The following is a 56,000-nucleotide window of genomic DNA, read 5'->3' on the forward strand; positions in this document are numbered from 1 at the left end:
TCGGCGGTCCGCCGCGCGGGGCGGCGCCGACCCGCGTCCCGGGCACGGGGCCCGGGAGGGGCGGTCCTAGACCCCGGTCCCCGGCGCGGCCTCCGGGGGCGACGGGAAACCGTCGTGGATGCGCTGGACCGTGTCCACCATGTGCGACTCGATCAGCGCGAGCAGCCGGTCCTCGGCGCCGTCGGCGATGGCGTCGAGGATGCGGTGGTGCTCCTCCAGGAGTTCCTCCGGCTCGGGGTAGACGTGCTGCATCACCGTCAGGCACATGCGGGTCTCCACCAGCAGGGTCTGCGACATGCGCTCCAGTCGGCTGTTGCCCGCACAGCTCACGAGGGTCTGGTGGAACGCCTGGTCCGCGTCGCTCATCGCGTTCCGGTCGCCCCCCGCGGCGGCCGCGGCGAGCCGTTCCACGGCCGGGGTGAGGCGGGCGACCGCCTCACCCCGGTTGCCCCGCATGATCAGCTCGCACGCGGTCCGCTCGACCGCCAGCCTCGCCACGTAGACGTCCCGGACGTCGGCCTGGGTGAGCTCCCGCACGAACAGGCCCCTGTGCCGTTCGCTGCGCAGCAGCCCCTCCTGGACGAGGCGCTGCATGGCCTCGCGCAGGGGGCCTCGGCTCACGCCCAGCTGCCCGGCCAGCTCCGCCTCGCCGAGCTGGTCCCCCGGGGCGAGGGAGCCGTACATGATCGCCGACCGGAGCTGGTCGGCGATCAGCTCGGCGGTGGAGCGACGTGGGACGGGGCTGAGTCGGCCAGGGGCGGGCATGGTCCGCCCTCCTCTCGAGAAACGGGACACGGGGGATGTTGTCGGGCGACGAGGTCGAGGCTAACGGGCCGGCAGGGCGCTCCTGACCGCACCGGCGCCCACCCGGAACAGGGTTCCGGGCCCGCTCGGCCGCACCGTGTCCGCCCCGGCGAGCCGGAGCCCCTCCCACACGCTCACCTGGTTGGCGGTGAGCACGGTCTTGCCGAGCAGCGCCTCCATGGGCTCGATGAGGTGGGCGCTGTGCAGGGCGGTGTCAGGCACCAGGACGGCGTCGGCGCGCGCGTGGTCGTTGGAGATGACGAAGTCCACGGCGTCGTCCGGGCCCAGCCGGCCGACCTCCGCGGCGGTCGCGATGCCGTGGCTGGCCAGGGAGAGCACCGTCACCCCGGCCTCCGTGAGGAACTCCACGAACCGCTGGGCGACGTCGTCGGGGTAGGTGGCGGCGATCGCCACCCTGGAGACCCGCAGCTGGCTCAGGGCGTGCACGAACGCGAAGGACGTGCTCGACGACGGTGCCCCGACGGCCCGGCGCACCCCCTCGACCTGCTTCCCCGCGCCCTCCCAGCCGAAGACGAAGCTCCCGCTCGTGCACGCCCACACCGCGGAGTCCACCTCCATCGCGGCCAGTTCGCGGGCGCCCGCGGCGAGCACGTCCTCGCCGCCGACGTCGAGCAGCGCGTCCACGCGGTGCGCGTCCTCCCGCATGAGGGTGTGCACCAGCGGCAGCTCGACGTCCCCTCCGAGCAGGTCCTCGAAGGCCTTGTAGTCGTCCTCGGCGCTGAATCCGGGGTAGAGGACTCCGACGCGTGTCATGGGCTCTCCTTCCTGTGCGGCCGGCCCGGGCCCGTCATGCCGCGCTCGGCGCGGCCACGTCGATCAGGCTCTGTCCCCGGGCCACGGCCTGCCGGTTCGCGGCCTTCATCACCGCCCACATGGTCACCTGGTTGGCGGCGATCACCGGTTTGCCGAGCTCGCGTTCGAGCGGCGCGATGATGTCGTACGTGAGCACGTTGGTGCAGCTGATGAAGACCGCCTGGGCGTCGGGGCGGTCCACCGCGTGCACCGCCTGGGACACCTCCTCGTAGGTGACCTTCCAGATGTGGCTGAGCAGGCCGAGGCCGACGCTGGAGGTCACCCCGACCGAGTGCTCGGCGAGATAGGCCAGGAGCCGGTCGGTCACGCTGTCCACGTACGGCGTGACGACGGCGATCCGGTCGGCCCCGAGGGCGTCGAGGGCCTGGATGAGGGCCCCGGAGGTGGTGACGGCGGCGGGCGCCCCGGCGTCCACCATGGTCCTGTGGAGGCGCCGCTGCCCCTCCGCCCCGTGCACGAAGCTGCCGGAGGCGCAGGCGTAGCCGATGGCCAGCGGCTCGGGGGCGAGCAGGGCCCTGACGGCCGGGTCGACGTGTTCCTCGCGGGACAGGGCCGCGGCCTGGTCGACCGTCACGGGTACGTGGACGTACGGCAGCCGTGTGACGTGCAGAGAGACGTCGTCCGGCGTCCAGCGCCACAGTTCGCGGTCGAGCGCGAAGTCGTAGGGCGCGATGACGCCGACCCCCGACTGCCATGGCGTCCGCGTGGTCGCGGCCAGTTCGACGACGCCGTGCTCCGCGCCGGTGCCGCTCGTGTGGTTCCCCTCGGTACGCATCGGTCACTCACCTCCCGGGATGTGTTGTCGTGTCTTCTCGGATGCGCGTGTCGCGCTTGAGCCGGGGGCCGTGCGGCCCCGCGGGGCGCTCAGCGCTCCAGTCGTTCGTACAGGAGCCGTTCGCCGACGCTTCCGGAGCGCCAGACGTCGTTGCAGGCCTCGGCCATGGCGGGCAGGTTCTCGACGACGGTGGCGAACACGTTGCCGGGCACCCAGCCGACGTCGCCGTTGAGCAGGAGGTTGTTGCGGCCGTAGAACAGGGCGAGGTCGATGACGCCCGGCAGGTCGCCGATCCCCTTGTCCTCCTTGAACGCGCGGTCGAGCATGCCGCCGTCGAAGGAGAAGTAGACGATGTCGCCGGGGATCGGGGTGACGGTGGGGTTCTCCTGGCCGGGCTCGACCTCGGCGAACCTCGGCACCATCGTGTAGACCTCGTTGCGCGCGTACTTGGCGTGCTGGACGGCGTCTCCCTGGGGGAGGGCGTTCCACACGGCCTCGCACGTGCGCGGCGCGTCCTTGTCGAGGAGCTCTGCCACGCAGGAGACCCCGCGGGCGGGCAGGGTGACGGTCATGTACCTGGGCAATGGATGAGTCCCTTCGGCGGCTGTCCGGGCGTCGGCCGGGGACCGGCCGGACCACTGTGGACAACAGGACTGTTGATTGTCGACAATCTTACGATCAACAAGCCCGGTGCGGCAATAGACCCGACTGGTGCGAGTGGGGCACGCCTGGTGGGATGTGATGCGAGAGGTGTCGGTATCCGAGGGGAACGACCGCTTTGTGGATTGTTGACAATCCTATGTCGGCTCCCTAGCGTTTCCCGTGCAGGGCGATCCTCCCCACCGCAGAAGACCTCTCTGAACCCTTGCCGCCGACCGGAGAGCGCACGCCCGTGAACAGTTCCGTCCCTTCCGCGCCCCACCGACCGAGGCTCCTCGTGCTGCACGGGGGCGCCCTGCCGCCCGGCCACGCACGGGTGGACGGCGACCCGCGCCTGGACGGGGTCGACTACGCCACCGCCGAGGAGCTCCCGGCCAAGCTGCCCGGAGCGCGGGCGCTGCTCGTGTGGGACCTGTTCACGGAGGCGCTCGCCTCCGCCTGGTCCGGCGCCGACTCCCTGGAGTGGGTCCACGCCGCGACCGCCGGCGTGGACAACCTGATGTTCCCCGGCCTGGTCGACAGCGGCGTCGTGGTCACGAACTCGCGCGGGATCTTCGACGAGCACATCGCCGAGTACGTGCTCGGCCAGGTGATCGCCTTCGCCAAGGACTTCCACCGCAGCTGGGACCTCCAGCGCGAACACCGCTGGGAGCACCGCGAGACCGAGCGCGTGGCGGGCAGCCGCGCCCTCGTGGTCGGCACCGGCCCGATCGGCCGCCACATCGCCCGCAAGCTCTCGGCGGTCGGCATGGAGGTGCGCGCCTCCGGCAGCCGCGCCCGCGAGGGCGATCCCGACTTCGGCGCCGTCGTCGAGTCCAGCCTGGCCGAGAGCGGCGCGGACGGCGGCCCCACGCTGTCGCGCGAGCTGCCCCGGGCCGACTACGTGGTGATCGCGGCGCCGCTCACCGACGCCACCCGGGACCTGGTCGACCGGCGCTTCCTGGAGCTGATGAAGCCCTCGGCCCGACTGCTCAACGTGGCGCGCGGCCCCATCGTGGTCGAGTCCGACCTCGCCGCCGCCCTCGACGCCGGGGTCATCGCGGGGGCCGCGCTGGACGTGTTCCGGCGCGAACCGCTCAAGGCGGTCTCCCCGCTCTGGGGGCTGCCCGGCTCGGTCGTCTCACCGCACATGTCCGGTGACGTCGTCGGCTGGCGCGACGACCTCATGGACCTGTTCCTCGACAACCTCGACCGCTACCTCGACGGGCGGGAGCTGCTCAACGTCGTCGACAAGGGCCGTGGCTACGTGCCCGGCTGACCCGCATGTGGTGTGACTTGGGAGGCTGAAATGACGATCCGTTCCGACCGGGCCGCGACCGACGACGCGGGAGCGGAGCCCGGGGTCCCGGGGGGAGGGGCCTCGCACGCCCCCGGGCCGGCCGCCGCGCGCGGCGGTTCCCCGACCCCGGCCGACCTGTCCGCCGAACAGCTCCTCGCCGCCTACGCCGCCGGAGAGCTCTCCCCGGTCGAGGCCGTCGACGCCGTCCTGGAGCGCATCGAGCGGGACAACCCGGCCCTCAACGCGTTCTGCCTCGTCAGGCCGGAGGAGGCGCGCGAGGCCGCCGCCGCGTCCGCGGAGCGGTGGCGCCGCGGACGACCGGACGGAGCGCTGGACGGCGTGCCCACGTCGGTCAAGGACATCCACCTCACACGGGGGTGGCCCACGCTCAAGGGGTCGGTCACCAGCCCCCAGGACGGGCCGTGGGAGGAGGACTCCCCGGTGGTCGCGCGCCTGCGTGAGAACGGGGCCGTGTTCGTCGGCAAGACGACCACCCCCGAACTCGCCTGGAAGGGCGTCACCGACAGCCCCCTCACCGGCGTCACCCGCAACCCGTGGGACCTGTCCACCACGCCGGGCGGCTCCAGCGGCGGTTCCGCCGCCGCCGTCGCGGCGGGGATGGGGCCGCTGGCCACCGGCACGGACGGGGGCGGATCGATCCGCATCCCGGCGAGCTTCAGCGGGATCTGCGGCATCAAGCCCACCTGGGGGCTGGTCCCCCACTACCCCGCCAGCCCGTTCGGGTCGCTCGCCCACACGGGCCCGATGGCCCGCACGGTGGGGGACACGGCGCTGATGCTGGAGGTCGTGTCCGGCTTCGACGCGCGCGACTGGATGGCGATGCCGACCCCGGCGCCGGGCCTGGGCGACGTGCGCCGCAGCACCGACCCCGGGGAGCTGGTGCGGGGCATGAGGATCGCGTACAGCCCCACCCTGGGCGGACTGGACGTGGACCCCGAGGTGGCGCGGGCGGTCGCCGACGCCGTCGCGGTGTTCGAGTCGCTGGGCGCCCGGGTGGAGGAGGCCGACCCCGGCCTCCCCGGGTCCCAGGACGAGTTCCACGTGCTCTGGTACTCGGGGGCCGCCAAGGCCACGGAGAAGCTCACCGAACGGCAGCGCGACCTCCTCGACCCGGGGCTGCGCGGCATCATCGAGGAGGGCCTGACCTACTCGGCGCAGGACTACCTCACCGCGATGGCGCTGCGCATGGAGATGGGCGCGCGGATGGGGCGCTTCCACACCTCCCACGACCTCCTGCTCACGCCGGCCACGCCGACCACGGCGTTCGAGGCGGGCCTGGAGTCGCCGCCGCACCTGGCGGGGGAGCGGTGGACGTCCTGGGCGGGGTTCAGCTACCCGTTCAACATGACGCAGCAGCCCGCCGCGAGCGTGCCGTGCGGGTTCACGGGGGCGGGGCTGCCCGTGGGGCTCCAGGTGGTCGGACCCCGCCACTCCGACGCCCGCGTGCTGGCCGCCTGCCGCGCGTTCGAGCTCGCCCGGCCCTGGGCCGGCCGGAGGCCGTGAGCGCGCGCCCGGACACGGTCCCGGGAGCGGGCCGCGGGGACGCGGCGGCGAACATGTCGACGAATCTCCGCGGCCGTAGGCGCACCGTTCTTGATCAGGTGCTTTGCTCCACGAGCGGGATGAAATATCCCTTTCCGGGACCTTTGCCCGGGGAGTTCAGTGCCTAAGGGCCCGCGCGCGGTCCCCCCCAGGTATTACCGTCTTCCTCGGAGCGGTGTCCGACGAAGGTGGCGCAGGGATGGGGATGGGTCGATGACGGGCGGTGGATCCGAGGGTGCTCGGAAGCGGATCAGGGTGTTCCTGGTGGACGACCACGAGGTGGTCCGCCGCGGCGTCGCCGCCCTGCTGGAGACCGAGGAGGACATGAGCGTCGTCGGCGAGGCCGGGACCGCCGAGCAGGCGCTGGCCCGCATCCCGGTCGTCGTCCCCGACGTCGCGGTCCTCGACGTGCGGCTCCCCGGCGGCTCGGGCGTGCAGGTCTGCCGCGAGATCCGGTCGGACCACCCGGAGATCGCCTGTCTGATGCTGACCTCGTTCGCGGACGAGGACGCCCTGTACGACGCGGTCATGGCCGGGGCGGCGGGATACGTCCTCAAGCAGATCCACGGCGCGGACCTGGTCGGCGCCGTGCGCACCGTCGCCTCGGGCGGCTCGCTGCTGGACTCCGGCAGCACCGGCGCGATGCTCGAACGGCTGCGCGGGGCCCAGGCGGAGCCGGACCCCCTGGCCGAGCTCACCCCGCAGGAACGGCAGATCCTCGATCTCATCGGCGAGGGCATGACCAACCGGCAGATCGGCGAGCGCCTGTACCTCGCGGAGAAGACCGTCAAGAACTACGTGTCCGCCCTGCTCTCCAAACTGGACCTGAAGCGCCGCACCCAGGCCGCCGTCCTCGTCGCCGAGCTGAGGGGCCGCCGCTACTAGGACGGCCTCCCGGCGGCCCGGACCGCGCCGCTGGACGGGTCAGTACTCCTCCGGGGGCAGCGCGCCGCCGGGGACCGGCACCCTCCACACCAGCACGGTCCCGCCGGTCTCGCCGCGCTCGGCCGTGAACCCCCCGCCCAGGGCCCGGGCCCTCTGGTCCAGGTTGCGCAGCCCGCTACGACGCCCCTCCGGGGGCAGACCGACGCCGTTGTCGGTCACCGTCAGGGTGAGCGAGGCGGGCCCGCCGGCGGACGGGTGCTCCTCGACCGCCACCGAGACGTGGACCTCCGTGGCGCCCGCGTGCCTCGCCACGTTGGTCAGCCCCTCGCCGAGCACCGCCAGCAGGTGCTCCCCCACCTCGTCCGGCACGGACGCGTCGATCGGCCCGTCCAGGCTCACCCCCGGGTGGCATCCCAGGCTGTGGGCGGTGTTCTCCGCCAGTCTCAGGATGCGTCCGCGCAACGAGGTGTCGCGGCGGCTCGGCGGGTTCTGCAGCGCGAAGATCGTCGAACGGATCTCCCGGATGGTGCCGTCGAGCTCGTCGACGGTGCGCCGCACCCGCTCCTCCACCTCGGGGGAGGCGATCAGGCGCATCGTGCTCATCAGCGTCATCGCCGACGCGAACAGGCGCTGGATCACCACGTCGTGCAGGTCCTTGGCGATCCGGTCGCGCTCCTCCAGCACCACCAGGCGCTCGGTGTCCCTCCGCGCCTCGGCGAGTTCGAGGGCGACCCCGGCCTGGACCGAGAACGAGTGCAGCATGCGGCGTATGGTCGCGGTGAACGGGGCCCGGTCGACCAGCTTGCCCAGCAGCAGCACCCCGCGCGTGTGGCCGGGGGTCCCCAGCGGCACCAGCAGGCCCGGGCCGTAGCCGCGGTGGGCGAGCATCGGGCAGTTCGCCCGGCGCAGGTCCGGGACGGCCCTCGCCTCCCCCGTCTCGTAGACCGTTCCGCACGCGGAGTCGTGGATCTCGACGGGCGTCCCCAGGATCTCCTGCGCGATGGGGCCGTCCGCGATCTCCGCGAAGAGGTGGCCGCGGGCGCGCGGGTCGGGCAGCATCACCACGGCCGTGTCCGCCCCGCCGATCTCCCGGGCCTGGGCGGCCAGGTGGGCGAGGACCTCCTCGGTGTCGGCCCCCGAGAGCAGGCGCGTCGTGATCTCCGTGGAGGCCTCCAGCCACCGCTCGCGCAGCCGCGCCTCCTCGTAGAGGCGCGCGTTCTCGATGGCGACCCCGGCCGCCGTGGCCAGGGCGGAGACCATCGCCTCGTCCTCCTCGTCGAACTCCCCGCCGTTGGCCTTCTCGGTGAGGTAGAGGTTGCCGAACACCTCGTCCCGCACCTGGATGGGCACGCCGAGGAAGCTCGCCATCTGCGGGTGCCCCTCGGGGAAGCCGCCGAACTCGGGGTGGTCCCGCAGGTCCGCCAGGCGCAGCGGGGCGCGCTGGTGCAGAGGGGCGGCCAGGACCCCGCGGCCGTGCGGGAACCGGTTGATCCGCTCGGCCTGCTCCTTGCCGATGCCGACCGGGATGAACTCGCTGAACCCGCCCTCCTCGTCGACCACGCCGAGGCCGGCGTACCGGGCCCCGGCGAGCTGCGCCGCGGCCTCGGTGAGCCTGCGCAGGACGGTGGCCAGGTCCAGGTCGCCGCCGATGGCGAGGACCGCCTGGAGCAGCGAGCGCACCCGCCCCTGGGCGGACAGGCGGGAGTCCAGGGAGTGCACCTCGGTCAGCAGGTCGTCCAGGCCCCGGGCGGACAGGGGGTGGCTCTGGGGGCTCTCGGTCATGTGTTCGTCAACCTCCGCAGAGCCGGTCGGACGGTCTCTGTTGGCAATGCGCGCTTTTCCTCGGGCGTTATGTGTGAATTGTCGTTGGTTTTTCCCCGGTTTGCCACATCTGGCTGATCAGAAGCCTGTTCGGGAGGGTGGGAATTCCTGTGGATTCGGGGCTCCGGTCGTGTAATTCATGCTAACGTCGCGGTCAGTCGACGCACGAAGGTCTTGCCGACCTCGCGTCCGACGGCCCGGACCGTGCCGCCCCCGGCGCTGCTCCCGGCACCGGCCCGCCCTCGCGCGTCGGCCCCCGAGTCCCACGGTGGAAGGAACCCCGGTGACTGGAATCCACGGCTCCACGAGCGCCTCAGGCGCCCGTGCCGCCGTGCTTCCCGCGCCGGTCCGGCGAGCGCTGCTGCTCGCCGCCCTCCTCTGCGGCATCACGGTCGCCACCTGGGCCGCGGCGTCCGACGCGGCGCGGGCGGACGGGCACTCCCTGGCCACCACCCTGGTCTACCAGGCCGGGACCACCACCGAGGCGCATACCGGGGAGTACGTCCCGATCGCGCCGACCGGGCTCCGCGCGCCGTTGGCCGGAACCGTCGCCGCGCTCGGAGAGGGCACCGCACAGGTGGTGTCCGACGCCTCCGCGTCGGTCGTTCCCGGTGCGCGGGACGGGGGAGCCGACGTCGTCGGTCAGGTCAGCGACGCCGTCGACGAGGTCACGGACCCCGCGGAACGGCGCCTCCCGGAGGAGGAGGTCGTGCCGGCGCCCCCGGCGGACGGGCAGCGTCCCGGCGCCGGACCCGACGGCGGATCCCGCGACGGGACGGCCGAAGCGGTCGAGGACGACGCCGTGCCGTCGGTGTACGAGGCCCACACGCCGTCCCCGCCCGCGTACCCGGACCCCGGGACGGGACAGGACGCCGACCGCGCCGACGGGGCGGCCACCGCCCCCGTCGGGCACGACGCCCCGTCGGCCTCCGCCACGGCCGCCGCCCCCTCCGCCCCCGGCGGGGCGGGCACGCCCGGCGGCGCACTCGTCGCGGGCTACCTGACCGCGCACGGGGCCCCGGCCCCGTCCCCCGGCCTGTTCCAGGCCGCCCGGCACGTCCTGCGCTCGGCGCCCGCCGAGTCCGCCGACGAGCCGACCTTCTCGCCCGACTAGCGGGGCGACCCCACGTCCGGCACGCCCGGCGACCTTCCCTTCGGCACGCCTTCCCAGCCCCCGGGCCGCTCCCGCGCCATCACGGTGAGCGACCGCCCCGGAACTCTCTGGGGGTTGACGTGAGCCACGCTCCCCGACAGCGGGGTTCACGTCAGCCGTCGGCCAGCCAGACCCACGACTGACGACCGGCAGAGCGCCGCGCGCCCTCCAGGCGCGCCGGGCTCCCCGGCCGGAGAGCCCGAACCGCACGGCGTCCTCTCCCCCCGCCGGGGGAGCGGAGCCACGGACGGCGGGGCACGACACCCGCCCCGCCGTCCCCCCTGACAACCGCGCACCACCTCGGAAGGACTCACATGTTCACCACCGCCCGCACCACCGCCAAGACCCTGCTGGTGGCCGCCGGCGCCGCCGGCTTCGTCGCCCTCGGGGCCGGGATCGCCGGGGCGGACACCCTCGGCGGCGTCACGGACGGGCTCCAGCTCGGCGACCTGGGCAGCCGGGTGCCCGCACAGCTGACCGAGGGCGTCTCGACCCCCCTCGGCGACCTGGTCAAGGTCCAGCCCGGGAAGATCTCCGCCCAGCCCGACGTCCAGCAGCAGTCCGCCCCCCGGGACGTGGTCGGACACGTCGTCGGAGACAACGTGTCGGCGCCCCTGGAGGGGGACGAGAAGAACTCCGCGAACGTCGGCCCGCTCGACCTGGGCGCCGCGACCGGTTCCCTGCCGCTGAGCCAGGGCTCGGACCCGGTGTCCGACCTGGTCGGAGGGCTCGGCGTCCTGGAGGGGCTGGGCCTGGGCGGCGGCACCCTGCCGATGGGCCACGGGGCCTCGACCCTGCCCGTCCGGGGGCCCGCGGAGACGGTCGGCGCCGCCGTCTCCGAGGTCGGTGCGACCGCGGAGCAGGGCGTCCACGAGGTCGGGAACGGTCTGAACGGCCTCGACGCCCCCCTGCCGGGCCGGGGGGCGACCCTGCCCATGGCCGCCGCGGACTCCCCGACCGGACCCTTCAGCGGTGAGAACACCGACCTGACCGGCGGCAAGGCAGACCTGATTGCCGACCTGGTCCTGTCCGACGACGTGGTGCTGCCCCTGGCCGGAACGGAGGCGACCGGCGGCGCGGCCGAGACCCTGCCCGTCGACCTGGCCGGCACCGCCGACCTGGCGGCCTCCACCCTGCCGCAGACCGCGCTGTCCGCGGGGGACGTGGGCCTGCCCGAGCTGCCCGCCCCCGGTGAGGTGCTGCCCCTCGCCGCCCCCGAGACGACCGACGCCGTGACCGGCCTGGTCCGCGAGGACGCGCTGGGCAACGACCTGGTCGGGGTGCGGGGCCTGCCCCGGCTGGGGCAGCCGACCCTCGACACCGGCCAGGTGACCGGCCTGCTGCCCTCCGGCGCCGCCTGACCCCACCGGAACGTGCGTCCGCCGGTCGTGGCGGGCGCACAGGGCCTCGGGCGGTGCGCGGGACCGTCCCGCCGACCGAGGCGCCGACGGGACTGTGGGGGTTCCTCGGCGCGTACCGGCGGGACAGGGCGTGTCCCCGCCGCACGAGGTGCCGACCGTGGCCCCGGACGCTCGTCGTCCGGGGCCACGCCCCGTCCGGGGGCGGGCACGGCATGCCCTGCCCAGGGGGAGAGGGACCGTGCCCGGGGCGCGGCGCCGCCCCGTGACGGGGCCGCCCCCGCAAGCGGAACGGCCCCCGCCGCCGGTGCGGACCGTGCGTCCGACCGGCCCGGGGGCCGCTTGCCGCCGTCCGTCCGGCCCGTCCTCGCGCGGAGGCGGACCCGGACGGGCTCCTACTCCTCTTCCTCGCCGGTGCCGAAGCCCAGGCCGTCGGCGCACGGGTTGGACGTGGCGTCACGCCCCCCGCCGGGCCGGGCCGACTCGGCGGCGTCCGGGTCGTCGCTCGCCGAGGCCGCGTCCACGGGGGTGGGGGAGGCGCCCGGCGGTTCCTGCGGCGCGGGCGCGTCGTCGGCCGCGAGCAGGGCGGGCAGGGGCCGGTCCTCCCGCACCGCGGCGAACAGCTCCGCGGACTCCTGCTCGTGCCACATGACCCGGTTGGGGTCGAAGGGCGCCTGGTACCAGGGCACGGTGTGGAACTCGATGTCGGACAGGTCCGCGTCGGCCATGGTGACGGCGATCGAGAGCATCCGGTCGAGTGTGAGCTCCTGGTCCGTGGCGCTGTGCTGCGCCACCGCCTGGAGGATGCCGTTGAGCTTGGTCGGGCTGGTCATGACGTCGCTGCTGGTCACCTGGTCGGCCAGGGCGGCGAGGAACATCTGCTGCCGGTCGATGCGGCCGATGTCGCCGCCGTCGCCGATCTCGTAGCGGGCGCGGACGAAGGACAGGGCCTGGTCGCCGTCGAGCGTCTGCTGCCCCGCGTCGAGGTCCAGCCGGGACCGGCGGTCGCTCATCGGCTCGGGGATGCAGATGTCGACGCCGCCGATGGCGTCGACGACGTCCCGGAAGCTCATGAAGCTCAGGTGCACGAAGTGGTCGATGCGGATGTCGGTCAGCGACTCGATGGTGCGGACCACGCACGGCGGGCCGCCGTGGTACATGGCCGCGTTGACCATCCCGAAGTAGCCGTACGTGCCCTCGGTGTTGCCGTAGGGGTCGCACTGGGGGAGTTCGACCAGTGAGTCCCGGGGGAAGCTGATCACGGAGACCCGGTTCTCGGGGGAGATGTGGGCCAGCATGATCGAGTCCGAGCGCTCGCCCTCGAACTCCTGGCTGTACGCGGTGGAGCCCTCCTCGTAGCCGTCGGAACCCATGAAGAGGATGTTGACGGCGTCGCTGATCTTGTCGGGCCGGTCCTCCTCCTTGAGCGCCGTGTCCAGGTCGTGCCGGACCATGCCCGAGCGCAGGAAGTGGTAGTAGCCGTAGGCCGTGGCGACCCCGGCCACCAGGAGGACGGCGAGGACGGCCGCGGTCCACACGGCGATCCGGCGTCCCCGGCGGCGCTTGCGCGGGCCGGGGGGAGGGGCGGACGCGGCCTCCTCGCCGGCGCCTCCGCCGTCCGGGGCCGCGGGGGCCCCGGCTCCGCCGGACCCCTCCGACGCTTCCGGGGCCCCCGTGCCCGCCTCGGCGGCGGGGGCCCCGGAAGCGCCCTCGTCGCCGGGGCGCTCGCCGTCCTCCGGTCCGCCCGGGGACGGGTCCGCGGACGCCGGCGCGTTCACCCCGTCGTCGCCGGCCTCCTCGGTCCCGTCCGCTCCGGGCCGCCCGGCCGCGGAGGGCTCCGCTCCGGGGCCGGGGTCCGATCCGGGTGTCTTCTCGGGTGTCTCTTCTGGGGTCTTGTCCGCGCCGGGACCGGCGGAGGAGTTCTCGTCAGCGGGCATCGTTGCAATCTCGGTGAGTTCGGACAGCGGGACGTGCCAACGGTCGGACAGGGGACCGAAAGGCCACGAGTCCGTGTCTGGGGGAGGGCGGAGGTCGCGCGGGGCACTGGGGCGGGTGGTCGAGCGGCCCGGGGCAGCCCGGGCACCCGGGTGCGGCCCACGGGGCATCGGCCGGACCGCGGGAGGGACGCGGCCGACGACACGGAAACCCGCGTGTGGCAGAGATCCTAGGTGAAGTTCTCTTCGTTTGCGCGCTCGGGTTGTCCGTGCGCGGGGCTACTGACCACAATTGCGCAGCACAATTCCTTCGTCGGGTGATGGCCTGCTGGCGCCTTGCGCCCGACTTTCTCATCTGTGCCCGCAAGAATCACTTCTGACCCGCCGTGTGCACGGAGGATCAGAGCCTCACCGTGGGATCACACGCAACGATCCGGCTTCTTCCGGTCAGTCGTCCCAGAACGTGCTTTCCTTCCCGGACTCCTCCGCGGTGTCGGTGGTGCGGCCCCCCTTGGCGGCGGGCTTCGCGGCGGGCTTGGCCGCGGGCTTGGAGGGGGTCGCCCTGGGGGTCTTCCGCGCCGCCGGCTTGGCGCCCGTGTGCCGGGGCCGCGCGGTCACGGCGCTCTTGGCGATGGGCTCGGCCGGGCGCGGCGTCTCACCGGAGTGGATGCTCAGCGCCTCCTCCTCGACGGTCAGCATCCTGCGCACGGGGTCGGGGACCTCCGGCAGCCGCTCGGAGCGCAGGTGCGCGCCCAGCACCTCCAGGGCGTGGTCGCACAGCAGCTGTCTGGCCCGTTCGGCCTTGACCCCGCTGAGCTCCTCGATCTCGGGGAGGTTGCGCTCGCGGAGCAGGCGGATGACGTCGCGCAGCCGCTCGCGGGTCTTGCGGTCGGTCATCGACATGACCGTCAGCTCGGCCTCGGCGACGAAGCCCTCCTGGCGGCCGTCGGAGTCGCGCTCGGCGATGAACGCGCTGGTCAGGCTCCGGGCGGAGGAGCGGGAGGAGGCGCGGATGTCGTTGCGCCTGATGTGGCGGGCCTGGAGGCCGGTCACGACGACACTGGTGGCCAGGCTGATTCCGGCTCCCAGCAGGATCAACGCGAGCGGGTTCTCGAGAAGCACGGGAAGGACCTTTCCGGGCGGGGGTCCGCACGGGGCGCGGTCACGGGGCGGTGACTGGGGATGTGCGGGGGCGGGGACCGGTGCTGGGCGACTATTCGCCACATCGGGGGTGATTGTCAAGTGCGAACGCGGGCCGGACGCCCGCCGTCGAGAGCGTCGTCGCAGGTCACATCGGGTATCGCGGGGCAGGGCGGGGTCGGGTGCGATGGGGGTGGACGGTGCGGGACCGGCGGGTCCCTCCCCAGGAATACCCGGTCGCGAGGGGGGCGACGCCCCCCGTCCACAGCCTGTGGACGGGGGTGGGCGTCGGCGTCACCCGGCCAGGAGCTTGTTCACCGACTCCGGAGACAGGATCTCCTCGGTGACCATCGCCGCACAGCCGCGCACGCCGGCGTCGTCCCACAGGGAGCTGGCCACGACCCGCAACTGCCTGGTGGCCAGGGCCGTGCACTGCTGGAACACCACCTCGCGCACGCCCGCGACCAGGTGGTCGTAGGCCTCCGACAGGTCCCCGCCCAGCACGATCACCTCGGGGTTGAGCAGGTTCACGGCGCCGGCGAGCGCCTCGCCGAGCCGCCGCCCGGCCTCCCTGACGAGGGTCACGGCCACGGGGTCGCCGCCGACGGCCAGGGCCACCAGTTCCTTGAGCGTGCCCGCCCGCCGCCCCCGCTCCGCCGCGAGCTCCAGGAGCCGCCGACCGCCGGCGACCGCCTCCAGGCAGTCGGTGTTGCCGCAGCGGCAGGGCAGGCCCCCGCCGTCGCGCACGGGGACGTGGCCGATCTCCCCGGCGGCGCCCAGGGAACCGCGCAGCAGGCGCCCTCCGGACAGCAGTCCGGCGCCGATCCCGGTGGAGACCTTCACGAAGACCATGTCGTCGGGGTGGCCGTGCCCGCCGGCGATGTGCTCGCCCAGTGCCATCACGTTGACGTCGTTGTCGACCGTCACCGGGACCGGGAAGCGCTCCGCGACCAGCGGGGCCAGCGCCACCCCCGCCCACTTGCCCAGGAAGGGCCGGTCATCGGCGCGCCCCGCGTGGAACTCGACCGTGCCGGGCAGGCCGATGCCCACGCCCCGCACGTCGGCGGGCCCGCGGCCGAGGGAGGCGATCTGCTCGGACCACACGTCGAGCAGCCAGGGGAGGGTCGCGTCGGGCCCCTTCTCCATGTCGGGGGAGCCGGGCGTCCGGACGAGGACGTCCCCGTTGAGGTCGCACACGGCCGCCTGGCTGCGGGCCATGCCCAGGGCGCTGGTGAGGATGAGCCCGCTGTCGGCGTTGAACTCCAGGAGGGTGGGGGGCCGGCCGCCGCTGGAGACGGCTCCGGTCCCCTCCGTGACGAGGCCGCTCCCGATCAGCTCGGTGACGCGCAGGGCCACGGAGGGACGGGACAGGCCCGTGACCCGGGCGATCTCGGACCGGCTGGTCGCGGCGCCGGAGCGGATCAGCTCCAGGATGTGGCCGCTGGTGGCAGCAGAGGAAAGGCGTCCGGGGGTTCTGGCCATATCTCATTCAACCATGGGGTTAAGCCTCGAAGACTGGGAGGTTATGTAAAGAAGTGTTCTCAAGTGTGCTTGGTTTTTTACCATAGTCGGGCGTAAGGTCGAAAGTGGCGAACGTCCCCGGGCCCCAGGGGCCGTTCCTCCTCCCGCACCGCCCCCCGTCGCAGCACCCCTCTCCCTTCTCCCTCCCCGCAGGAGCAGCCCGAAGATGTCGCAGCAGTCCGCGCCCCGCCCCACCGACCTGGTGGTCTTCGGGGGCACAGGCGACCTGTCCATGCGTAAACTCCTCCCCTCCCTCTACCTGCTGGACCGCGACGGCCACCTGGACGGGGGAACGCGCGTCATCGCCGTCTCGCGCGACGGCCTCACCGACGCCGACCTGCGGGACAAGACCTCCTCGGCGGTCCGCGGCCACCCCGCCGTCCAGGTGGTCGAGCCGGACGTGCTCCGCCGCTTCCTCGACCGCCTCTCCCACGTCACCGTGGACGTCGGCGGGGACCCCTCCGGATGGGCCGACCTCGCCTCGGCCCTCACCCCGGACCGCGACCGGGTCTTCTACCTCGCCGTCCCGCCCATGATCTCCGGCGACATCTGCCGCGGTCTGGACGGCGCCGGTCTGGTCACCCCCGGGTCCCGGGTGGTCATGGAGAAACCCCTGGGGCGCGACCTCGCCTCCTCCCGGGCCGTCAACGACGCCGTGGGCGCCGTCTTCGACGAGCAGCGGATCTACCGGATCGACCACTACCTGGGCAAGGAGACCGTGCAGAACCTGCTCGTGCTGCGGTTCGCCAACGTCTTCCTCGAACCCCTGTGGAACTCCCGCTGGATCGACCACGTGCAGATCACCGCCACCGAGACCGTCGGGGTCGGCGGGAGGCGCGGCTACTACGACACCTCCGGCGCCATGCGCGACATGGTGCAGAACCACCTCCTGCAACTGCTCTGCCTCACCGCCATGGAGCCCCCGGCCAGCTACGACCGCGAGGCCGTCCGCGACGAGAAGCTCAAGGTGCTCCAGTCGCTGCGGCCCGTCACCGGCGACCGGGTCGCCGAGGACACCGCCCGCGGGCAGTACGGGCGCGGAACCGTCCAGGGGGCCGAGGTCCACGGCTACCTCGACGAGGCGGGCGGGCCCGCGGTCAGCGACACCGAGACCTTCGTGGCCCTGCGCGCCGAGATCGCGAACTGGCGCTGGGCCGGCGTGCCCTTCTACCTGCGCACCGGCAAGCGCGTGGGCCACGCCCGATCGGAGATCGTGATCCGCTTCCGGGAGGTGCCGCACACCATCTTCCCCGGCACCGACGCGGTCCCCGGCGCGGGCAGCCTCGTCATCCGCCTCCAGCCGGACGAGGGCATACACCTCACCATGCTGGCCAAGACGCCCGGCGCGGGGGCGCTGAGGCTCCGGCCCGTGCCGCTGGAGCTCAGCTTCGCCGACACCTTCTCCACCCGCTCGCCCGAGGCCTACGAGCGGCTGCTGATGGACGTGCTGACGGGGGACTCCACCCTCTTCATGCGCCGTGACGAGGTCGAGGCCGCGTGGCGCTGGGTGGATCCCATCATCGAGGCCTGGAACAGCACGGACACCACCCCCGAGACCTATCCGGCCGGGAGCGCGGGCCCCGAGGGCGCGCACCGGCTCATCGGCCGCACCGGCCGCACGTGGCACGAAGAGGAGCAACCCCGATGACCGCGCACACCCATGAGACGACCGGGTACGGACCCGGAGTCCACCCCGTCGTCGCCGACGTCACCCGGCGCCTGGCCGAGCGCAGCGCCGGGACCCGGTCCGCGTACCTGGCCAGGATCGACGAGGCGACGGGCCGGGGACCGGCCCGCACCACCCTGGGCTGCGCCAACCTCGCCCACGGGTTCGCCGCCTGCGGCGTCTCCGACAAGCTCGCCCTGGCCGGGGACGTCAAGCCCAACCTGGCCATCGTCTCGTCCTACAACGACATGCTCTCCGCGCACCAGCCGCTGGAGTCCTACCCGGCCCTCATCAAGGCCGCCGTCGCCGAGGCGGGCGGCGTCGCCCAGTTCGCGGGCGGGGTGCCCGCCATGTGCGACGGCATCACCCAGGGCCGTGCGGGCATGGAGCTCTCCCTGTTCAGCCGGGACGTCATCGCGATGGCCACCGCCGTCGCCCTGTCCCACGACATGTTCGACGGCGCCCTCATGCTCGGGGTGTGCGACAAGATCGTGCCGGGCCTGCTGATCGGCGCGCTCTCCTTCGGCCACCTCCCGGTGGCGTTCGTGCCCGCGGGCCCCATGCCCTCCGGCCTGCCCAACAAGGACAAGGCGCGGGTGCGGCAGAAGTTCGCCGAGGGCAAGGCGGACCGCCGCGAACTCCTCCAGGCCGAGTCCGCCGCCTACCACTCGCCCGGCACCTGCACCTTCTACGGAACCGCGAACTCCAACCAGATGCTCATGGAGGTCATGGGCCTGCACCTGGCCGGGGCGAGCTTCGAGCAGCCGGGCTCCCCCGTGCGCGAGGCCCTCACCGCCGAGGTCGGACGCCGCGTGCTCGGGCAGACCGCCCTCGGTGACGCCCACAACCCGGTCGGCGTGCAGGTCGACGAGAGGGCCCTGGTCAACGCGGTGGTCGCCCTGCTCGCCACCGGCGGCTCCAGCAACCACACCCTGCACCTGGTGGCCATCGCCCGCGCCGCCGGGATCGAGCTGACCTGGGACGACTTCGCGGACCTGTCCGAGGTGGTGCCGCTGCTCACCCGCATGTACCCCAACGGCGCCGCCGACGTCAACCAGTTCCACGAGGCGGGCGGCATGGCCTACCTGATCGGCACCCTCCTGGACGCCGGCCTGCTCCACGAGGACGTGCGGACCGTGATGGGCGGGGGTCTGGGCCGCTACCGGCAGACCCCCCGCCTCGAAGGGGACGCGCTGACCTGGGGCGACGGGCCCAAGGAGAGCGGCGACACCACCGTGCTGCGCGGGGTGGAGGACCCCTTCGCGCCGGACGGCGGCCTGCGCATGCTCTCGGGCAACCTGGGCCGTGCCGTCATCAAGACCTCCGCGGTCGCACCGGAGCGCCGCGTCGTCGAGGCCCCCGCCCGGGTCTTCGCCGACCAGGCCGAACTCCAGGACGCCTTCGCCGCGGGAGAGCTCACCGGCGACTTCGTCGCCGTGGTGCGCTTCCAGGGGCCGCGGGCCAACGGCATGCCCGAGCTGCACAAGCTCACCCCGCCGCTGGCGGTGCTCCAGGACCGGGGCCAGAAGGTCGCCCTGGTGACCGACGGGCGCATGTCCGGAGCCTCCGGCAAGGTGCCCGCGGCCATCCACGTCTCCCCCGAGGCGGTCGCGGGCGGTGCCCTCGCGTACGTGCGCGACGGCGACCCGATCAGGCTGGACGCCACCGCGGGCACACTGGAGGTGCTGGCCGACCTCTCCGGACGCGAGCCCGCGCGGCCCAGCGCCGACTCCTCGACCGGTACCGGCCGGGAGCTGTTCGCCGCCCTGCGCGGCGTGGTCGGACCGGCGGAGGCCGGCGCCGGGGTCTTCTGACCCCCCGATCCACCCGGCGGACGGCGGGCGCGGAGGGGCCGGCCCACCGGTCCGCGACGTGCCCGCCCCGCCCCGGGCCGCCCGCGCCGGAGCGGGCGGCCGCCGGTGCGCCCGCACCGGACCACGCACCACCACACAGACGGAGACGCACATGACGACGAGCCCCCGTTCGGGCGCGGACATCCTCGACCTCGCCCCGGTGATGCCGGTGGTGGTCATCTCGGACGCGGAGACCGCCGTGCCGCTGGCCCGCGCCCTGGTCGCCGGGGGCCTGCCCGGCATCGAGGTGACGCTGCGGACCCCGGCCGCCCTGGAGGCCATCGAGCGCATCGCGGCCGAGGTGCCCGAAGCCGTCGTGGGAGCGGGCACCGTGGTCGCCCCCGGACAGGCGCGGGCGGCGGCCGAGGCGGGCGCGCGGTTCCTGGTCAGCCCCGGGTGCACGGCCGACCTCGCCTCGGCCATGGCCGACACCGGCCTGCCCTTCCTCCCGGGGGTGGGCACCGTGTCCGAGGCGATGGCGCTCCTGGAGCGCGGCCTCTCGGCGCTGAAGTTCTTCCCCGCCGAGGCCGCGGGCGGCGCGGCGTTCCTGAAGTCGCTGGCGGGCCCCCTGCCCCAGGTGCGCTTCTGCCCGACCGGGGGGATCACCGCGGCGTCGGCCCCCTCCTACCTGGCCCTGGCCAACGTGGGCTGTGTGGGAGGCAGCTGGCTGACCCCCGCCGAGCTGGTGTCGGCGGGCGACTGGGGCCGCGTCACCCGCCTGGCCGAGGAGGCCGCGGCCCTTTGACCCCCGCCCGCCCCGGCCCCGCGCCGGGGCGGAGGGGACCGCTCACTCCGACCGGTTGAAGCGGACCACGGTGAGCCACACCAGGAGCACGCCGGCCGCGGCGACGAGCCCGACCTCGGCCGCCCAGGGGATCTGCCAGCCGAACCACGTGATCCCGGGGTTGAACAGCGCCTCGGTGGCGGGCGAGGTGTCGAGGTGGGCGAAGACCGCCTGGCGCATGGGGTCGACGACGTAGGTGATCGGGTTGACCAGGGTGATCGCGGCCAGCCAGGAGGGCAGGTTCCCGATGGGGAACATGGCGCCCGACAGCAGGACCAGGGGCGAGATGACGAGCTGGGCCATGCCCATGAACGCCTCGCTGCCCTTGACCGAGACGGCGATGAAGACGCCCATCGCGGAGGCCGTCAGCCCGACCATGAAGGTGAGCCCGAACAGGGTGAGCATCAGCCCCGGGGCGTAGGGGACCCCCGCCAGCCCCGCGACCGCGAGGATCAGGCAGGCCTGGAGGGTGGCGAGGACCGCGCCGGACAGGACCTTGCCCAGGATGAGCGCGGAGCGCTTGGCCGGCGCGACGAGCATGCCGCGCAGGAAGCCGACCTCGCGGTCGGTGACGATGGTCGCGGCCGAGGACACCGCCGTGCCGATGACCGTCATGACGATCACGCCCGGGAACATGACGGCGGTCAGCGGCAGGTCGTCCTCGCCGCGGGGGATGAGGGACCCGAAGCCCACACCGATCACGAACAGCCACATCACCGATTGCAGGAGCATCGCCACGCCCCGGCTGACGTCGTGGACGAAGCGGAAGAGGTCGCGCTTGAGCACCACCCTGATCGTGCGCAGGTCGTGACCGAGCCCGAAGGGGGAGGTGGGGGCGGGCTGGCGCCGCGTGGCCGTCATCGGGTGTCCTTCTCGTCAGGGGGGCTGCTCGGGAGGCGGGGGGGCACCCTCTCCCCGTCCGTCCACGGGAGCGGGCGGTGCTCGGGGAGCCCTCCGGCAGGGTGCCCCGCCGCCCCCACCCTGGCGAATCCGGGGGCGTTCCCGTCGGCGCCGGGTCCGGCCGCCGTCCTCACATCCGTCACTTCCGTCCACACCGGCGCGGACCCCCTCTCCACGGAGCCGGCGTCCTCCCGCCGCGGGCGGTCGCCCGCCATCCTCGTGAGGAGCTTGGCCCCCGTCCCCGCCCAGGACTCCCGGGAGACGGAATAGTAGTGAAGGTCCCACAGCTGTCCCCGAAAATACACGTGCCCGGGGAGGGTGGCCTCCCTGGGCGTCGCGAACAGGGCGGACCCGAAATGCATCAGGCTCGCGTCCGTCGTCAGTGCGTATACTTTTCTGAGATCCTCCCAGCGGGCGAAGGCATAGTTGACCAGTAGCATCATGGATTCCGCTCCGACGCCCACCGGAATTCCGTGGGGATCCATGAAGATGCCGATTTTCGCGTGCCCCGCCGGGCTGTGCTCCCGGATCGAGGCGAATCCCCGGACCTCGCCGTCCTTTTTCGTCTCGATCTGCAGGACGGTGACTTCCGAATCGTCCACGGCCCTGAACGAAGACTCGAAGTTGTCCCGGGAGGGCAGGGTCTCTATGCCGAGCTTCAGGAGGAGCTGGTAGAGATCGAGGACGTTCTCCTCGTCGATGGGACGAAAGCGGACACGAGGGGTTTCGAGGTGGGGGGTTGTCATCGCCGACCGTTGCGTCCTTTCCGCCTGCCGCGGGCTCGGGGCCCGTGGGGGCGACATCCTGGCACGGAAGAACCCGATGCGCACGGGGGCGGTGCGGGCCGTTCTCCCGGGGCGCCTCCCGCCCGCGTCGGAGGGGTGCGTACTCGGTCTTAAAAGGTACCGGGTTCCGTCGTGTATTCCTGTCCCGCCGGCGGGACGTGCGCGGGGAATGCCCTCCTTGCCGCCGTCGGCATTGCCGTCCTAGGTTCTGGTTCGGCACTATCGGACCATCGGAGAAAGGTGGACGCCATGTCATTGTCCGACGTCTTCTCACTTCAGGGCATGGACATCGGCCTGGAGGGCGAAGCCCTCCTCAACAGCGGGCTCAGCTACATCGGCTGCAGCGGCGACGTCATTGTCCAGCCGAGTTGACCGGCTGACCGGTATTTGACGGGGATTCGACCGGTCGTCCCATCTCTTGGCCCCGGTGCGGAGACGGCTCGTGCACGGCCGGACTTCGCACCGGACGCCGGGCGGAGACATCTCTTGTGGGCGGCCGTGGTTTCTCCTATCTTCCCTCCCGTAGGTATCCCCCCGTGTTTTTCTTTCTCAGGAGGAAAAATGGCCCTTTCCGACGTCCTCGATCTCCAGGCCTTCGAGGTGGCCGTCGACGAGAGCGCGATGCTGAACAGCGGCCTCAGCCTCGTCGGCTGCAGCGGCGACGTGATCACCCAGCCCCAGTAGCCCTTCCTCCGGGAACGCTGTGAGGGCCCTCTTCGCAGCGTTCCCCTCCCACGCCCGGCCGGTCCGCGACGGACCGGTACGGGAGAGAGGCCGCACGCGATGATCTTTCCCCACCTCGACACGGTCGGCGTGAGGCTTGCCGCCACCGGCACCAGACGGGGCGGGGCGGTGCGCGACGAACTCGCCGGCCACGGGTTGGACGGCCTTCCCGGCCGCGACGTCTTCGCCGCACTCTGGCCCGGCAGGTTCGACCAGGTGGGAGCCCAGTTCCTCCTGCACGCCCCGGGGACCGGGCGGGTCGCGGGCTACGCTTCCGTGCACGGCTTCAACTCCCAGGCCCGCCACGGCTGCGGCTCCCTCGTCGCGGACGAGCGGGAACTGGGGCCGGACGGGGCCGCCGACGCCTACGCGCTCACCGTCAACTACGCGTTCTCGATGTGGAACCTGCGCAAGCTCTACCTGTGGACCCTGGACGAGGACCTCGCCGCCCTGCGGCGGACCGGGGCCGAGGTCCGGCTGGAGGGATCACTGCCCGAGTACGTCCTCGACGGCGAGGAACTGCGCACGGCCCACGTCTTCGCCGTCTACCGGGAGGCGTGGGAGCGGACCGGGGCGGAGTTCGTGCGGGTCCGGGCGGGCGAGGGGCTCCCCGCCTGACCGCGCGGCCCGGCCCGGGCCCGGAGGCGTCGGAGGGAGAACGCGCCCGGGTCCGTCCCGGACCGGGCGCTCCACCAGCGGAGGAGCGGTGAACGACGATGGCGACGGACGGTTCCGGCCCGGAGGCGATGGTACGCGCGCGCGGCCTGGCCAAGAGCTTCGGCGAGGTCGAGGCGGTCAAGGGGGTCGACCTGGAGGTGGCCCCGGGGGAGCTGTTCGGCCTCCTCGGCCCCAACGGGGCGGGCAAGTCCACGTTGATCGGCATGCTCTCCACCCTGATCACCCCGACGTCGGGGACGGGTTCCATCGCCGGGTTCGACATCGTGCGCGAGCGTCCCGACGTGCGCCGCAGCATCGGCCTGGTGTTCCAGGAGCAGACCCTCGACCGGTACCTGACGGGTTGGTACAACCTCAAGTTCCACGCCGAGATCTACGGCGTCCCGTCCGAGGAGGTCGACGGGCGGGTGACCCGGGCGCTCCGGGACGTGGGCCTGTGGGAGGAGCGGGAGAGGCTGGCCGGGACCTACTCGGGCGGCATGCGCCGGCGGCTGGAGATCGCACGGGGCCTGCTCCACCGCCCCCGCCTGCTGTTCCTCGACGAACCGACGGCCGGGCTGGACCCGAGGTCCCGGGAGGCGATCTGGGACCGCGTCCGGGAACTCAACGAGTCCGAGGGCATCACCGTGCTGATGACCACGCACTACCTGGAGGAGGCCGAGAACTGCGGGCGGATCGCCGTCATCGACGGCGGGGAGATCGTGACGGTCGGCAGTCCCGCCGAGCTCAAGGCGCAGATCGGCCGGGACCGCGTGGAGATCGTCGCCCGCGACCCGGAGGCCCTCCGGGAGGAGCTGAGCACACGGCTCGGCCTCGCCCCGGTGGTCGAGGGCGACACGGTCTGGTTCACGGTGGCCGGGGGGCGGCGGTTCGTCCCCCGCGTGTTCTCCGAGGTCGACGCGGAGATCACCTCGGTCCAGGTCAGATCGCCCTCGCTGGACGACGTCTTCCTGGCGCACACCGGGCGGGGGATCGACAGCCCCGTCCGGGAGGAGCGCGGAGGGGCCGAACCGCTGGTCGGCGGCCCCGGGCGCTGAGGCCGGGCCCTGCCCGCCGCCGCTGCCGCGGTCCGGATCGCGTGCCCGCCCCTACTATGTCCGTATGGCTGAGGTAAGCGCGCGTCACGGGTCGTGGTCCTTCGACGGGGCGGCCCTGTGGATCACTCCCGGGCGCAGAGCCCACCCCCTGCGCCGCGGCCTCGGCGTGGTGTCGCTGCCGCTGCCCGCGCTGGCGGGCGTCGTCTTCGAGCCCCGGCGCAGGGGCGGGACCCTCCGGGCCCACCCGCGTCCGGGCGCCGACCCCTTCACCGAGGCGACGGGCGGGCACCTGAGCCGCAGCGGCGACCCCTACCAGCTGCGCGTGGGCAAGGAGAAGGCCCTCGTCGCCGAGTACCTCGCCGAGACCGTCACCGAGGAGATCGCCGCCCTGGGGCCGGGCGACGCGACCGACCCCGACCGCTACCTGGTCGAGGCCCCCGCGGCCCCGGTCCGCGCCGACGCGGGCGACGCCTCGGTCGTCTTCGACGGCGCCCACGTCTACCTGCGGCCCAACTGGAAGGCGGAGTCCGCCAAGCGGGCGGCCGGTCCCCAGCGGCTCGCCCTGGACGAGATCGCCGAGGTCAGGTGGACCTCCGTCGCGAGCGGCGAGGACGGCAGTCTGCGGTTCGTCCCCTTCGGCAGGACCGAGTCGGTCCTGCCCAGGTACGACCCCTTCGCGGTGCACTGGAGCCTGTGGGGAACGGACTACGAGGGCGGGACCACGGCCGTCGTGGCGACGGCCGTCACGGCGCTGCTCCCGCACCCCACCGCACGCGGAAGGGCCGTCGAAGGCGGCCGCGCGTTCCCGGCCCTGCCGTGGCGCCGGACACGGCAGGAGCCGGAGGAGGCCTGACGCCGGTCAGCCGTCGGCGCGCACGGCCACCCACAGGCCGTGGGCGAACGGCTCGGTCCGCAGGTGCTCGGCCTTGCAGCCCGCCTTCTCGAAGGCCGCGGCGTACTGCTCCGGCGTGAACAGCGACATCTCCCACCCGTCCGTGGCGTGGCTCAAGCCCTCCTCGGGGTCGGCCACCGCGTAGTGCACGACCATGCGCATCCGGTCGTGCCTGCCCGTGACGCGGGTGGAGTGGGACAGGCGCACGACCGTCCGTCCGCCGTCCTCGACCAGGTCGCGGGAGACGTGCCCCGGTGTGAACCCCTCCGGTCCGACCCAGGGCTCGACCACCAGGACACCGCCCGGGTTCAGGTGGCGCACGAGCCCCTGGACGACGGAGGCGAGCTCGTCCTCGGATTCCAGGTGCGGAACGGCGAACATGCACGTGATGACGTCGAACCGGGTGTCCAGCGCCACCTCCCGCAGGTCCGAGCGCCACGTCCGCAGGCCGGGCACCCGGGCGCGGGCCAGCTCCAGCATCTCGTCGGACCCGTCCAGCCCCGCGACCCGGGCGAAGTGCCCGGAGAAGGCGCGCAGGTGCAGCCCTGTGCCGCACGCGGTGTCCAGCAGGGAGTCCGCCGCGGGACTGCGCTCGCGGACCAGGCCGGCGATCACCGCGGCCTCCGCGTCGTAGTCCTTGCCGCGGTGGATCATGACGGTGTCGTACACGGACGCGTAACTGCTGTCGTACATCGGATGGGCCTTTCCGTCCGTGGCCGCCGGGGCCGGGGGCGTCCACCGCCCCGGGTCTGCGACGGCCCTCCTCGTGTTCACGTGCCGGGGCGCGGTGCGCCCGCGACGGCGCCGGGACCGCGCGGTCCCGGCGCGGGTCCTCAGCCGGTCCCGTTCCCCGCGGTCGCGGGCGGCTCGGAGAAGAACGGCAGGAAGGGGCTCCCGCCGCCGGACGCCGCGGCCAGGGCCAGCAGGACGCCGGCGCCGCCGGTGGCGAGGTCCATGGACAGGCGCGGCACCCGTCCGCCGTGGAACGCGGTGTGGCCGCGGAAGGGCAGGGCGTACCACTCCAGCTCGCGGACGCGGGAGCGCAGGTCCTCCTCCGCCCCGCCGAGCCGGGCGAGCGCCGCGACCTGCCCGGCCTTGCCGTGGAGCAGGTCCGCCTGCGCGTACAGCAGGGTGTGGCACGACCGGCTCAGCGCGGGAAGGCTCTCCGCGCAGCGCTCGTCGGCCCTGTGCGCCAGGAGCTCCTGGACGACGAGGGCGACGCCGAGCCCCCCGGCGTCGATGTTGGGGAGGGCGCGGGCGCCGCGGTCGCGGACCAGCAGGGCGCCGTCGGGGGAGGCGACGCACTGGTCCAGGTCCAGGTGCAGCGCCCGCACCGCGGCGTCGGTCCAGGCGGTGTCGCCCGTGGTGCGGTACAGCGCGAGCATGGCCAGGGCCACGCCGCTCCAGCCGCGCATGAGCCCCGCCCGCCCGGTGGCCGGGCCGTCCCCGGAGGCCGAGGCGACCGCCTCGGCGAGCCGGCCGCCCAGCTCGGCGGCGCGGACCGCGTACTCGCTCCCTGCGTCCCCCGCCGCGAAGTGCACGAGGTTCGCGCAGACCCCGGCCGCCCCGGAGAAGAGGGAGACGCCCCCGACCGGCTCCCCGGCGTTGCGGTCCAGCAGGTCGGCGGCCTCCTCGCGGTGGCCCAGGTGGTCCAGCGCGTACGCCAGGCCCGCGACCCCGTCGTAGAAGCCCTGCCGGGGGGAGCGCAGGCGGCGCGACGCCTCCAACAGCCACGCCTCGTGCTCCTGCGAGCGCCCCTGCCCGGCCCGGTCCAGCGCCCACAGGACCCCGGCCGCGCCGTGGGCCATGCCGTAGCCGCCGGACACGAACTGCTGGAGGTCTCCGGGGAACAGCCGGTCGGTGCGCTCCGGCGTGGCGGACGCCCGGATGCCCGCGGCGACGGCCTGCGGGGTCACCGGGGTCGGCGCCGGGGCGCAGGGGGCCGGGACCAGCTCGCGCTCGATCTCGTCCGCCCACGCCGGGGGCACGGGGAAGAGCTCGCGGAGCACGCCGAGCAGGGCGGCCGCCTTCTCCGGGGCGAGCGCGGTGATCCGTGAGAAGGGGAGGAAGACGGACAGGCGCGTCGCGGCGAGGGCGTAGGAGTCGACGGCCGGGCCGGTCCTGGCCGACGCGGAGAAGCCGGGGGCGCCGAGCGGGGCCCGTCGGCCGTCGTCGTCCGCGTCGAAGGCGAGTTCGTAGTCGATGAGGGCGACGTTGTCCTCGGAGTCGACGATGACGTTATTGGCGTGCAGGTCGCCGAAGACGAGGCCGCGGTCGTGGACGGCGGCGAGGACCGCCTCCAGCCGGCCCAGGATGCGAAGGGCCCGCTCCGTGAAGGCCGCGAGGCTGTCGGCGCCGGGCCGGGCGTCCGTCACACCGGGGTGGTGGACGGCGCCCCACGAGCCCAGGGTGCGGCCCTCCTTGTACTCCTGCACCAGGAACCGGTGCCCGCCCAGCGTGAAGCTCCCGAGGAGCCGGGGGACGCCCGGGACGCCGTCCAGGCGGCGCAGGTTCTCCTCCTCGCGCTCCTGGCGCGCCACCGCGTCCCGAAGGTCCCGGTCCAGGCCCGCGTGCGGGCGGGCCTCCTTCAGGACGACCTGGAGGCCGTCCTCCTCCCGGCGGCCCAGGTAGATACCGCCCCCGTTGGAGAAGTGCAGGGCCTTCTCCACGACGTAGGGCTGGCGCTCCTCGGAGGACCGGGCGGCCAGGTGGGGTTCGAGGAAGGCGGGGAGCCCCGCCCAGGACGGGGGCGAGAACGAGGGGACGCGGCGGTCCGGGACGAGGGAGCCGTCCGGCGCGCGCAGCGCGGGGACCCGGGAGCCGTGCGCGTCGAGGCACCACCTCTCCCGGAACGCGCCGTACCTGACGTAGAGGGGGCCCCGGTCCCACCGCAGGTCGCTGAGGACGTACGGTCCGGGACGCCCGCCGACCAGGGCCGAGAGCCCGTGCAGGGTCCGTTCCAGCTCCTCCTCGTCGCGCGGGTAGACGGTCAGGAGCTTGCCGCTGGACGCGCGGGCCGCGTACTTGGCGTTGGCCGCGACGAGGATGTTCTTGTCGAGAAGGTACTTGAAGGCGATCCCGTGCCCGGTGCAGTAGTCCCACACGTCACGGCAGGTCGCGTCCGCGCCGTCCACCGTCGCCGAGACGTGGATCTTCCAGCCCTGCTCGGGCAGCGAGGGGTCCTCGGGGGCGACGACCTGCCAGAGACCGCTCCGTGTGCGCTTCCAGCCGGGCGGCGGCTCCAGCGCGCTCACGGAGAACTCCGCCGGGACCACGAGGGCGTGGCGGGAGCCGTCCGCCAGGCGGCTCGGCTCCTCGAAGAACAGCGGGTCCGCGAGCGTGTACATCTCGAACAGGTCGAGCATGGGCTTCCCTCCGGGAGGCGTGGCGGTACGGGCTCGGCCGCGCGGGGCGCGGTTCACTCGGGCCGGGGGCCCCCGGCGGCGGCCCTGGACCTGGGCCCGCGCGCGATCCTGTCGAGGATGGGGGCGCCGTTGGCGGTCCAGGCGCTCCGCGACACCGAGTAGAAGTGCAGGTCCCACAGCCGGCCCTGGAAGTAGACGTGTCGGGGGAGTGACGCCTCCCGGGGGGTGGACAGGAGTGCCGACCCGAATTGCCCCAGGCTCGCGTCCGTGGTCAGAACGTACACTTTCCTGAGGTAATCCCAATTCGCGAAAGCGTGGTTGACGAGCAGCATCATGGATTCGGCGCCCACGCCCACGGGAAGTCGGTCCGTGCGCATGAAGATTCCCAGTTTCACATGACCGGCCGGGTCGTGCTCGCGGATCGACCCGAAACCGAGGACCTCGCCCGTGCGCCGGAGCCGGATCTCGAATACGTCGACGAATCGGTTGGCCACCGAGTGGTAGGACTCGGAGAAGGCGTCGCGTGAGGGAAGGCTTTCCAGGCCCAGTTCCGTCAGGAGGTCGTAGAGTTTCGTGACGTTCTCCGGCGCGAGGGGGCTGAACCTGACGCGCGGGGTCTCGAGGTGCGGTGTGAGCATGGCGCGACACTCTAGGGGCCGTGCCCCGGCCGCCGGGCCGGGCCCGGGCGCCGCCGCCCGGCCGGTATCCGGGGCCGAGCCAGGTCGGGGCACGGAGGGCGGCTCAGGGCGCCGGTCCCGGCGTCCCGCCGGCGGGACAGCACGTGCGCCGTCCGCGGCACGGGGCACGTGCTTCTTGTCGCACCGGAGAAATTGCCCTAGGTTCTGAACCGCCAGTATCCGACTGCGCACAGGAAAGGAGCTCAGACATGGTTCACACCGACGTCCTGTCTCTTCAGGAGATGGACACCGTCCTCGACGAGGCCGTTCTGCTGAACAGCGGCATCAGCTACTTCGGTTGTAGCTGATTGTTTTGACGCGCTGTGGAGATGCCAATCTTCACAGCGCTTTTCTCTGCTCTGCCCAGAAGTGTCGGGAGAAGTTGTGCACGAGATCGTTTTTCCCCATCTGGAGACGCGGTCGGCCAGGCTCGCGTCCACCGGCGAGAGGTTCGGGGAGGCGGTCCACGACGAGCTCTCCGGGCTCGGTCTGGCCGGGATGCCGAGCCGCGACGTCTTCGCCTCGCTCTGGCCCAAGCAGTTCGAGGGCGTGGCCGCCCAGTTCTTCGTGGAGGAACCGGCGTCCGGCCGGGTCTGCGGGTACGCCTCCCTGCACTCCCTCAACCCGAACGGGCGCTACGTGAAGTGCGCCCTCGCCCTGGACACGGCACTGCTCGGGGAGGAGGGCGTGACGGACGCCCACGCCCTCGCCGTCAACTACGCCTTCTCGATGTGGAACATCCGCAAGGTCTACTTCTGGGTGGTCGACAGCGGGATCCCGGGCCTGCGCGCGACGGGGACGCCGACGCCCCGGGAAGGCACCCTGACCGAGTACCTGCGCGACGGGGAGAGGCTGCGATCCGTGCGGATCTTCGCCGTCTACCGGGAGGAGTGGGATGCGGCCGGCGCCGTCTACGTACGCGCGGCGGCGGGGGCCGGGTCGGCGTGAGCGCCGTCCGGCACGGGGGCTCGGGGCGGGGGCCGCGATGAGGGTGCTGATCGCGACGCAGGCGGAGAGGACCCACTTCCTGGGGACGGTGCCCGTGGCATGGGCCCTGAGGGCGGCCGGGCACGAGGTGCGGGTGGCGAGCCAGCCGCACCTGAGGTCCGTGGCCGCAGACGCGGGGCTGCCCTTCGTCCCCGTCGGCCGGGACCACCACTTCGCCAGGGTCAGCCGGAACGGGCTGGCCGACCGGCATCTGGACTTCGACATGGCGGAGGACCGGGACGAGGTCCTCACCTGGGACTACCTGCGCGAAGGCTACGGCAAGGTGGTCACCTGGTGGTGGCGGATGGTGAACGACCCCATGCTGGACGACCTGGTGGCGTTCTGCCGGGAGTGGAGGCCCGACCTCGTCGTCTGGGAGCCGTCGACGTACGCGGCCCCCCTCGCCGCCGAGCTGTGCGGCGCCGCGCACGTGCGACACCTGTGGAGCGTGGACCTGTTCGCCCGGGTCCGGGCGCGGTTCCTGGGGCGGATGGCCGAGCGGCCCGAGGGCGAGAGGGAGGACCCCCTGGCCGCCTGGCTGGGCGCCCGCGCCGCACGGTACGGGGTGGAGTTCTCAGAGACCCTGGTCCACGGCCAGGCCACCGTCGAGCAGGTCCCCGCCTCCCTCAGGGTGGACACGCCCTCCCACCTGGACTACCTGCCCGTGCGCTACGTCCCCTACAACGGCAGGGCCGTGGTCCCCGACTGGCTGCGCACACCGCCCGAACGCCCCCGCGTCGGGCTCAGCCTCGGCACGAGCGCGAGCCTGAGGCTGGGGGGCTACACGGTCGACGTGGGCACCCTTCTGGAGGGGCTGGCGGACCTGGACGCGGAGGTCGTCGCGACCCTGCCCGCCCACGAGCAGGCCAAGCTCACCGCCGTCCCCGCCAACACCCGCCTGGTCGAGTACGTGCCCCTGCACGCGCTCGCCCCCACCTGCGACGCCATGGTCACCCACGGCGGCCCCGGCACCGTCCTGACCGCTCTGACCTGCGGGATCCCGCAACTCCTGGCGCCGCACCCCCGGATGTTCGACATCCCGGTGCTGTCCGGTCTGGTGCGGGACCGGGGCGCCGCCCTGCTCCTGCCCCCCGACCGCGTCACCCCCGAGGCCGTCGCCGACGGCGTCCGCGCACTCCTGCGCGACCCGTCCTTCACCCGCGCCGCGCACGCCCTGCGACACGACATCGAGGCCATGCCGACACCCGCCGACCTCGCCCACACCCTCACCGACCTCAGCGACCGGCGCTGACCGGCCCGACCGCTCAGGCCCCGCCGGCTCCCCGGAGGGCGGCGATCCGCTCCAGGGCCGGGACCAGCTGGTCCGGGGCGGGGGCGGACAGGGTCTCGTCACGCATCCGCTCGGCCGCCTCCCTCGCCCCGGGACCGTCGAGGACGGCGGCCAGGTGCTGGTCGACCCCCTCGGTCAGGGCCGAGGCGAGGGACACCGAGCGCAGGGCGCCCCGGTCCTGGAGCGCACGCGTGATCAGGCCCCCGTCGAACTGGTCGACGTTGAGCACGACGAACTGCGGGAGCCCCTCCACCAGGGCGTTGCAGTACGAGTCGAAGCCCCCGCCGTGCACCAGCAGCGAGCACGACCCCATCAGCAGGTGGGCGGCCGCCGTGTCGGCGACCCGGATCTCCGGCGGGAGCGCCGGCAGCGCGTCCTCCCAGGAGCTGGGGGAGAGCACGACCGGCTCGGCCTCCAGCTCCATCAGCGCGTCGACCACGTCGACGAATGAGGCGGCGCCCTCCGGGGACTTGTTCCAGGAACCCCAGTCGACGAGCACGCGCCGCCCCTCGGGCTCCTCGCGGGCCCACGCCGGCAGGACCGCGCTCCCGCCGTAGGGCACCGGGCGCACGCTCAGGTGCGTCCCGGTCTCCAGTTCCCGCAGCCGCAGCGCCTCGGGGAGCTGGTGCACGGAGAACTGGCCCAGGACGAGGTCCTCGGAGAAGTCCACGCCGAACGCGGACGCGGCCTCGGTGAGCCAGGCGGTGAGCGCGTCGGGTACGGCAGGGTCGGGGTCGGTCGCCCGGTAGAGGCCGCGCAGGCGCGCGAAGAGGTCGATGCTCCACAGGAACCGCCCGTGGGCCGCGCCGCACGCCTCGGCGGCGATCGCCCCGGAGTAGGTGCTCGGCTCCCACAGGACCAGGTCCGGCTTCCACTCGCGGCAGAACGCCACGAGGTCCTCCGCCATCGGCTCGTTGACGAGTCGCCACCACCAGGTGACGTGGTCCTCGTAGGCGTCGCGCAGGTTCTCCTCGCCCAGCCGCTCCGGGCGTTCCTCGGAGAGGTCGAAGATGGACTCGCCCGGCTCCTCGCGCCCGTGGGCCACGACCTCGGCGAGGGTGTGGTCGCCCCCGACCGGCACCACGGTCAGGCCCGTCTCGGCGGCTGCCTCGACCATGGAGGGCTGGGTGGCGATCCGCACCTCGTGTCCGGCGGCACGCAGCGCCCACGCCGTCGGCACCATGCCAAAGAAATAAGCCTTGTCCGCGTATGCCGCGACGACGATTCGCAAGGTGTTCCCCACTTCCGGGATTTCGATGGTCCGATCGGTGAAAGCCGCCACCGCTCCTTGACAAGCCCGGCCCGCTGCATGTTCATTGCGGGTGTTGCACTCCGAACCTGTTCTCCTCTTCCGAGCCGGCGTGACGGTACGGTTGTGTTGATCCCTTCGGAAGAGGTTCTGGGAGCCTAGCACCGGTGCTGGATCCAGGCCGGTGGGCATAGCGCAGCAGTATGTTCGCGCCGTACTTGCCCGGCAATATCGATGTTCGGACCTCTCTGGGAGTCACCATGAAAGGTATTGTGTTGGCGGGTGGCACTGGCAGCCGCCTGTTTCCCGCTGCCCGAAGTATTTCCAAACACCTTTTCCCGGTTTACGACAAGCCGATGTTCTACTACCCGATCTCCGTGCTGATGACGGCTGGAATCCGCGAGATCCTCCTGATCACCAATCCTGAGAGCCTTCCCCTGATCCGTCAGGTGCTCGGCACCGGGAGTTCGCTGGGGATCGAGATCCGGTACGCGACCCAGCCCGAGCCCAAGGGGATCGCGGAGGCGCTGCTCATCGGCCGGGACCACATCCGGGGGAGCCGTAGCGCCCTCGTCCTGGGGGACAACATCTTTCACGGCGAGGGCTTCGGCGGACTGCTCGACCGGGCCGCGACCTCGACGTCCGGGTGCACGCTCTTCGGAACCAAGGTGAGCGACCCCCGGCAGTACGCGGTCGCGGGATTCGGGGACATGGGCAGGTTCGAGAGCCTGGAGGAGAAGCCGGCCGCCCCGCGCTCGGACTGCGCGGTCACGGGCCTCTACTTCTACGACCAGGACGTGGTGGACATCGCCGAGAGCATCGTCCCCTCCGCGCGGGGCGAACTGGAGATCACCGATGTCAACCGCGTCTACCTGGAGAGGGGACGGGCCGAACTCGTGACCATGGGGAGCGAAATAACCTGGCTCGACCTCGGCACCGAGGAATCCCTGTTGGAGGGAAGCCGATACGTTTCCACCACGGCCCGGGGGACCGGTGTCCGGGTCGCCTGTCTTGAGGAGATCGCCTTGCACATGGGCTTCATCGGAGCGGACGAGTGCTATCGGCTCGGGGAAGAGATGCCCAATTCCCGCTATGGCGCGTACGTCATGGAGGCCGCCCGCAGGGCGGCGGGGGTGCGGCAGGGTGCGGGTGTATGAAGATCCTGGTCACCGGTGGCGCCGGATTCATCGGTTCCAATTTCGTCAGACGTGTCCTCGCCGGCTCCTATCCGCGGTACGCGGACGCCGAGATCGTGGTCCTGGACAAGCTGACCTACGCCGGCACGACGGAGAGCCTGGCCTCCGTGGCCGACGACCCGCGCCTGTCCTTCGTCCAGGGTGACGTGTGCGACGAACAGCTCGTGCGCGAACTCATGGGCGGGGTGTCCCTCGTGGTGCACTGCGCCGCCGAGACCCACGTGGACCGCTCGATCTCGGACGCCGGCTGCTTCGTCCGCACCAACGTCATGGGCACCTTCCACCTGCTGGACTCGGCCCTGGCCGAGAACGTGGAGAACTTCGTCCTGGTCTCCACGGACGAGGTCTACGGGACGCTCGGTTCGGGATCGTGGGTCGAGACCGACCCCTTGGAGCCCAACTCCCCGTACTCGGCCTCCAAGAGCGCCTCCGACCTCCTGGCGCGGTCCTTCCACCGGACCTACGGCATGCGGGTCTGCGTCACCCGGTGCGCCAACAACTACGGGCCGTTCCAGTTCCCGGAGAAGATGATCCCGCTCTTCGTGACCAACCTGCTGGACGGGATGCCAGTGCCCGTCTACGGGGACGGCGGCAACGTCCGCGAGTGGGTCCACGTGGACGACCACTGCGACGCCCTCGCCCTGGCGGCCGAGCACGGTGAGCCCGGCGAGGTCTACAACATCGGCGGTTCGGTCGAGAAGCGGAACCTGGAGGTCACCGGCGCGCTCCTGGAGCTGCTCGGGCACGACGCCTCGATGGTCCGCTTCGTCGCCGACCGCAAGGGCCACGACCGCCGCTACTCCGTGGACGGGACCAAGGCCGCCGAGCGGCTGGGCTACCGGCCCGCCGTCTCCTTCGAGGAGGGGCTGGCCCGCACCGTCGCCTGGTACACGGAGAACCGCGCGTGGTGGGAACCGCTGAAGAAGCGCCTCCCCCAGGTGGAGGACGGCGGCTGAGGCGTCCCCGCATCCGTCCCGCCCGTCCCGCCCGTCCCGCCCGTCCCGCCGGCGGGACAACGACGAGGCCGGGACGGACCCGTATTCCCCGTCCCGGGCCCCGCCCGGGACCCGACCCCCGATCGGATCAGGACTCACGTGTCGGTTGACGAGCTCTCCCCCGGCGACCTCATCACACGGCTCCCCGCGGCGCCCGAACTCTCGGAACGGCCGTGGACGGTGCGCTGGGACGCGCTGGACCAACCCGCGGAGCGGTTCCTCGGCCGCCTGCTGCCCCCCGAGACGGCGTTCACCACCTCGGGAAGCACCGGCCGTCCGACCGTCTGGCACCGCACCCGTGAGCAGCTCGTGGCGGAGGCGGGCCTGCTCGCCGCGCTGCTGGAGGACGCCCGGCCCGAGGCGGTCGTGTCCTTCGCGCCGCCGCGGCACCTCTACGGGATGCTCTCCAGCGTGCTCGTGCCCGCCCTCCTCGGCGTGCCCGTCTGGTACGTGCCCCAGTTCGCCCCGCTGCCGCCCGCCGACCACCGCCGCTGGGCGGTGATGGCGATCCCCTGGACCTTCCGGATCCTCCTCAGCCGCACGAACTGGATCGAGGCGGCCGAACGCCTCGCGTTCGTCCACAGCACGGCGGTGGTCCCGCGCAGTGCGAACGACCTGCTCTCCGCGGCGGGCGACCGCGCGAGCCTGACCGAGATCTTCGGATCGACGGAGACCGGTGGCGTCGCCCACCGCGAGTGGAGCCCCCACGACCCGCCGTGGCACCTGTTCCCCGACGTCGAGTTCGGGCACGGACCGGACCGCCCCGGGACGGAGGACCCCCTGGTGGTCCGCAGCCCCCGCATCGCGCGGCCCGGGGCGGGGGCCCCGGTCGCGGAGTGCCGGATGGACGACCACGTGGTCCGGCTCAGCGACCGGACCTTCGGGTTCGCGGGACGCCGGACCCGGCTCGTCAACGTCAACGGGCGGCGCCTGGACCTGGACCTCATGGAGGAGGGGCTGGCCGACGTCCTCGACTGCGAGGACCTGGCGTGCGTCCCGGTGCTCGACCCGCTGACCGGGGAGCACTTCGACCTCCTGATCGTCCCGGCGCCGGCCGGGGCCCCCGACGCGGAGGAGCTCCGGAGGGCGCTCGACCGGATCGAATACCGTCCCCGCAGTGTGCGGACGGTGGAGCGGATCGACCGCTCCGAGACAGGCAAACTTCGGCGCGTGCAGTCCGCGCGCGCCCGCCCCGAAGGAGTGGACAGATGACGCCAACGCCGACAAGCCTGGCGGAGGTCGTCAGCCGGGCCGCGTGGGACGCGAGCATCGGCTGGACCGACGACGACCTCTCGCGGATGCAGGCCAGCGCCACGACCATGGCCAAACACCTGGCCGACGGCGCCGACGTCTACGGGGTCACGCGCGGCTTCGGCCCGCTCGTGGCCTTCCCCGCCTCGGAGTCCGCGGGCGAGCAGGGGGACGGACTCATCGCCCACCTCGGCAGCGCGCAGGGGGAGCCGCTGTCGCCCGAGGTCAGCCGACTCGTGGTCGCCCTCCGGCTCACGAGCATGCGCCGCGGCTACTCCGCGGTGTCGGTCGACTTCTGGCAGGAGCTCGTCGGGCTGTGGAACCGCGGCTTCACCCCCGTCATCCCGCGTGAGGGCACGGTGAGCGCCAGTGGCGACCTCCAGCCCCTGGCCAGCGCGGCTCTGGCGTTCGCGGGCCAGGGCGAGGCCTGGGTGCGCGAGGACTCCGGCGCCTGGTCGCGCAGACCCGCCGCCGAGGCCCTGGGCCGCCTGGGCGCGTCCCCGGTCCGGTGGAACGCACGCGAGGCCCTGTCCTTCGTCAACGGCAGCGGGGTCAGCCTCGCCGTCACCGTCGACAACCACCGCCAGGTCGAGGACGTGGTCCGCGCGTCGGCGCTGACGACCGCCCGGATGGTGGACCTGCTGGGGGCCAACCCCCAGGCGTACGCGGCGGGGATCGCGGAGGCCCGCGGCCAGAACGGCCAGGCCGCCGCCGCCGCGTGGATCAGGTCCGGCATCCCCGACGGAGCCGAGCGCGACGAGGCCAGGCCCCTCCAGGAGCCCTACAGCCTCAGGTGCGCGCCGCAGATCCTCGGCGCGGTGCTCGACCAGCTCGCCGCCGCGGAGCGCATCCTGCTGCGCGAGGCGGTGGGGACCACCGACAACCCCGTCAGCAGCGCGGGAGAGGTCCTGCACGGCGGCAACTTCCACGCGATGCCCGTGGGCCTGTGCTCGGACCAGCTCGGCCTGGCCCTCCAGCAGGTGGCCTACATGGCCGACCGGCAGCTGTCCCTGCTCTGCGGCTCGGACACCAACGGCGGGCTCCCGCCGATGCTCACCCCCCGGCCCGGGGCGGGGAGCGGCCTGGCCGGGGTCCAGGTCAGCGCCACCTCGTTCGTCTCGCGGATCCGCCAACTCGTGACCCCCGCCACCCTCACCGCCCTGCCCTGCAACAACGGGAACCAGGACCACGTGCCCATGGCGCTCAACGGCGCGAACTCCCTCGCCCAGGCCCTGGACCTGGCGTGGCTGGTCGTCGGCTCGCTCGGCGTGGGCCTGGCCCAGCTCGCCGCGCTCACCGGCAGGACCGGGGAGACGGGGCTGTGGGGCCGGATCGCCGAGCTGTCCCCGCCGCTGGACCGGGACCGCCCCCTCGCCGCGGAGGTGCGGGCCGTGCGCGACGCCCTCGCGGAGGAGGCCCGCGCCAGGTCCGGCGAGTGGGTGCACCGGGACGCCTGAGGCCGGCCGCGTGCGGCGGGCCGACCGTCCGCCGCCCGCCCGGACCCACCGCCCCGTCCGCGTCACGGACGGGGAATTCGCATGTCAGACGGGGCGTACCGCCAGGTCGCACCCCACAGGGAAGGGTTCGCCTTGCAGACGCCAGAACTATGGATCCGGGGCCTCGGTGTCTACCTCCCCGACACCCGGGTGAGCGTGGAGACCGCCGTCGCCGAGGGTCTCACCACGGCGGAGGAGGCGGCCGTCCACGACATGGCCGGCGCCGCCGTCGCGGGTGAGCTCCCCGCCCCGGAGATGGCGCTCCGCAGCGCCCGCGAGGCGTACGGCCAGGCGGGGGCCGACCCCGACGACACGCGCGTCCTCCTCTACACGGACATCTGGCACCAGGGCCCCGACGTCTGGTTCCCGCAGTACCACCTCCAGCACCACCTCGTCCGGGGCGACGTCATCGCGGGGGAGCTGCGCCAGGGGTGCAACGCCCTGTTCACCGCGATGGAGCTGACCGAGCCGCACCTGCGCGGAGCCCCGGAGAGCGCCACCGCCCTCCTCGTCGCGGCCGACAACTTCAGCACCCCGAACGTCGACAGGTGGCGCTCGGGGGCCTTCGTGATGGGAGACGGCGCCTGCGCGGTCCTCCTGGGGCGGGCGCCCGGCCTGGCCCGGGTGCTCTCGGTGGGCTCGATGGTCGTCCCCGAGCTGGAGGAGCTGCACCGGGCGGGGGAGCCCGAGTTCCCCCCGGCGGCCACGACCGGCACCGCCCTGGACCTTCGCGCCCGGGGGCGCGCCCTCTCCGCGAAGGGGGAGGAGGACCCGGAGGTGGACCTCGCCTGGTTCACCCTCCAGCAGAAGATGATGCTGCTGGTCGGCCGCACCCTCGCGGAGGCCGGGGTGGGCTTCGGCGACATCGCCCGCGCCACCTTCAGCAACCTGGGCCCGGGAGCGGTGGAGCACCGCTGGATGGACGTCCTCAAGCTCCCCATGGAGAAGTCCACGTGGAGCCACGGCCGGACCATCGGCCACATCGGGGCCGCCGACCCCTTCATCGGGCTGCGCCACCTGCTGGACGAGGGCGGGGTCCGGCCCGGGGACCACGTGGTCCTGGGCGGACTGGGCTCGGGGGTCACGCTCTCCTGCGCCGTGGTGCGGATCGCCGACGCCCCGCCCGGCTCCTGAGACGCGGGAGGCGCCGGACGCGGGCAGGCCCCGGAGCCCGCGTCCGGAGGACCGGCCGACGGGCGACCGCGTGAGGGGGGCCGGGGACCCGCCGGGCCCCCGGGCTCACCACGACCAGGCCTCGGGCGCGGGGCCGCCCTTGCCCACCGGGGGGAACAGGGCGTCGATCCGTTCGGCGGTCTCCGCGTCGATCCCCGTCTCCAGGGCCCGGATCGCGCCGTCGAGCTGGCCCAGGGTGCGCGGCCCGACGATGGTCGAGTTGACCCCCGGGCGCGAGAGCACCCACGCGATCGACAGCTCGGCCGGGTCGCGGCCCACGGAGTCGCAGAGGTCCTCGTAGGCGGCGATCGTGTCCCCGCGCTCGCGCAGCACCTCCATCGCCCGGCTCTTGGCCGTCTTGACGGCGGTGCCCTCACGGAGCTTGCGGATGGCGCCGCCCAGCAGGCCGCCGTGCAGCGGCGACCAGGTCAGGATCCCGATGCCGTAGGACGCCGCCGCGGGCAGGACCTCCAGCTCCACGTGGCGCGTGACCAGGTTGTACGCGCACTGCTCCGAGACCAGGCCGAGGAAGTTGCGCCGGTTCGCGGCCTCCTGGGCGGAGGCCAGGTGCCAGCCCGCGAAGTTGGAGGAGCCCACGTAGCGCACCTTGCCCTGGTGGACGAGGATCTCCATCGCCTGCCAGACCTCCTCCCACGGCGCGTTGCGGTCCACGTGGTGCATCTGGAAGAGGTCGATCCAGTCCGTGCGCAGCCTGCGCAGCGACTCCTCGCACGAGGCGATGATGTGGCGGGCCGAGAGGCCGCGGTCGTTGGGCCAGTCGCTCATGGGGTTGAAGACCTTGGTCGCCACAATGGAACGGTCGCGGCGCCCCTCGCCCTTGTCGAACCATTCGCCGATGAGTTCCTCGGTCATTCCCTTGTGCACCTGCCACCCGTAGTGGTTGGCGGTGTCGAAGAAGTTGACGCCGTGTTCGAGCGCGCTGTCCATCATCGCGAAACTCTCGTCCCGCGGAGTGTTCACGCCGAAATTCAGCGTTCCCAGGCAGAGGCGGCTGACCTCCAGCGCGGTACGGCCAAGGCGTGTGTACTGCATTCTCTCCCCTGTTTCATGGTGTCTCGCAGAGAAAGCTGGACTCGGGGTCGAACGGAACTCGTGGGGGTGCGCCGGCCGCCGGATGCCGCCGTTATCGCTCCGGAAGGATCCGGAAAGGGCCTCGTGGAGAAGACTTCCACGTCCGGGCGGACCCCGCGCCGCTATGCTCGCGATCCGGTGGCGCCCGGCGGCGAAGAGGCCGCCCCGGCGCCCTCGGACGAAGGGCACCGTACCCCGCGACACCCGCGTCCCGCCGTGCCCGGAGCCCCTGCTCCCGCCGCCGCGCCGCCCCCCACCGCCCGCCCCTCCCGGAACCGCCCTTCCGGTGGTTCCGGCTCCTCTCCGGAGATGCCCCCTTGCGTGTACTGCTCGCCTCCTACGCGGAGAAGACGCACTTCATCGGCATGGTGTCCCTCGCGTGGGCACTGCGCGCCGCCGGACACGAGGTGCGCGTCGCCAGCCAGCCGGAACTGACGGGGTTCCTGGCCCGGGCGGGACTGCCCGCGGTCGCGGTCGGACGCGACCACCTTCTGAAGAAGCACTTCGAGGTGGTGACCCAGTGGGGCGAGGGAGAGGCCCCGGGGCTGTTCGACGTCGGCGAGGCCTGGGACGACGACCTGTCGTGGGAGGAGCTGCGGTGGGGCGCGCGCGACACGGCGGCCTGGTGGTGGCGGATGGTGAACGACCCGATGCTGGACGACCTGGTGGCGTTCTGCCGTGCGTGGAAGCCCGACCTGGTGGTGTGGGAGGCGACCACGTTCGCGGGGGCGATCGCGGCGGAGGCGTGCGGTGCGCCCCACGTGCGGTTCCTGTGGAGCCTGGACCTGTTCGCCGCCATGCGGGTGCAGTACCTGGAGCGCATGGCCGAGCAGCCCGAGGCCGATCGCGACGACCCCGTCCGCGCCTGGCTGGAGAACCGGGCCGCGCGCTACGGCGTCGGCTTCTCCGAGGACCTCGTCCGGGGCCGGGCCACCCTGGACTACCTCCCCGGCTCCCTGACCCTGTCCGCGCCCACCGGCGCCCGGCGCCTGCCCCTGCGCTACGTCCCCTACAACGGCAGGGCCGTGGTCCCCGACTGGCTGCGCACCCCGCCGGCGCGGCCCCGCATCGCGCTGAGCGTGGGAAGCAGCACGACCGAGTGGTTCGGGGGGCACACGTTCTCGCTGGGCGAGGTCCTGCGGGGGCTGGGGGAGCTGGACGCGGAGATCGTCGCGACCCTGCCGCCGGAGGAGGAGGCCGGGCTCGGCCCGCTCCCCGACAACGTGCGGCTGGTGGGCTACGCGCCCCTGCACGTCCTGGCACCGACCTGCGCGGCCATGATCACGCACTCCGGGCCCGGCACCCTGTGCTCGGGGCTGTCACACGGGGTGCCCCAACTGCTCGTGCCCGGGCCCCGGCTGGACGCCCCCCTGCTGTCGCGGCTGGTGGAGCGCCAGGGGGCGGGGCTGGTGGTGCTGCCGGAGGACGCCGGGGCCGTGAGCCTGCGGGACACCGCGCGCCGCCTGGTCGAGGACCCCCGACACGCCGCGGCGGCGGCGCTCATACGCCAGGAGATGGCCGCCATGCCCACCCCCGCCGCGACGGCGCGCGTCCTTGCCGACCTGGTGCGGGAGGGGTCCCTGGGCCCGGCCTGAGCGGGGCGCCGCCGGAGGTTCGGGAAAGCCCCGGCCCCCGCGCGACCCCGTGGTCCGGGGTGGTGTGCGGGGTCAGCGCCGGTGGGCGAGGTCGGTGAGGGTGCGTGCGAGGTCGGCGGGGGTGGGCATGGCGGCCATGTCCTGGCGCAGGGTGTGCGCCGCCCCGGTGTGGCGGGGCTCGTCCAGGAGCGCGCGTACCCCGGCGGCCACGGCGTCGGGGGTGACCCGGTCGGGTTCCAGGATGAGGGCGGCCCCCCGGTCCCGCACCCTGCCCGACAGCAGCACGGTGTCGAACATGTTGACGTTGGGGGCCATGAGCTGGGGGATGCCGCTGGTGAGGGCGGTCAGGACGGTGCCGGGCCCGCCGTGGGTGACCATGGCGTCGCAGGTGGGGGCGAGCGCGTGCAGGGGCACGTACTCGACCAGGCGGGTGTTGGCGGGGACGGGGCCCAGGGCGTCCTGTTCACGGGCGGGCAGGGTGGCGACGACCTCCACGTCGAGGTCCGCCAAGCCCTCCAGCGCGACCTCGGGGGAGAGCTGGTGCTCCCCGTACCACTCGGCCGCGCTGGTGCCGAGGGTGAGGGCGACGCGGGGGCGTTCGGGCGGTGTGCGCAGCCAGTGGGGGACGACGGCCCTGCCGTTGTAGGGGACGTAGCGCATCGGCAGGTAGTCCAGGTGGGAGGGCGTGTCCACCCTGAGGGAGGCGGGGACCTGCTCGACGGTGGCCTGGCCGTGGACGAGGGTCTCGGAGTACTCGACGCCGTGGCGGGCGGCGCGGGCGCCCAGCCAGGCGGCCAGGGGGTCCTCTCTCTCGGCCTCGGGCCGCTCGGCCATCCGCTCCAGGAACCGCGCGCGGGTGCGGGCGAAGATGTCGGCGCCCCACAGGTAGCGCACGTGGGCGGCGCCGCACGCCTGCGCCGCGATCGCCGCCGAGAAGGTGATGGGCTCCCAGACGACGAGGTCGGGCCTCCACTCGCGGCACAGCGCCACCAGGTCCTGCTCCATGGGGTCGTTCACCATCCGCCACCACCACGGGACCATCAGGCGGTAGCCCTCCAGCAGGTACTCCCAGGTGAGGACCTCGTCCCGGTCCTCCGCCATGTCGAAATCGTCCTCCTCCCCGCCCGTCATCGCGTGGTACTGGCGCATGACCCGGCGCAGGAGGTGGTCCCGCCCCACGGGGACGAAGGGCAGGCCCGTCGCCGCCACCGTCGGCCCCAGCGCGGGCTGGCTCGCCACCCTCACCTCGTGTCCCGCGGCCCGCAGAGCCCACGCCAGGGGCACCATCCCCAGGAAGTGGGTTCTCTCCGCCTGCGTCGCGATCAGCACGCGCACGGCCATCGCCTCCGTCCCTGTGTCGTCCGCCGGCCGCGGGAGCGGTCCGGGAGGCCCCCGGCGCCGCGGCTCCGCCCCGGCCGCGGCGTATTCTTTCCCGGCGGCCGAAGCAATCGGCACGGGACCGGGTTTGCCAAGAGTTGCTTCCGCGCGCATATCATTGCCCACCTGAACCGGCCGGGGCCTCATTTATCTTCGGCAAGGGAGATTGTAGGGAAGTCGTTCGCCCCGCATCCGACGAGGACTCCCCGGTGCTGCTCCGTGCATCTCGTTCGCATGAAGTAGATTCCCAAGCACCGGCCGATCCGCCGGACAGGTGAATGGCCGGATACTGGACCGATCCTTTCTCGTCAAGATCCCTCGGGACCTGTTTTCCCTGTGCCGCCGGGGTGAGAGTCGAATGGAGCTCATATGCGTTTCCTGCTGGATCGGGGGGACATCACCGTCTCGGTCGTCGGCCTGGGATACGTGGGATCGTGCGTCGCCGTCAGCCTGGCCGACAACGGGGTGGACGTCGTCGGCGTCGACGTCGACGCCTCCCTGATCGAGGAGATGGAGGCGGGCCGCTGCCGTCTCAAGGAGCCGGGGCTGCCCGAACTGGTGGCCAAGGGCCGGGGGACCGGCCGACTGCGCGTCACCACCGACTTCGCCGCGATCTCCGATACGGACGTGGTCGTGATCGCCGTCGGCACCCCGGTCCAGGAGGACGGCACGCTCGTCCGGACGCAGGTCGAGAACGCCGCGACCGAGATCGGGCTGCACCTGCGGGCCGGACAGGTCGTCGTCTTCAAGAGCACGGTCCCCCCGGGCACGACCCGCGACCTCGTCGCACCGCTGCTGGAGGGCGGGGGCCTGACCTGCGGCGAGGACTTCGGGCTGGCCTTCTGCCCCGAACGCCTCTCCCAGGGCAGCGCGCTGGCCGAGATCCGCCGGCTCCCCGTGGTCGTCGGCGGCTGGGACGAGCGGTCCGGAGCGGCGGCCGAGCGGTTCTGGCGGGCCGGGCTCGGCGTCGAGACCGTCCCCTGCTCCTCCATCGAGGCCGCCGAGACGGTGAAACTCCTCAACAACTGGTGGATCGACCACAACATCGCCCTGGCCAACGAGCTCGCGCGCTACTGCGCGGCCATCGGGGTGGACGCCATGGAGGTCATCGCGGCGACCAACGAGGTGCCCAAGGGGAAGGGGAACATCAACGTCCTCTCCCCGGGGGTCGGCGTGGGCGGCTCCTGCCTGACCAAGGACCCCTGGATGCTCTGGCGCTCCGCCCGGGAACGGGGGGTCGACCTCAGCACCGTGGTCACCGCGCGCGAGGCCAACGAGGCGATGCCCGGCTACGTCGCCGGGCTCATCGTGGACGGCCTCGCCGCCCTGGGCACCCCCGCCGACCGGTCGCGGGTGGCCGTGCTGGGACTGTCCTTCAAGAACAACACCGGCGACCTGAGGTCGACCCCCACTCTGCCCGTGGTCTCCGCACTCCGTGAGGCCGGCGCCGACGTGGCGCTCTTCGACCCGCTCGCGGACCCTGACGAGATCCGCAAGGAGTTCGGCGTGGAGCCCTCGTCCGGGGTGGAAGGGGCGGCGTCCGGCGCCGACTGCCTCGCGGTTCTCGCGTGGCACGATGAGTTCGCCGAACTGGACATGGCCGCGCTCCGCGCGCTCACCGCCCCGGGATGCCTGTTCCTGGACGGCCGGGCCCACTTCGACGAGCAGACCGTCGAGTCCCTCACGGGGCTCGGATTCACCTACCGAGGGATAGGACGGTAGACGCCGTGGCGCGTGCCGTAGTGACCGGGGGAAACGGCTTCGTCGGAAGCCACCTCGTCGACCGCCTCCTGCGCAGGGGGGACGAGGTCGTCGTCTTCGACTCGAAGGGGGCGCTGCCCGAACCCGCCCCCTCCTGGACCGAGGTCGAGTACGTCCGGGGCAGCGTCAGCTCCGCGGACCAGCTCTCCGAGGCCATCAAGAGCGGGGTGGACGTGGTGTACCACCTCGCCGCCGTCGTGGGGGTGGACCGCTACCTGGAATCCCCCCTCGACGTCATCGACGTCAACTTCACGGGGACCCGCAACGTCCTGGACCGGGCGGCGCAGGTCGGGGCCAAGGTGGTCTTCGCCAGCACCAGCGAGGTGTTCGGCAAGAACCCGGACGTCCCCTGGAAGGAGGACGCCGACCGGATCCTCGGGACGACGTCGGCCAACCGGTGGAGCTACTCCTCCAGCAAGGCGCTGGCCGAGCACCTGACGTTCGGCTACATGCGGGAGCGGGGCCTCAACGCCTCCATCGTCCGCTACTTCAACCTCTACGGGCCGCGTCAGCGCCCGGCCTTCCTCATCAGCCGCAGTGTCCACCGGGCGCTGCGCGGGGAGCCCCCGGTCATCTACGACGAGGGCAGTCAGACCCGGAGCTTCACCTACATCGACGACGCCGTCGACGCCACCATCGAGATCGGCACCCGGCCCGAGGCGGACGGGGAGTGCTTCAACGTCGGCAGTTCGGACGAGGTCACGATCCGCGAGGCGGTCGACCTCGTCGTGGAGCTCACCGGGGGGCGGGTCGGCCTCACGTCGATCGACACCCGGGACAGGTTCGGCGACTCCTACCAGGACCTCGACCGGCGCATCCCCGACGCCGGGAAGATCCTCTCCCTCCTGGGGTGGAAGAGCACCACCTCCCTGCGGGAGGGGGTGGCCCGCACCATCGAGTGGGCCGAGGAGAGCCCGTGGTGGCTCGAACAGCAGGAGAACACCACGGACTGACCCCCGCCCGTCGGGCGGCCGACCACCGGCCGCCCGCCGATCCCGGGCCGCCGACCCCCGGCGCGCCCGTCCCACGACGCCCGCGAGGAGTTCAGGTTGGTCCCCACCACCACGTGCCGTGTCTGCCGAGGAACGGTCACCGAGTTCATGGACTTCGGCCGCCAGCCGCTGTCGGACGCCTTCCGCGAGCCCGACGACACCGGCGAGGAGTTCTTCTACCGCCTGGCCGTCGGCGCCTGTCCGGACTGTCAGATGGTGCAGTTGATGGAGGAGGTGCCCAGGGAGCGCATGTTCCACGAGGGGTACCCCTACTACTCCTCGGGCTCCACCGTCATGCGCGCCCACTTCGAGGCCACCGCGGAGAAGCTGCTCGCCGAGCACCTGACCGGGCCCGACCCCTTCGTGGTCGAGCTGGGCTGCAACGACGGCGTCATGCTGGAGACCGTGGCCCGGGCCGGGGTGCGCCACCTCGGGATGGAGCCGTCCGGAGCCGTCTCCGAGGTCGCCCGCTCCAAGGGCGTCCGCGTGCGCAACGCGTTCTTCGAGAAGGAGACCGCGCTGCGCGTCCGCGAGGAGGACGGTCCCGCCGACGTCGTCTACGCCGCCAACACGTTCTGCCACATCCCGTACGTGGACTCGGTCCTGGAGGGGATCGGGGAGCTGCTGGCCCCCGGCGGGGTGTTCGTCTTCGAGGACCCCTACTTCGGCGACGTCAGCGAGAAGGCGTCCTTCGACCAGTTCTACGACGAGCACTTCTTCCTGTTCACCGCCACCTCCGTGCGCAACATGGCCCGGCGGTTCGGGCTGGAACTGGTCGACGTCGAGCGCCTGCCCACCCACGGCGGGGAGCTGCGCTACACGCTGGCCAAGGAGGGCGCCCGCACCCCCTCGGGGGCCGTGTCGGCGATCCTGGCCGAGGAGGAGGAGCGGGACCTGACCTCGCCGGAGGCGCTGCGTTCCTTCGGCGACCGGGTCAGGGGGAACTGCGAGAGCCTGACGAAGGAGCTGCGCTCCCTCCGCGACCAGGGCAAGCGCGTGGTGGGCTACGGCGCCACCGCCAAGAGCGCGACGGTGCTCAACTTCTGCGGGATCGACGCCGAACTCCTGGAGTTCGTCTGCGACACCACGCCCGCCAAGCAGGGGCGCCTCACCCCCGGCTCCGGCGTCCGGGTCCTCGGACACGAGGCGTTCACGGCCTCCTACCCCGACTACGCGCTCCTCCTGGCGTGGAACCACGCCGAGGAGATCATGGCCAAGGAGGTCGGCTTCCGCGAGGCCGGGGGCCGCTGGATCCAGTACGTCCCGGACGTCAGGATCGAGTGAGGGCCGGCCCAGCGCCCTCTCCCGCCGCGCCGGCCAGGTCCCGGGCGACGTCGGCGGGGGAGGGCATGGCGGCCATCTCCTCGCGCAGCAGCCCCGCCGCCCTCGCGTGGGCGGGATCGCCGAGCAGGCGCAGCACACCCTCACGGACCGTGTCCGCAGAGACCCGTGCCGGGTCCACGACCACCCCCGCCCCCTGCGCGGCCACCAGTGAGGCCAGGAGCGGCTCGTCGTACATGTGGTGCGGTACCGCGGCCTGGGGCACCCCGTGGGCCAGGCCCGTCAGGACCGTGCCCGCGCCACCGTGGGTGATCATGGCGTCGCAGGCGGGGGCGAGGGCGTGCAGCGGCACGTACTCGACCAGGCGCGCGTTGGGCGGCACGGCGCCGAGTTTGGCCTGCTCCGGCGCCGACAGCGTGGCGACGACCTCCACGTCCAGGTCGGCCAGCCCCTCCAGGAGGGTGCCCACGTCCACGGTATGGCCGCCCAGGCGCCGTGTGGCCGTGATGCCGAGGCTGAGCGCGACGCGGGGCCGCGCCGGCGGGGTGCGCAGCCAATCGGGGACCACGGCCCTGCCGTTGTAGGGGACGTAGCGCAGGGGCAGGCGGCGGGTACCGGTGGGGACGGGGACGCCCAGGGAGCCGGGGACGGGGTCGAGGGTGGCCCGGCCCCGGACGAGGTCCTCGGAGAAGCCGACGCCGTAGCGGGCGGCGCGGTTCTCCAGCCAGGCGCGGAGGGGGTCGTCGCGGTCGGCCCCGGGCTGCTCGGCCATGCGCTCCAGGTACTGCACCCGCATGGCGGCGAGCAGGTCCAGGCTCCACAGGAACCGCACGTGGGGCGCGCCGCACGCCTGCGCGGCGATCGCCCCGGCGAAGGTCAGGGGTTCCCAGACGACCAGGTCGGGCTTCCACGCGCGGCAGAACGCCACCAGGTCGTCCAGCATCGGGTCGTTGACGACCTTCCACCACAGAGGGATGAGCACGTCGCGGTACCCCGCCCGGAGCGCCTCCCACGACGGCGGCTCCGCGGCGGCCACGCCCATCATGTCGAAGTCCGGCCGCATGTCCTCCCCCATCCGACCCACCCAGCTGATGACCTGGGGGAGCAGGTGGTCCGTGCCCACGCGGACGAAGGGCAGGCCCGTCGCCGCCACGGTGGGGGCCAGCTCGGGCTGGCTGGCGACGCGCACCTCGTGCCCGGCCGCGCGCAGCGCCCACGCGAGGGGCACCATTCCGATGAAGTGAGCCTTCTCGGAGAACGTTGTGAACAAGATACGCATCGGCAATCCTCGATGTTCTCGGGAAGGGTAGGGGAATCTAATCCGGGCGGCTGTTTTTGTCGGGGGCGCGCGTCCGCTTCCCTTGCAATGCCTTATGCGCCGGCGGTCCGGCGGCGAAACGGCGGGAGAAGTTTCGGCCAAAGGAAAGGAATCTGGTCCCACTTGCGTGACGCACCGTGAACAAATTATTGCTCAAGGTGTCTATTATTTGGGGGTTGCTGCACGCTTGTCTATCTCATACGCTGTGTCAGCGGCCATGCTGGTGGATGTATCAGCGGCGGTGTGCAGGGTTGTTTCAAGCATGAATTCACCCGAGGAGGTTCTCAGGTTCAGGCCTTGTTGTCGACCGCTCTGGTCTGGTTCAGGGTAATGCGAACGCGCTGCGCCCACTGAGTTCCCTGTCGAGGGGTCGGTGTATCCGCGCCGACAGCTCTCCATTTCATGCGTGCTTTCTGCAATCCAGTTTTCGCCGCTTCTCCGAGCTTTTGTCTCCGCGGTTAGAAAATCCCCCGCAGTGAGCCCTCTTACCGATGTCAGCCCAATTCTCCCCACGGGGGAATGATCCTGATCCGAGCGTTGATTTCTCTTGCCGAGCGGGAGGGTCGATGAGGGGACCACATGGAAACTATGACGAATCCGGGCCACGCGAACGGAAGGACGAAGTCCCGGGGCGGGGTCGAGCACCGGCCCGCCGTGGACTTTGCCGGCCGGCGGACGGGGAGCAGGAACCCGACCCGGCGCACGAGCCTCCACCTCCCCGACGGCATGGCCATGAGCGACTGGGAGCGCTGGGGACAGCACATCTTCGTCATCTCCGACGCCTCCGCCTGGTGGCTGGGGGACTGGTTGATCTACGGCCAGGAGAACTACCCCCACAGGTACAAGAGGGCCATAGAGAACACCTCCCTGGACTACCAGACCCTGCGCAACTACGCGTGGGTCGCCCGGAAGTTCATCCCCGGCCGCCGCAGGGAGAAGCTGAGCTTCCAGCACCACGCGGAGGTGTGCGGGCTGCCCGAGAACGAACAGGAGAAGTGGCTCTCCGAGGCGGAGGCAGGCCGCTGGTCCCGGAACGAACTCCGCCGCCGGATCAAGCTCCACGCCCGGGGCGAGGACGCGGTTCCGGAGACGATGTATGTTCAGGTGGCCATTAACCCCGAACGCCGGAAACAATGGCAGGAAGCGGCGGAGAGCTCGGGTATGAGCCTTCCGGAGTGGGCTTCTGCGACGTTGGACATGGCGGCCAAGAAAATGGTCGAGGTCGGTTGATCCGGGAGCTCTGAACCTGCTCCCCCTCTGCTATGTATGTTACCTCGCCCCGGTCGGAGCCCCCTCTCCCCACCGCACCTGCCGGCGGATCGCCCGCCGTACGCGCGGGGCGACACCTTATGCCCACGACCCGGGTGCCCGGTTCTTTCGGCCGTGGAAGACCTGAAAACGGAGGAACACATGACGACCTATGTCTGGGGATACCTGGAGGAGTACGAGAAGGAGAGAGAGGACATCCTCGACGCGGTGGACACCGTGTTCAAGTCGGGGAAGCTCATCTGGGGCCCCTCCCTCGTCGCCTTCGAGCAGGAGTTCGCCGAGTACCACGGGGTCGCGCACTGCGCCGGCGTCGACAACGGCACCAACGCGATCGTCCTCGGCCTGCGCGCCCTCGGGGTGGGCGCGGGCGACGAGGTGATCACCGTGTCGAACACGGCCGCCCCCACGGTCCTGGCCATCGACCTGGTGGGCGCCAAGCCCGTCTTCGTCGACATCGACCCGGACACCTACCTGATGCGGACCGACCAGGTCGCCGCCGCCATCACCGAGCGCACCCGCTGCATCCTGCCGGTCCACCTCTACGGCCAGTGCGTGGACATGGCCCCGCTGGAGGCCCTCGCCGCCGAGCACGGGCTCGTCGTGCTGGAGGACTGCGCCCAGGCGCACGGCGCCACCCACCACGGGCGGGTCGCCGGATCCATGGGCCACGCCGCCGCGTTCTCCTTCTACCCCACGAAGATCCTGGGGGCCTACGGCCACGCGGGCGCCACCATCACCTCCGACCCCGAGGTCGACGCCAGCCTGCGGCGCCTGCGCTACTACGGCATGGACCAGGAGCGCTACTACGTCGTCACCCCCAACGGCCAGAACAGCAGGCTGGACGAGGTGCACGCCGAGATCCTGCGCCGCAAGCTCGGCCGCCTGGACGAGTACGTCGCGGGCCGCAGGGAGGTCGCGCGGATCTACGACGAGGCCCTCGCCGACACGGACCTGGTCCTGCCCGCGACCGCGCCCGGCAACGAGCACGCCTACTACCTCTACGTGGTCCGCCACCCCGAGCGCGACCGGATCATCGAGGAGATGAAGGCGCACGACATCGCCCTCAACATCAGCTACCCCTGGCCCGTCCACACGATGTCCGGCTTCTCCCACCTCGGCTACGAGGAGGGCAGCCTGCCGGTGACCGAGCAGCTGGCCGGCGAGATCTTCTCGCTGCCGATGTACCCCTCCCTGCCGCGCGAGGAGCAGCAGCGGATCATCGAGGCGCTGACCAAGACCCTGGCCAGGCTGTGACCCACGCGGCCGACGAGGTCCGGTTCCCGCTCCCGGCGTCGGACCCGGAAGCGCCCCTGGAGTCCGACGCCGAGCTGGCCCGGTGGTGGGAGAGCAGGCCGCGGCACCGGATGCTCTCCGTGGGGCGGGTCGGCTTCGACCGCGGCGGCCCCTGGTCCTTCGCCGAGGGGACAGGCGACCTCGTCCACGCCAGCGGGGGCTTCTTCTCCGTCCGGGGCCTGCGGGTCTCCGCCGGGGGGACCTCCTTCCACCAGCCGGTCATCGACCAGCCGGAGATCGGCATCCTGGGCATCCTCGTCAAGGAGTTCGACGGGGTGCCCCACTTCCTGATGCAGGCCAAGTTCGAGCCCGGCAACGTCAACCTCCGCCAGATCTCCCCCACCGTGCAGGCCACGCGCAGCAACTACACGGGGGTCCACGGCGGCCGTCCCACCCCCTACGTGGAGTACTTCCGCGCCCCGCGCGGCGGGCGGGTGCTCGTGGACGTCCTCCAGTCCGAACAGGGCGAGTGGTTCTGGCGCAAGCACAACCGGAACATCATCGTCCAGGTGGACGAGGACGTCCCCGAGCACGAGGACTACCGGTGGTTCACGCTGCGCCAGATCCAGGACGCGCTGCGCCGGGACAACCTGGTCAACATGGACGCCCGGACCGTGCTGTCCTGCCTCCCCGTGACCCGGGACGGACAGCCGGAACCGGACGACCGCTTCGGCCGGGCGCTCCGGCGCTCCTACGGCGGGGAGTCCCGGCACACGATGACCGCGGTCGTCAGCTGGTTCACCGAGGAGAAGACGGTCGTCGACTACCGGTCGCAGATCCTGCCGCTCTCCGGCGCCGAGGGCTGGCGCCGGACCGACGACGAGATCACCGCCGGCGACGGCGCCGGGTTCCGGATCATCATGGTCTCCGTCGAGGCCCGCATCCGCGAGGTCTCCTCCTGGGTCCAACCCCTGCTGGCGCCGACCCGGAACGGGTTCGCCGCCCTCCTGGTGCGCGAGATCGACGGTGTCCTCCACCTCCTGGTCCGCGCCCGCGCCGAACCCGGCACCCTCGACCGGGTGGAGATCACGCCCACCGTGCAGTACTCGGCCTCCGCCGCGGCGCTCGGGCGCCCCGAGCCCTTCGCCGACGAGACGGTCTCGCCGCCGGCCCACCGGGTGCGCTACGACGCGCTGCTCTCGGAGGAGGGGGGCCGCTTCCACCACGCCCAGACCAGGTACCGCATCGTCGAGGCGGACCCCGGTCTGCCCGTCGAGGTACCGCCGGACTTCCTGTGGGTGACCGCCTCCCAGCTCATGCGGCTGGTGCGGCACAGCCACTACCTCAACATCGAGGCGAGAACCCTCCTGGTCTGCCTGCACTCCCTGACCTGAGCCGCGGGCGGCGCCCACCCGTTCGACACTTCCGCACCAAGGGGTCCACAGCCATGCGCGTCCTGATCGTCAGCCAGGCGGAGAAGACCCACCTGCTGGGGCTGATCCCCCAGGCGTGGGCGCTGCGGGCGGCCGGGCACGAGGTGCGGGTGGCCAGCCAGCCGGCGCTGGTCCCGACCATCGCGCGCACCGGGCTGCCCGCGGTATCCGTGGGCCGCGACCACCTGTTCCACCAGCTGCTGGTCACGCTGAAGGGCCTGGGCTTCGGGGACACCGCGGGCTTCGACATGGCCAGGAGCGACGCGGAGGCGGAGGGGCTGGAGTACCTGTCGGAGGGGTACCGCGAGTTCGTGCGCCTCTGGTGGCACCCGGTCAGCGCGCCGATGCTCGACGACCTGACCGATTTCTGCCGCTGGTGGCGCCCGGACCTCGTCCTGTGGGAGCCGACCACCTTCGCGGCCCCCGTCGCCGCCCGCGCGTCGGGGGCCGCGCACGCCCGGGTGCTGTGGGGGCTGGACGTCTTCTCCCGCACGCGGAGCCGGTTCCTGGGCCGTCTGGCCGAACTGCCCGCCGGCGACCGCGAGGACCCCCTCGCGGAGTGGCTGCAGAGCTGTGCCGAGCGTGTGGGAACCGACTTCTCGGAGGAGCTGGTCTCCGGCCAGGCGACCCTGGACCCCTATCCCGCGGGGCTGCGGCTGCCGCCCGCCCCGGGCACGCGCCACATCCCCCTCAGGTACGTCCCCTACAACGGCACCGCGGTGGTGCCCGACTGGCTGCGCGCCCCGGGACGGCGCCGGAGGGTCTGCCTGACCCTCGGCTCCGGGACGCCGGAGAGGTTCGACGACCGGTTCCGCCTGCCCCTGGGCGAACTCCTGGAGGCGATCGCCGAACTGGACGTGGAGGTCGTCGCCACGCTCTCGGCGGAGCAGACCGCCGGACTCGGGAGCATCCCCGGCAACGTCCGCGTGGTGGAGCACGTCCCCCTGCACGCCCTCATGCCCCGCTGCTCCGCCGTGGTCCACCACGGGGGAGCGGGGACCTTCTGCACCGCGGTCGCCCACGGCGTCCCGCAGCTCATCCTCCCCGAGTTCGCCATGGCCCAGTACGCGTTCGACGAGTCGCTGCTCGCCGCCAACGTCACGGAGCTGGAGGGCGGGCTGACGCTGGAGGGCACGGAACTGACGGGCAAGGAGGTCACCCGCCAGGTGGGACGGCTGCTGGACGAGCCCCGCTTCGCCGAGGGCGCCCGGCGCCTGTCGGAGAAGTCCCGGGAGATGCCGAGCCCCGCCGACCTCGTGCCCGTCCTGGAGGACCTGGCGGCCCGGCGCCGGGGGAACTGAGGCGTCGACGGAACCGGTGCTCCTGCCGGGTCCCACGTGATTCCAGGGGCTCAGGTGACGGTGTCCGTGGCCTCCCCGGCGCCCGTGCGAGCGGGATGCGCCCCCCTACGGAGGACGGGCGGACGGAGAACCCCCGTCCGCCCGCGCCCTGCTGCGGTCACACCTGCTTCGGCGCCACCGCCTGCTCCTGGATCCGCTCCGCGATGAACTGGGTCAGGTCCTCGAAGCTCTCACCGGAGAACTCCGACATGTCCTCCAGGATGGACACGTTGTAGACGTCCTCCAGGGCCAGGACCAGCTGCACGATCGAGAACGAGTCCAGGTCGCTCATCTGCGAGGGCTCGGGGAGGTCGAACTGGGGCTCGTTCGACGTGAACATCAGGACGGTCATCGCCTGGACCTTGATCTGTGCCAGGATCTCGCTCTGGTCAACTGCGGCCATCGGTGCCGAACCTCTTCTCTGGGGTGGTGGGGGCGGGCGCTCTCAGTTGCTGCTCGGAGCCTGGGAGAGCCGCTGGACGAACTTGGCGCCGTAGCGTTCCCAGCGCGCGCGCTGGATGACGAAGTGCGAGGCGTCCTCCAAGCCGGGGGAGCGCGGAAGGCCGGCCGCGGGAGGGTTCTCCTCCATGACCATGGTCGGGTGGTTCCGCAGGCCGGTGGCCCTGTCCCCGGCGGACCAGAAGCGCACCTCGTCCACCGGCCAGGCCCTGAACGCGCGGTCCACGGTCAGCACGGTCGCCTCCAGGGCGATGCCGACCGCGTTCGACCCCTCGTCCACGACCACGTCCACCTGGATCCACCGCCTCTCGGTGTCCAGACGGGACAGGGAGCAGAACCCCAGGACGGTACCGTCGGCCGGGGAGACGGCGAAGAACTGCTCCGTGACGTCCGCCGTGTCGCGGGGGAGCGGACGGACGAGGTCCTCCATTCCGGGGAATTCCCCGACGCCCTTCTCGGCCAGGGCCCGGACGACGCCCTCCGTTTCCAGAATCCGGGTGGGGTCCAACCGGATCCTGCGCGTTTCCACGGGTTTTTCTGTCACGCTCTCCTACCTCGACTCTTTATCGGTTCGCGTCGGCCGCGTTCCCGGCGCGCGGCGGGGAACACCCATTCCCGGAACCCGGGGCAAAGGGTGGCGGGGCGCTCGCCGCGTGTCCCGCCAGCGGGACACGCGGGCTCGGTCCACGTACCTTAGTCGCCCTTTCTCCCCCGTTTCCGGAGCGGACGCCCCGGGCTGCGGCGCGGGGCGTCCGCGGTGGCCTCCCGCCCCGCGGGGCGGCCCCGGGGCGTGTTGGGCGGAGGGGTCGGCAAGACCCGTTTCACCAGGTGTCCGCCGCCCCTGCGGTCCGGGGCGTCCTGTGTCCGGGAGGCCGGGGGAGCAGCGCCGGAGGGACCGGCGGCACACCGCGGCGGCGTCGGCCGTGCAGGTCCCCCGTCCAGGCCGGCGCCGGGGAGGGGAGGGCTCCCGCCGGGCTCGCGGCGGCTGCGGGAGTCATTGGCGGAACCGGCGCCGTGCGGGGAATGGGCGGCTCGGAGGAATCGCCGCCGGGTAAATCGGCACGGATTCCCGGCGAGTGCGCTGTTATCGTGAGGCAGTCCTGGCCACAAAGGTCGGACGGAGTCGCGGCAGGGTCACGGTTTGTTCCGGGGCCCCGGCCGGGATTCCTTTCTCCTGAAAGGTGAAAAAATGGCCGTGAGCGAAGTTCTCGACCTGCAGGTCCTCGAGTCGGAGTCCCTCCTGGAGGAAGGCGTCCTCCTCAACAGCGGCCTCAGCCTCGTGAGCTGCAGCTGACGTCGTCCCCACCGGGCGGTGACGGGCCTCGGCAGGGGGTCCGCCACCGCCGCCTGAGGAGAGAAGGGTTGCCGCGACCGGTCCTCCGGTCGCGGCAACCCGCCGTTCCGGGCCCGCCCCCTACGCGGTGACGGCGCCGCGGAAGCGCCAGACGCCCAGCGTCAGCAGGACCGCCGCGTACCCCAGGAGCACGCCGATGTGCGGCAGCACGTCCGTGAGGGTCGCCTGGTTGCGGATCAGCTCGCTGAAGGCGTCGTAACCCCACGCGTGCGGGGTGAGGAACGCGATCGTCGTCATCGTCCCGTCGAACGACTCCAGCGGGAGCATGGTCCCCCCGAGCGCCCCGGCGCCGAGGCTGATCCCCACGGCCGCGGCCAGCGCGCCTCCCTCGGTCCGGGCGAGGCTGCCGAGCAGGAGCGAGGCGCCGCTGCTGACGAGGCAGAAGGCCGTGACCACCACAGAGGTCGCCAGCAGGTCGCCCCAGTCCACGCCGAACATCAGAGCCGATCCGAAGAGGATCAGCAGCGCCTGGGTCAGGGCGATGAGGAACCGGCCCAGGGCCTCGCCCAGCACGATGGACCCCGCCGAGGTGGGCGACGCGTACATGCGCCGCAGCACCCCCGAGCGTCTCGCCTGCACGATGCCCAGGGACGTGGTCAGCGCCGTGATGAAGGTGTAGAGCAGCAGCAGGGGCGGCGCCGCGAGGCTGTGGGAGGAGAGGCCCTCGGGGAAGGTGGCGTCCCCTGAGGTCGTCACCTCCACCTCGATGCCGGACACCTCGGTCTCCGAGGCGTTCTCCAACCGCTCGTCGAACCCGTCGTCCCGGACTGACCC

Annotated in this window: 50 protein-coding genes (1 of these 50 running past the window's edge); 30 read left to right on the forward strand and 20 right to left on the reverse strand. The window is 72.6% G+C overall.

Annotation, left to right across the window (positions count from 1 at the left end):
• Window positions 1–66 precede the first annotated feature (66 nt).
• The 4 genes from ACIRPH_RS19155 to ACIRPH_RS19170 all read right to left on the reverse strand — a co-directional run bounded on the left by ACIRPH_RS19155 (window position 67) and on the right by ACIRPH_RS19170 (window position 2,985).
• Window positions 67–765: a GntR family transcriptional regulator gene (locus ACIRPH_RS19155; protein WP_402916136.1), complete on the reverse strand. Its 699-nt coding sequence runs from the start codon at window positions 763–765 to the stop codon at window positions 67–69.
• A 60-nt stretch (window positions 766–825) separates the two neighbouring features.
• Complete coding sequence (locus ACIRPH_RS19160; protein WP_402916138.1) at window positions 826–1,578, reverse strand: maleate cis-trans isomerase; 753 nt, start codon at window positions 1,576–1,578, stop codon at window positions 826–828.
• 34 nt (window positions 1,579–1,612) lie between these two features.
• Window positions 1,613–2,413: an Asp/Glu racemase gene (locus ACIRPH_RS19165; protein WP_330161528.1), complete on the reverse strand. Its 801-nt coding sequence runs from the start codon at window positions 2,411–2,413 to the stop codon at window positions 1,613–1,615.
• 89 nt (window positions 2,414–2,502) lie between these two features.
• Complete coding sequence (locus ACIRPH_RS19170) at window positions 2,503–2,985, reverse strand: DUF3830 family protein (RefSeq protein ID WP_330161541.1); 483 nt, start codon at window positions 2,983–2,985, stop codon at window positions 2,503–2,505.
• 320 nt (window positions 2,986–3,305) lie between these two features.
• Here ACIRPH_RS19170 and ACIRPH_RS19175 point away from each other — a divergent pair, with 320 nt between their 5' ends.
• The 3 genes from ACIRPH_RS19175 (at window position 3,306) to ACIRPH_RS19185 (ending at window position 6,800) form a co-directional block, all read left to right on the forward strand.
• On the forward strand, window positions 3,306–4,331 hold the full coding sequence (locus ACIRPH_RS19175) for a D-2-hydroxyacid dehydrogenase (protein WP_402916141.1): 1,026 nt from the start codon (window positions 3,306–3,308) through the stop codon (window positions 4,329–4,331).
• 30 nt (window positions 4,332–4,361) lie between these two features.
• Window positions 4,362–5,876 carry an amidase gene (locus ACIRPH_RS19180; RefSeq protein WP_402916143.1) on the forward strand — a complete coding sequence of 505 codons (1,515 nt, stop codon included), beginning with the start codon at window positions 4,362–4,364 and terminating at the stop codon, window positions 5,874–5,876.
• Between the two features lie 252 nt (window positions 5,877–6,128).
• The gene (locus ACIRPH_RS19185; protein WP_402916145.1) at window positions 6,129–6,800 is read left to right on the forward strand and encodes a response regulator; all 672 of its coding nucleotides are present in this window, start codon (window positions 6,129–6,131) and stop codon (window positions 6,798–6,800) included.
• A gap of 39 nt (window positions 6,801–6,839) precedes the next feature.
• Here ACIRPH_RS19185 and ACIRPH_RS19190 read toward each other — a convergent pair whose 3' ends face one another.
• Window positions 6,840–8,582 carry a GAF domain-containing protein gene (locus ACIRPH_RS19190; protein ID WP_402916147.1) on the reverse strand — a complete coding sequence of 581 codons (1,743 nt, stop codon included), beginning with the start codon at window positions 8,580–8,582 and terminating at the stop codon, window positions 6,840–6,842.
• Window positions 8,583–8,904: 322 nt separating this feature from the next.
• Here ACIRPH_RS19190 and ACIRPH_RS19195 point away from each other — a divergent pair, with 322 nt between their 5' ends.
• Window positions 8,905–9,735, forward strand: coding sequence for a hypothetical protein (locus ACIRPH_RS19195; RefSeq protein WP_402916149.1), 831 nt, complete (start codon window positions 8,905–8,907; stop codon window positions 9,733–9,735).
• 353 nt (window positions 9,736–10,088) lie between these two features.
• On the forward strand, window positions 10,089–11,135 hold the full coding sequence (locus ACIRPH_RS19200) for a hypothetical protein (protein WP_402916151.1): 1,047 nt from the start codon (window positions 10,089–10,091) through the stop codon (window positions 11,133–11,135).
• A 392-nt stretch (window positions 11,136–11,527) separates the two neighbouring features.
• Here the strand turns inward: ACIRPH_RS19200 and ACIRPH_RS19205 are convergent, their stop codons facing one another.
• The 3 genes from ACIRPH_RS19205 to ACIRPH_RS19215 form a co-directional block, all read right to left on the reverse strand.
• Window positions 11,528–13,069, reverse strand: coding sequence for an LCP family protein (locus tag ACIRPH_RS19205; RefSeq protein WP_402916153.1), 1,542 nt, complete (start codon window positions 13,067–13,069; stop codon window positions 11,528–11,530).
• 444 nt (window positions 13,070–13,513) lie between these two features.
• Window positions 13,514–14,188 (reverse strand): hypothetical protein, encoded by a 675-nt coding sequence (locus ACIRPH_RS19210; protein WP_402916155.1) that lies wholly within the window; start codon window positions 14,186–14,188, stop codon window positions 13,514–13,516.
• 312 nt (window positions 14,189–14,500) lie between these two features.
• Window positions 14,501–15,688, reverse strand: coding sequence for an ROK family transcriptional regulator (locus tag ACIRPH_RS19215; protein ID WP_402916157.1), 1,188 nt, complete (start codon window positions 15,686–15,688; stop codon window positions 14,501–14,503).
• 205 nt (window positions 15,689–15,893) lie between these two features.
• Between ACIRPH_RS19215 and zwf the strand changes: the two genes are divergently transcribed.
• The 3 genes from zwf (at window position 15,894) to eda (ending at window position 19,991) form a co-directional block, all read left to right on the forward strand.
• Window positions 15,894–17,375, forward strand: coding sequence for a glucose-6-phosphate dehydrogenase (gene zwf, locus ACIRPH_RS19220; protein WP_402916159.1), 1,482 nt, complete (start codon window positions 15,894–15,896; stop codon window positions 17,373–17,375).
• The gene (gene edd, locus ACIRPH_RS19225; RefSeq protein ID WP_402916161.1) at window positions 17,372–19,207 is read left to right on the forward strand and encodes a phosphogluconate dehydratase; all 1,836 of its coding nucleotides are present in this window, start codon (window positions 17,372–17,374) and stop codon (window positions 19,205–19,207) included. Before zwf ends, edd begins: the two co-directional genes overlap by 4 nt.
• 151 nt (window positions 19,208–19,358) lie before the next feature.
• The gene (gene eda / locus ACIRPH_RS19230) at window positions 19,359–19,991 is read left to right on the forward strand and encodes a bifunctional 4-hydroxy-2-oxoglutarate aldolase/2-dehydro-3-deoxy-phosphogluconate aldolase (RefSeq protein ID WP_402916163.1); all 633 of its coding nucleotides are present in this window, start codon (window positions 19,359–19,361) and stop codon (window positions 19,989–19,991) included.
• Between the two features lie 42 nt (window positions 19,992–20,033).
• Here the strand turns inward: eda and ACIRPH_RS19235 are convergent, their stop codons facing one another.
• The gene (locus ACIRPH_RS19235) at window positions 20,034–20,891 is read right to left on the reverse strand and encodes an ABC transporter permease (RefSeq protein WP_402916165.1); all 858 of its coding nucleotides are present in this window, start codon (window positions 20,889–20,891) and stop codon (window positions 20,034–20,036) included.
• Window positions 20,888–21,676, reverse strand: a complete 789-nt coding sequence (locus ACIRPH_RS19240) for a GNAT family N-acetyltransferase (RefSeq protein WP_402916167.1) — start codon at window positions 21,674–21,676, stop codon at window positions 20,888–20,890. Before ACIRPH_RS19240 ends, ACIRPH_RS19235 begins: the two co-directional genes overlap by 4 nt.
• 288 nt (window positions 21,677–21,964) lie before the next feature.
• On the opposite strand from ACIRPH_RS19240, the gene ACIRPH_RS19245 reads away from it, so the two are divergent.
• The 5 genes from ACIRPH_RS19245 (at window position 21,965) to ACIRPH_RS19265 (ending at window position 25,003) form a co-directional block, all read left to right on the forward strand.
• Window positions 21,965–22,087, forward strand: coding sequence for a SapB/AmfS family lantipeptide (locus ACIRPH_RS19245; RefSeq protein WP_402916169.1), 123 nt, complete (start codon window positions 21,965–21,967; stop codon window positions 22,085–22,087).
• Between the two features lie 189 nt (window positions 22,088–22,276).
• Window positions 22,277–22,399, forward strand: a complete 123-nt coding sequence (locus ACIRPH_RS19250) for a SapB/AmfS family lantipeptide (protein ID WP_267947232.1) — start codon at window positions 22,277–22,279, stop codon at window positions 22,397–22,399.
• A gap of 99 nt (window positions 22,400–22,498) precedes the next feature.
• Window positions 22,499–23,056: an N-acetyltransferase gene (locus tag ACIRPH_RS19255; RefSeq protein WP_402916171.1), complete on the forward strand. Its 558-nt coding sequence runs from the start codon at window positions 22,499–22,501 to the stop codon at window positions 23,054–23,056.
• Between the two features lie 98 nt (window positions 23,057–23,154).
• On the forward strand, window positions 23,155–24,150 hold the full coding sequence (locus tag ACIRPH_RS19260; protein ID WP_402916173.1) for an ATP-binding cassette domain-containing protein: 996 nt from the start codon (window positions 23,155–23,157) through the stop codon (window positions 24,148–24,150).
• A 64-nt stretch (window positions 24,151–24,214) separates the two neighbouring features.
• Window positions 24,215–25,003 (forward strand): DUF4429 domain-containing protein, encoded by a 789-nt coding sequence (locus ACIRPH_RS19265; protein WP_402916175.1) that lies wholly within the window; start codon window positions 24,215–24,217, stop codon window positions 25,001–25,003.
• A 6-nt stretch (window positions 25,004–25,009) separates the two neighbouring features.
• On the opposite strand, the gene ACIRPH_RS19270 is transcribed toward ACIRPH_RS19265, so the two are convergent.
• The 3 genes from ACIRPH_RS19270 to ACIRPH_RS19280 all read right to left on the reverse strand — a co-directional run bounded on the left by ACIRPH_RS19270 (window position 25,010) and on the right by ACIRPH_RS19280 (window position 29,045).
• Entirely contained in the window at window positions 25,010–25,735 is a 726-nt protein-coding gene (locus ACIRPH_RS19270; RefSeq protein WP_402916177.1) for a class I SAM-dependent DNA methyltransferase, read from the reverse strand.
• A gap of 140 nt (window positions 25,736–25,875) precedes the next feature.
• Window positions 25,876–28,407, reverse strand: a complete 2,532-nt coding sequence (gene lanKC, locus ACIRPH_RS19275) for a class III lanthionine synthetase LanKC (RefSeq protein ID WP_402916179.1) — start codon at window positions 28,405–28,407, stop codon at window positions 25,876–25,878.
• A gap of 53 nt (window positions 28,408–28,460) precedes the next feature.
• Window positions 28,461–29,045, reverse strand: coding sequence for a GNAT family N-acetyltransferase (locus ACIRPH_RS19280; protein WP_402916181.1), 585 nt, complete (start codon window positions 29,043–29,045; stop codon window positions 28,461–28,463).
• A 248-nt stretch (window positions 29,046–29,293) separates the two neighbouring features.
• Between ACIRPH_RS19280 and ACIRPH_RS19285 the strand changes: the two genes are divergently transcribed.
• The 3 genes from ACIRPH_RS19285 to ACIRPH_RS19295 all read left to right on the forward strand — a co-directional run bounded on the left by ACIRPH_RS19285 (window position 29,294) and on the right by ACIRPH_RS19295 (window position 31,323).
• Entirely contained in the window at window positions 29,294–29,392 is a 99-nt protein-coding gene (locus ACIRPH_RS19285) for a SapB/AmfS family lantipeptide (RefSeq protein ID WP_267947225.1), read from the forward strand.
• A gap of 76 nt (window positions 29,393–29,468) precedes the next feature.
• Window positions 29,469–30,032 (forward strand): N-acetyltransferase, encoded by a 564-nt coding sequence (locus tag ACIRPH_RS19290; RefSeq protein ID WP_402916184.1) that lies wholly within the window; start codon window positions 29,469–29,471, stop codon window positions 30,030–30,032.
• A 37-nt stretch (window positions 30,033–30,069) separates the two neighbouring features.
• Window positions 30,070–31,323: an activator-dependent family glycosyltransferase gene (locus ACIRPH_RS19295; RefSeq protein WP_402916186.1), complete on the forward strand. Its 1,254-nt coding sequence runs from the start codon at window positions 30,070–30,072 to the stop codon at window positions 31,321–31,323.
• Between the two features lie 13 nt (window positions 31,324–31,336).
• Here ACIRPH_RS19295 and ACIRPH_RS19300 read toward each other — a convergent pair whose 3' ends face one another.
• Window positions 31,337–32,545: a nucleotide disphospho-sugar-binding domain-containing protein gene (locus tag ACIRPH_RS19300; RefSeq protein WP_402916188.1), complete on the reverse strand. Its 1,209-nt coding sequence runs from the start codon at window positions 32,543–32,545 to the stop codon at window positions 31,337–31,339.
• Window positions 32,546–32,871: 326 nt separating this feature from the next.
• Here ACIRPH_RS19300 and rfbA point away from each other — a divergent pair, with 326 nt between their 5' ends.
• From rfbA to ACIRPH_RS19325, 5 genes are all read left to right on the forward strand, one after another.
• Window positions 32,872–33,768 (forward strand): glucose-1-phosphate thymidylyltransferase RfbA, encoded by an 897-nt coding sequence (gene rfbA, locus ACIRPH_RS19305; RefSeq protein WP_402916882.1) that lies wholly within the window; start codon window positions 32,872–32,874, stop codon window positions 33,766–33,768.
• Window positions 33,765–34,763 (forward strand): dTDP-glucose 4,6-dehydratase, encoded by a 999-nt coding sequence (rfbB, locus tag ACIRPH_RS19310; RefSeq protein WP_402916190.1) that lies wholly within the window; start codon window positions 33,765–33,767, stop codon window positions 34,761–34,763. The genes rfbA and rfbB overlap by 4 nt, the downstream gene beginning before the upstream one ends.
• 138 nt (window positions 34,764–34,901) lie before the next feature.
• On the forward strand, window positions 34,902–36,014 hold the full coding sequence (locus tag ACIRPH_RS19315) for an AMP-binding protein (RefSeq protein ID WP_402916192.1): 1,113 nt from the start codon (window positions 34,902–34,904) through the stop codon (window positions 36,012–36,014).
• Window positions 36,011–37,510, forward strand: a complete 1,500-nt coding sequence (locus ACIRPH_RS19320) for an aromatic amino acid lyase (RefSeq protein ID WP_402916194.1) — start codon at window positions 36,011–36,013, stop codon at window positions 37,508–37,510. The genes ACIRPH_RS19315 and ACIRPH_RS19320 overlap by 4 nt, the downstream gene beginning before the upstream one ends.
• 81 nt (window positions 37,511–37,591) lie before the next feature.
• Window positions 37,592–38,683 (forward strand): ketoacyl-ACP synthase III family protein, encoded by a 1,092-nt coding sequence (locus ACIRPH_RS19325; protein WP_402916196.1) that lies wholly within the window; start codon window positions 37,592–37,594, stop codon window positions 38,681–38,683.
• 105 nt (window positions 38,684–38,788) lie between these two features.
• Here the strand turns inward: ACIRPH_RS19325 and ACIRPH_RS19330 are convergent, their stop codons facing one another.
• Window positions 38,789–39,775, reverse strand: coding sequence for an aldo/keto reductase (locus tag ACIRPH_RS19330; RefSeq protein WP_267947217.1), 987 nt, complete (start codon window positions 39,773–39,775; stop codon window positions 38,789–38,791).
• 356 nt (window positions 39,776–40,131) lie between these two features.
• Here ACIRPH_RS19330 and ACIRPH_RS19335 point away from each other — a divergent pair, with 356 nt between their 5' ends.
• A complete protein-coding gene (locus ACIRPH_RS19335) occupies window positions 40,132–41,409 on the forward strand; it encodes an activator-dependent family glycosyltransferase (protein WP_402916198.1) in 1,278 nt (425 codons plus the stop codon).
• Window positions 41,410–41,481: 72 nt separating this feature from the next.
• Here the strand turns inward: ACIRPH_RS19335 and ACIRPH_RS19340 are convergent, their stop codons facing one another.
• A complete protein-coding gene (locus ACIRPH_RS19340) occupies window positions 41,482–42,744 on the reverse strand; it encodes an activator-dependent family glycosyltransferase (RefSeq protein WP_402916884.1) in 1,263 nt (420 codons plus the stop codon).
• A 411-nt stretch (window positions 42,745–43,155) separates the two neighbouring features.
• Here ACIRPH_RS19340 and ACIRPH_RS19345 point away from each other — a divergent pair, with 411 nt between their 5' ends.
• The 3 genes from ACIRPH_RS19345 (at window position 43,156) to ACIRPH_RS19355 (ending at window position 46,823) form a co-directional block, all read left to right on the forward strand.
• Window positions 43,156–44,508: a nucleotide sugar dehydrogenase gene (locus ACIRPH_RS19345; protein ID WP_402916200.1), complete on the forward strand. Its 1,353-nt coding sequence runs from the start codon at window positions 43,156–43,158 to the stop codon at window positions 44,506–44,508.
• A gap of 5 nt (window positions 44,509–44,513) precedes the next feature.
• Window positions 44,514–45,500, forward strand: a complete 987-nt coding sequence (locus ACIRPH_RS19350) for an NAD-dependent epimerase/dehydratase family protein (RefSeq protein WP_402916202.1) — start codon at window positions 44,514–44,516, stop codon at window positions 45,498–45,500.
• A 147-nt stretch (window positions 45,501–45,647) separates the two neighbouring features.
• Entirely contained in the window at window positions 45,648–46,823 is a 1,176-nt protein-coding gene (locus ACIRPH_RS19355; protein ID WP_402916886.1) for a methyltransferase domain-containing protein, read from the forward strand.
• Here ACIRPH_RS19355 and ACIRPH_RS19360 read toward each other — a convergent pair.
• Window positions 46,810–48,099 (reverse strand): activator-dependent family glycosyltransferase, encoded by a 1,290-nt coding sequence (locus ACIRPH_RS19360; protein ID WP_402916204.1) that lies wholly within the window; start codon window positions 48,097–48,099, stop codon window positions 46,810–46,812. The two genes, ACIRPH_RS19355 and ACIRPH_RS19360, sit on opposite strands and share 14 nt — an antisense overlap.
• 618 nt (window positions 48,100–48,717) lie before the next feature.
• On the opposite strand from ACIRPH_RS19360, the gene ACIRPH_RS19365 reads away from it, so the two are divergent.
• From ACIRPH_RS19365 to ACIRPH_RS19380, 4 genes are all read left to right on the forward strand, one after another.
• Window positions 48,718–49,368 (forward strand): LmbU family transcriptional regulator, encoded by a 651-nt coding sequence (locus tag ACIRPH_RS19365; RefSeq protein WP_402916206.1) that lies wholly within the window; start codon window positions 48,718–48,720, stop codon window positions 49,366–49,368.
• 180 nt (window positions 49,369–49,548) lie between these two features.
• On the forward strand, window positions 49,549–50,661 hold the full coding sequence (locus ACIRPH_RS19370) for a DegT/DnrJ/EryC1/StrS family aminotransferase (RefSeq protein WP_402916208.1): 1,113 nt from the start codon (window positions 49,549–49,551) through the stop codon (window positions 50,659–50,661).
• Complete coding sequence (locus tag ACIRPH_RS19375; RefSeq protein WP_402916210.1) at window positions 50,658–52,034, forward strand: NDP-hexose 2,3-dehydratase family protein; 1,377 nt, start codon at window positions 50,658–50,660, stop codon at window positions 52,032–52,034. Before ACIRPH_RS19370 ends, ACIRPH_RS19375 begins: the two co-directional genes overlap by 4 nt.
• Before the next feature lie 53 nt (window positions 52,035–52,087).
• Window positions 52,088–53,374 (forward strand): activator-dependent family glycosyltransferase, encoded by a 1,287-nt coding sequence (locus ACIRPH_RS19380; protein ID WP_402916212.1) that lies wholly within the window; start codon window positions 52,088–52,090, stop codon window positions 53,372–53,374.
• Window positions 53,375–53,531: 157 nt separating this feature from the next.
• Here ACIRPH_RS19380 and ACIRPH_RS19385 read toward each other — a convergent pair whose 3' ends face one another.
• Window positions 53,532–53,816, reverse strand: a complete 285-nt coding sequence (locus ACIRPH_RS19385) for a hypothetical protein (RefSeq protein ID WP_330095388.1) — start codon at window positions 53,814–53,816, stop codon at window positions 53,532–53,534.
• Window positions 53,817–53,858: 42 nt separating this feature from the next.
• A complete protein-coding gene (locus tag ACIRPH_RS19390; protein ID WP_402916215.1) occupies window positions 53,859–54,416 on the reverse strand; it encodes a GNAT family N-acetyltransferase in 558 nt (185 codons plus the stop codon).
• Between the two features lie 645 nt (window positions 54,417–55,061).
• Here ACIRPH_RS19390 and ACIRPH_RS19395 point away from each other — a divergent pair.
• The gene (locus ACIRPH_RS19395; RefSeq protein WP_267947205.1) at window positions 55,062–55,166 is read left to right on the forward strand and encodes a SapB/AmfS family lantipeptide; all 105 of its coding nucleotides are present in this window, start codon (window positions 55,062–55,064) and stop codon (window positions 55,164–55,166) included.
• Window positions 55,167–55,286: 120 nt separating this feature from the next.
• Here ACIRPH_RS19395 and ACIRPH_RS19400 read toward each other — a convergent pair whose 3' ends face one another.
• Window positions 55,287–56,000, reverse strand: the 3' portion of a protein-coding gene (locus tag ACIRPH_RS19400) for an ABC transporter permease (protein ID WP_402916218.1). Its footprint extends 438 nt past the window's final position; 714 of the gene's 1,152 nt are visible here — the last part of the coding sequence; its start codon lies beyond the right edge, outside the window; it ends in the stop codon at window positions 55,287–55,289.

The sequence above is a fragment of the Nocardiopsis sp. NPDC101807 genome, assembly GCF_044766605.1.
Classification (GTDB): domain Bacteria; phylum Actinomycetota; class Actinomycetes; order Streptosporangiales; family Streptosporangiaceae; genus Nocardiopsis; species Nocardiopsis tropica.

Coding starts and splice junctions, on each gene's coding strand:
- ACIRPH_RS19185 (WP_402916145.1), top strand. CDS start 6,129: ATGACGGGCGGTGGATCCGAGGGTGCTCGGAAGCGGATCAGGGTGTTC.
- ACIRPH_RS19265 (WP_402916175.1), top strand. CDS start 24,215: ATGGCTGAGGTAAGCGCGCGTCACGGGTCGTGGTCCTTCGACGGGGCG.
- ACIRPH_RS19325 (WP_402916196.1), top strand. CDS start 37,592: ATGTCAGACGGGGCGTACCGCCAGGTCGCACCCCACAGGGAAGGGTTC.
- eda (WP_402916163.1), top strand. CDS start 19,359: ATGACGACGAGCCCCCGTTCGGGCGCGGACATCCTCGACCTCGCCCCG.
- ACIRPH_RS19345 (WP_402916200.1), top strand. CDS start 43,156: ATGCGTTTCCTGCTGGATCGGGGGGACATCACCGTCTCGGTCGTCGGC.
- lanKC (WP_402916179.1), bottom strand. CDS start 28,407: ATGCTCGACCTGTTCGAGATGTACACGCTCGCGGACCCGCTGTTCTTC.
- ACIRPH_RS19360 (WP_402916204.1), bottom strand. CDS start 48,099: ATGCGTATCTTGTTCACAACGTTCTCCGAGAAGGCTCACTTCATCGGA.
- ACIRPH_RS19240 (WP_402916167.1), bottom strand. CDS start 21,676: ATGACAACCCCCCACCTCGAAACCCCTCGTGTCCGCTTTCGTCCCATC.
- edd (WP_402916161.1), top strand. CDS start 17,372: ATGACCGCGCACACCCATGAGACGACCGGGTACGGACCCGGAGTCCAC.
- ACIRPH_RS19380 (WP_402916212.1), top strand. CDS start 52,088: ATGCGCGTCCTGATCGTCAGCCAGGCGGAGAAGACCCACCTGCTGGGG.
- ACIRPH_RS19365 (WP_402916206.1), top strand. CDS start 48,718: ATGGAAACTATGACGAATCCGGGCCACGCGAACGGAAGGACGAAGTCC.
- ACIRPH_RS19300 (WP_402916188.1), bottom strand. CDS start 32,545: ATGGTGCCGACGGCGTGGGCGCTGCGTGCCGCCGGACACGAGGTGCGG.
- ACIRPH_RS19190 (WP_402916147.1), bottom strand. CDS start 8,582: ATGACCGAGAGCCCCCAGAGCCACCCCCTGTCCGCCCGGGGCCTGGAC.
- ACIRPH_RS19215 (WP_402916157.1), bottom strand. CDS start 15,688: ATGGCCAGAACCCCCGGACGCCTTTCCTCTGCTGCCACCAGCGGCCAC.
- ACIRPH_RS19245 (WP_402916169.1), top strand. CDS start 21,965: ATGTCATTGTCCGACGTCTTCTCACTTCAGGGCATGGACATCGGCCTG.
- ACIRPH_RS19395 (WP_267947205.1), top strand. CDS start 55,062: ATGGCCGTGAGCGAAGTTCTCGACCTGCAGGTCCTCGAGTCGGAGTCC.
- ACIRPH_RS19165 (WP_330161528.1), bottom strand. CDS start 2,413: ATGCGTACCGAGGGGAACCACACGAGCGGCACCGGCGCGGAGCACGGC.
- ACIRPH_RS19235 (WP_402916165.1), bottom strand. CDS start 20,891: ATGACGGCCACGCGGCGCCAGCCCGCCCCCACCTCCCCCTTCGGGCTC.
- ACIRPH_RS19320 (WP_402916194.1), top strand. CDS start 36,011: ATGACGCCAACGCCGACAAGCCTGGCGGAGGTCGTCAGCCGGGCCGCG.
- ACIRPH_RS19270 (WP_402916177.1), bottom strand. CDS start 25,735: ATGTACGACAGCAGTTACGCGTCCGTGTACGACACCGTCATGATCCAC.
- rfbB (WP_402916190.1), top strand. CDS start 33,765: ATGAAGATCCTGGTCACCGGTGGCGCCGGATTCATCGGTTCCAATTTC.
- ACIRPH_RS19255 (WP_402916171.1), top strand. CDS start 22,499: ATGATCTTTCCCCACCTCGACACGGTCGGCGTGAGGCTTGCCGCCACC.
- ACIRPH_RS19295 (WP_402916186.1), top strand. CDS start 30,070: ATGAGGGTGCTGATCGCGACGCAGGCGGAGAGGACCCACTTCCTGGGG.
- ACIRPH_RS19260 (WP_402916173.1), top strand. CDS start 23,155: ATGGCGACGGACGGTTCCGGCCCGGAGGCGATGGTACGCGCGCGCGGC.
- ACIRPH_RS19155 (WP_402916136.1), bottom strand. CDS start 765: ATGCCCGCCCCTGGCCGACTCAGCCCCGTCCCACGTCGCTCCACCGCC.
- ACIRPH_RS19285 (WP_267947225.1), top strand. CDS start 29,294: ATGGTTCACACCGACGTCCTGTCTCTTCAGGAGATGGACACCGTCCTC.
- ACIRPH_RS19250 (WP_267947232.1), top strand. CDS start 22,277: ATGGCCCTTTCCGACGTCCTCGATCTCCAGGCCTTCGAGGTGGCCGTC.
- ACIRPH_RS19200 (WP_402916151.1), top strand. CDS start 10,089: ATGTTCACCACCGCCCGCACCACCGCCAAGACCCTGCTGGTGGCCGCC.
- ACIRPH_RS19385 (WP_330095388.1), bottom strand. CDS start 53,816: ATGGCCGCAGTTGACCAGAGCGAGATCCTGGCACAGATCAAGGTCCAG.
- ACIRPH_RS19170 (WP_330161541.1), bottom strand. CDS start 2,985: ATGACCGTCACCCTGCCCGCCCGCGGGGTCTCCTGCGTGGCAGAGCTC.
- ACIRPH_RS19160 (WP_402916138.1), bottom strand. CDS start 1,578: ATGACACGCGTCGGAGTCCTCTACCCCGGATTCAGCGCCGAGGACGAC.
- zwf (WP_402916159.1), top strand. CDS start 15,894: ATGTCGCAGCAGTCCGCGCCCCGCCCCACCGACCTGGTGGTCTTCGGG.
- ACIRPH_RS19370 (WP_402916208.1), top strand. CDS start 49,549: ATGACGACCTATGTCTGGGGATACCTGGAGGAGTACGAGAAGGAGAGA.
- rfbA (WP_402916882.1), top strand. CDS start 32,872: ATGAAAGGTATTGTGTTGGCGGGTGGCACTGGCAGCCGCCTGTTTCCC.
- ACIRPH_RS19280 (WP_402916181.1), bottom strand. CDS start 29,045: ATGCTCACACCGCACCTCGAGACCCCGCGCGTCAGGTTCAGCCCCCTC.
- ACIRPH_RS19205 (WP_402916153.1), bottom strand. CDS start 13,069: ATGCCCGCTGACGAGAACTCCTCCGCCGGTCCCGGCGCGGACAAGACC.
- ACIRPH_RS19180 (WP_402916143.1), top strand. CDS start 4,362: ATGACGATCCGTTCCGACCGGGCCGCGACCGACGACGCGGGAGCGGAG.
- ACIRPH_RS19330 (WP_267947217.1), bottom strand. CDS start 39,775: ATGCAGTACACACGCCTTGGCCGTACCGCGCTGGAGGTCAGCCGCCTC.
- ACIRPH_RS19355 (WP_402916886.1), top strand. CDS start 45,648: ATGGACTTCGGCCGCCAGCCGCTGTCGGACGCCTTCCGCGAGCCCGAC.